The 57,671-nt window shown below is 48.5% G+C and carries 40 protein-coding genes (1 of these 40 running past the window's edge); 11 read left to right on the top strand and 29 right to left on the bottom strand.

Translation table 11 applies throughout. From position 1 onward, the window contains the following. On the bottom strand, positions 1-2,077 hold the 5' portion of the coding sequence (locus OM416_RS25005) for a WIAG-tail domain (protein ID WP_264934136.1). The gene continues 2,687 nt to the left of window position 1, outside the view; only the first 2,077 of its 4,764 coding nucleotides appear in the window; its start codon is at positions 2,075-2,077; its stop codon lies beyond the left edge, outside the window. A 353-nt stretch (positions 2,078-2,430) separates the two neighbouring features. Here OM416_RS25005 and OM416_RS25000 point away from each other — a divergent pair, with 353 nt between their 5' ends. Further along, on the top strand, positions 2,431-3,561 hold the full coding sequence (locus OM416_RS25000; RefSeq protein WP_264934134.1) for a YheC/YheD family protein: 1,131 nt from the start codon (positions 2,431-2,433) through the stop codon (positions 3,559-3,561). Between the two features lie 85 nt (positions 3,562-3,646). Then, a complete protein-coding gene (asd, locus tag OM416_RS24995) occupies positions 3,647-4,438 on the top strand; it encodes an archaetidylserine decarboxylase (RefSeq protein WP_047841263.1) in 792 nt (263 codons plus the stop codon). A gap of 347 nt (positions 4,439-4,785) precedes the next feature. Here asd and OM416_RS24990 read toward each other — a convergent pair whose 3' ends face one another. Together OM416_RS24990 and OM416_RS24985 are read right to left on the bottom strand one after the other, a co-directional pair. Further along, positions 4,786-5,571: an AraC family transcriptional regulator gene (locus OM416_RS24990; protein ID WP_036605807.1), complete on the bottom strand. Its 786-nt coding sequence runs from the start codon at positions 5,569-5,571 to the stop codon at positions 4,786-4,788. Between the two features lie 178 nt (positions 5,572-5,749). Beyond that, on the bottom strand, positions 5,750-7,207 hold the full coding sequence (locus OM416_RS24985) for a PLP-dependent aminotransferase family protein (protein WP_264934129.1): 1,458 nt from the start codon (positions 7,205-7,207) through the stop codon (positions 5,750-5,752). 156 nt (positions 7,208-7,363) lie between these two features. On the opposite strand from OM416_RS24985, the gene OM416_RS24980 reads away from it, so the two are divergent. The 3 genes from OM416_RS24980 to OM416_RS24970 all read left to right on the top strand — a co-directional run bounded on the left by OM416_RS24980 (position 7,364) and on the right by OM416_RS24970 (position 9,851). Next, positions 7,364-7,981 carry a pyridoxamine 5'-phosphate oxidase family protein gene (locus tag OM416_RS24980; protein WP_264934127.1) on the top strand — a complete coding sequence of 206 codons (618 nt, stop codon included), beginning with the start codon at positions 7,364-7,366 and terminating at the stop codon, positions 7,979-7,981. A 178-nt stretch (positions 7,982-8,159) separates the two neighbouring features. Beyond that, complete coding sequence (locus OM416_RS24975; RefSeq protein WP_264934125.1) at positions 8,160-9,458, top strand: aminotransferase class I/II-fold pyridoxal phosphate-dependent enzyme; 1,299 nt, start codon at positions 8,160-8,162, stop codon at positions 9,456-9,458. Between the two features lie 264 nt (positions 9,459-9,722). After that, complete coding sequence (locus tag OM416_RS24970) at positions 9,723-9,851, top strand: hypothetical protein (RefSeq protein ID WP_017692471.1); 129 nt, start codon at positions 9,723-9,725, stop codon at positions 9,849-9,851. 172 nt (positions 9,852-10,023) lie between these two features. On the opposite strand, the gene OM416_RS24965 is transcribed toward OM416_RS24970, so the two are convergent. The 5 genes from OM416_RS24965 to OM416_RS24945 form a co-directional block, all read right to left on the bottom strand. Further along, positions 10,024-11,241: an ABC transporter permease gene (locus OM416_RS24965; RefSeq protein WP_264934123.1), complete on the bottom strand. Its 1,218-nt coding sequence runs from the start codon at positions 11,239-11,241 to the stop codon at positions 10,024-10,026. A 2-nt stretch (positions 11,242-11,243) separates the two neighbouring features. Beyond that, the gene (locus OM416_RS24960; RefSeq protein WP_062837910.1) at positions 11,244-11,996 is read right to left on the bottom strand and encodes an ABC transporter ATP-binding protein; all 753 of its coding nucleotides are present in this window, start codon (positions 11,994-11,996) and stop codon (positions 11,244-11,246) included. Positions 11,997-12,023: 27 nt separating this feature from the next. Next, positions 12,024-13,397 carry a DEAD/DEAH box helicase gene (locus OM416_RS24955; protein WP_264934121.1) on the bottom strand — a complete coding sequence of 458 codons (1,374 nt, stop codon included), beginning with the start codon at positions 13,395-13,397 and terminating at the stop codon, positions 12,024-12,026. Between the two features lie 210 nt (positions 13,398-13,607). Beyond that, entirely contained in the window at positions 13,608-14,381 is a 774-nt protein-coding gene (locus OM416_RS24950; protein WP_264934118.1) for an SDR family NAD(P)-dependent oxidoreductase, read from the bottom strand. A gap of 56 nt (positions 14,382-14,437) precedes the next feature. Next, the gene (locus tag OM416_RS24945; RefSeq protein WP_036605799.1) at positions 14,438-14,896 is read right to left on the bottom strand and encodes a chemotaxis protein CheX; all 459 of its coding nucleotides are present in this window, start codon (positions 14,894-14,896) and stop codon (positions 14,438-14,440) included. Positions 14,897-15,353: 457 nt separating this feature from the next. Here OM416_RS24945 and OM416_RS24940 point away from each other — a divergent pair, with 457 nt between their 5' ends. Both OM416_RS24940 and OM416_RS24935 read left to right on the top strand, forming a co-directional pair. Continuing rightward, positions 15,354-16,256 carry a LysR family transcriptional regulator gene (locus OM416_RS24940; protein WP_036605798.1) on the top strand — a complete coding sequence of 301 codons (903 nt, stop codon included), beginning with the start codon at positions 15,354-15,356 and terminating at the stop codon, positions 16,254-16,256. A gap of 30 nt (positions 16,257-16,286) precedes the next feature. After that, the gene (locus OM416_RS24935) at positions 16,287-17,096 is read left to right on the top strand and encodes a histidinol-phosphatase (protein WP_264934110.1); all 810 of its coding nucleotides are present in this window, start codon (positions 16,287-16,289) and stop codon (positions 17,094-17,096) included. A 413-nt stretch (positions 17,097-17,509) separates the two neighbouring features. On the opposite strand, the gene OM416_RS24930 is transcribed toward OM416_RS24935, so the two are convergent. The 6 genes from OM416_RS24930 to OM416_RS24905 all read right to left on the bottom strand — a co-directional run bounded on the left by OM416_RS24930 (position 17,510) and on the right by OM416_RS24905 (position 23,947). Continuing rightward, positions 17,510-18,142, bottom strand: a complete 633-nt coding sequence (locus tag OM416_RS24930; RefSeq protein ID WP_264934108.1) for a GNAT family N-acetyltransferase — start codon at positions 18,140-18,142, stop codon at positions 17,510-17,512. Between the two features lie 169 nt (positions 18,143-18,311). Continuing rightward, on the bottom strand, positions 18,312-19,043 hold the full coding sequence (locus OM416_RS24925; RefSeq protein WP_264934106.1) for a metallophosphoesterase family protein: 732 nt from the start codon (positions 19,041-19,043) through the stop codon (positions 18,312-18,314). Positions 19,044-19,101: 58 nt separating this feature from the next. After that, positions 19,102-20,076 (bottom strand): metallophosphoesterase, encoded by a 975-nt coding sequence (locus OM416_RS24920; protein WP_264934104.1) that lies wholly within the window; start codon positions 20,074-20,076, stop codon positions 19,102-19,104. A gap of 175 nt (positions 20,077-20,251) precedes the next feature. Next, positions 20,252-21,016: a succinate dehydrogenase iron-sulfur subunit gene (sdhB, locus tag OM416_RS24915; RefSeq protein ID WP_062837919.1), complete on the bottom strand. Its 765-nt coding sequence runs from the start codon at positions 21,014-21,016 to the stop codon at positions 20,252-20,254. Between the two features lie 476 nt (positions 21,017-21,492). Further along, entirely contained in the window at positions 21,493-23,235 is a 1,743-nt protein-coding gene (sdhA, locus tag OM416_RS24910; protein ID WP_036673387.1) for a succinate dehydrogenase flavoprotein subunit, read from the bottom strand. Positions 23,236-23,278: 43 nt separating this feature from the next. Further along, a complete protein-coding gene (locus tag OM416_RS24905; RefSeq protein ID WP_264934098.1) occupies positions 23,279-23,947 on the bottom strand; it encodes a succinate dehydrogenase cytochrome b558 subunit in 669 nt (222 codons plus the stop codon). Between the two features lie 302 nt (positions 23,948-24,249). Between OM416_RS24905 and OM416_RS24900 the strand changes: the two genes are divergently transcribed. Then, positions 24,250-25,179: a LysR family transcriptional regulator gene (locus OM416_RS24900; protein ID WP_264934096.1), complete on the top strand. Its 930-nt coding sequence runs from the start codon at positions 24,250-24,252 to the stop codon at positions 25,177-25,179. A 53-nt stretch (positions 25,180-25,232) separates the two neighbouring features. Here OM416_RS24900 and OM416_RS24895 read toward each other — a convergent pair whose 3' ends face one another. Then, entirely contained in the window at positions 25,233-25,904 is a 672-nt protein-coding gene (locus OM416_RS24895) for a potassium channel family protein (RefSeq protein WP_074096339.1), read from the bottom strand. A gap of 54 nt (positions 25,905-25,958) precedes the next feature. Next, entirely contained in the window at positions 25,959-27,278 is a 1,320-nt protein-coding gene (locus OM416_RS24890) for a TrkH family potassium uptake protein (RefSeq protein ID WP_413775828.1), read from the bottom strand. A 445-nt stretch (positions 27,279-27,723) separates the two neighbouring features. Between OM416_RS24890 and OM416_RS24885 the strand changes: the two genes are divergently transcribed. Next, positions 27,724-29,421, top strand: coding sequence for a CPBP family intramembrane glutamic endopeptidase (locus OM416_RS24885; protein WP_264934090.1), 1,698 nt, complete (start codon positions 27,724-27,726; stop codon positions 29,419-29,421). Here OM416_RS24885 and uvrC read toward each other — a convergent pair. Both uvrC and trxA read right to left on the bottom strand, forming a co-directional pair. Then, positions 29,390-31,480, bottom strand: a complete 2,091-nt coding sequence (uvrC, locus tag OM416_RS24880; RefSeq protein WP_264934088.1) for an excinuclease ABC subunit UvrC — start codon at positions 31,478-31,480, stop codon at positions 29,390-29,392. The genes OM416_RS24885 and uvrC overlap by 32 nt on opposite strands. A 343-nt stretch (positions 31,481-31,823) precedes the next feature. Continuing rightward, positions 31,824-32,141 carry a thioredoxin gene (trxA, locus tag OM416_RS24875; RefSeq protein WP_017692451.1) on the bottom strand — a complete coding sequence of 106 codons (318 nt, stop codon included), beginning with the start codon at positions 32,139-32,141 and terminating at the stop codon, positions 31,824-31,826. Positions 32,142-32,406: 265 nt separating this feature from the next. Between trxA and OM416_RS24870 the strand changes: the two genes are divergently transcribed. Next, on the top strand, positions 32,407-32,562 hold the full coding sequence (locus OM416_RS24870) for a YqzM family protein (protein WP_139331949.1): 156 nt from the start codon (positions 32,407-32,409) through the stop codon (positions 32,560-32,562). 181 nt (positions 32,563-32,743) lie between these two features. Here the strand turns inward: OM416_RS24870 and dnaI are convergent, their stop codons facing one another. The 11 genes from dnaI to OM416_RS24815 form a co-directional block, all read right to left on the bottom strand. Next, on the bottom strand, positions 32,744-33,694 hold the full coding sequence (gene dnaI / locus OM416_RS24865; protein ID WP_264934078.1) for a primosomal protein DnaI: 951 nt from the start codon (positions 33,692-33,694) through the stop codon (positions 32,744-32,746). A gap of 302 nt (positions 33,695-33,996) precedes the next feature. Then, the gene (locus OM416_RS24860; protein WP_264934076.1) at positions 33,997-36,780 is read right to left on the bottom strand and encodes an alpha-mannosidase; all 2,784 of its coding nucleotides are present in this window, start codon (positions 36,778-36,780) and stop codon (positions 33,997-33,999) included. Continuing rightward, complete coding sequence (locus OM416_RS24855) at positions 36,777-39,956, bottom strand: beta-galactosidase (RefSeq protein WP_264934074.1); 3,180 nt, start codon at positions 39,954-39,956, stop codon at positions 36,777-36,779. The genes OM416_RS24860 and OM416_RS24855 overlap by 4 nt, the downstream gene beginning before the upstream one ends. Beyond that, positions 39,953-41,272: a glycoside hydrolase family 125 protein gene (locus tag OM416_RS24850; protein ID WP_264934072.1), complete on the bottom strand. Its 1,320-nt coding sequence runs from the start codon at positions 41,270-41,272 to the stop codon at positions 39,953-39,955. Before OM416_RS24850 ends, OM416_RS24855 begins: the two co-directional genes overlap by 4 nt. Before the next feature lie 256 nt (positions 41,273-41,528). After that, the gene (locus OM416_RS24845; RefSeq protein ID WP_264934071.1) at positions 41,529-44,753 is read right to left on the bottom strand and encodes an alpha-mannosidase; all 3,225 of its coding nucleotides are present in this window, start codon (positions 44,751-44,753) and stop codon (positions 41,529-41,531) included. A gap of 4 nt (positions 44,754-44,757) precedes the next feature. After that, the gene (locus tag OM416_RS24840; RefSeq protein ID WP_264934271.1) at positions 44,758-47,178 is read right to left on the bottom strand and encodes a glycoside hydrolase family 3 N-terminal domain-containing protein; all 2,421 of its coding nucleotides are present in this window, start codon (positions 47,176-47,178) and stop codon (positions 44,758-44,760) included. Positions 47,179-47,214: 36 nt separating this feature from the next. Then, complete coding sequence (locus OM416_RS24835; RefSeq protein ID WP_264934068.1) at positions 47,215-48,135, bottom strand: carbohydrate ABC transporter permease; 921 nt, start codon at positions 48,133-48,135, stop codon at positions 47,215-47,217. A 24-nt stretch (positions 48,136-48,159) separates the two neighbouring features. Continuing rightward, positions 48,160-49,089, bottom strand: coding sequence for an ABC transporter permease (locus tag OM416_RS24830; RefSeq protein WP_264934065.1), 930 nt, complete (start codon positions 49,087-49,089; stop codon positions 48,160-48,162). 77 nt (positions 49,090-49,166) lie between these two features. Further along, entirely contained in the window at positions 49,167-50,639 is a 1,473-nt protein-coding gene (locus tag OM416_RS24825) for an ABC transporter substrate-binding protein (RefSeq protein WP_264934062.1), read from the bottom strand. 280 nt (positions 50,640-50,919) lie between these two features. Beyond that, complete coding sequence (locus tag OM416_RS24820) at positions 50,920-52,434, bottom strand: response regulator transcription factor (RefSeq protein WP_264934060.1); 1,515 nt, start codon at positions 52,432-52,434, stop codon at positions 50,920-50,922. A 1-nt stretch (position 52,435) separates the two neighbouring features. Beyond that, complete coding sequence (locus OM416_RS24815) at positions 52,436-54,223, bottom strand: sensor histidine kinase (protein WP_264934270.1); 1,788 nt, start codon at positions 54,221-54,223, stop codon at positions 52,436-52,438. 444 nt (positions 54,224-54,667) lie between these two features. On the opposite strand from OM416_RS24815, the gene OM416_RS24810 reads away from it, so the two are divergent. Next, a complete protein-coding gene (locus OM416_RS24810; protein WP_264934058.1) occupies positions 54,668-57,484 on the top strand; it encodes an endo-beta-N-acetylglucosaminidase in 2,817 nt (938 codons plus the stop codon). The last annotated feature ends 187 nt before the right edge of the window (positions 57,485-57,671 follow it).

Genomic DNA, 57,671 nt, shown 5'->3' with positions numbered 1-57,671 from the left:
TTGAAGTAGTAACACTGCCGTCGGCCAGTTTGGCTGATGTGACTGCAGAATCGGCGAGTTTGTCAGTGGAGACGCTCTCCGGTGACAGTTTCGGAGAGGTAACCGCATGGTCCGTCAGATGTGGCGGGAAAATGGACCCTCCAGCCAATTGGGCTGAGGTTACACTGCCCGGGGCCATTTTATCCGTGGTGATTGCTCCGCGAGACATCGCCTCCGTATGAACACTGCCCGGTTGAAGATGCGGTGTGCTCACCGAGTGTTCCGTAAGGTGCTCGGACTTCACAGAATAAGGTCTCAGTGCCTCGGAACCTACACTACCTTGAGCCAGATGCGCACCCGTAACACCACCATTCGCCAGATGAGATGAGTTTACACTGCCCGGAGCCAGCGCCTTGCTGATGACAGAGGCAGGCCCAAGCTTCTCGGCTGTAACACTGGTATCCGCGAGCTTCGCACTTGTTACCGCTCCGTCCTGCAATTCAAATGTACCTACGGCTGACTCGGCCAAGTGTTTCTCCAGCACAACACCTTCGCCCAAAGCCTCAGCGGACACACTTCCAGCTGACAGATGTGTTGCCTCTATACTTTCACTGGCAATATGAATGGAGTGAATGGCCGAATTGTCCACATGTACTGGTGTTATTCCCCGATTCGCGATGTGCTCTGCACGAATGGACCCTTTTGCCAGATGTTTCCCTTGTACGGCTTCATCTGCAATTTTGGAAGCAATGATGCTCTGGTCGGCGATCTTGGAAGCCGTAATAGCCTGTTCCAGCAATTTTGCTGTTCCGACAGACTGGTCTGCCAGCTTGCTGCTGTTGACCGCATTGTCCAACAGATGCTCGCTGCTTATTTCTCCATGCCCAATCTGCTCGCTACCTATAGCGAGCGCTCGAATCTGGGCGGAGCCGATAGAACCATCCACCAGATGTCTTCCACTTAATGAATTCTCGGCAATGTGTCTGGTCTGGATTGCTCCGTCCTCAATCTGCTCACTCCCAATACTGTTGGCAGACAGCTGGGAACGCCCTACAATCCCTTCCGCCAGATGTGCCTGCTTCACTGCACCGGACTGGATGTGATGAGACTCGATGGATTGTTCTTCAATTTTGCTACCCGTCACAGCACCTTCACGAATTTTGGCCGATGTCACCGCATCATCAGCCAGCTTTGATGTATGAATCACTCCACCCGATAAGTGGCGGGTCTCAATACCACTGATGGCAATTTTATCGCCAGTGACCGCGTGATTTTTGATCAATTCTTCGGTAACCAGCAGACGGCTAAGATGCCTTGTATTGATGGAACCATCGGCAATTTTGGCGGAATCAATGACTTGATTGCCGAGCTTCTGCGAAGTGATGCTTCCATCCCTTATTTTATCCCCGCCAATGGACGCATTCCGGATTTTGTGACCCGACACGGAGCCATCAATCAGATGTTCTTCCGATACAGATGCTTCTGCCAGTTTCGCAGATACAACCGCACCGTCAGCAATATGGATGCTGGTCACTGCATAATCCTGTAACGCCTCACTCCCGACAGCCCCCGGCTTCAGCTTGGATGCATCCACTGAGAAGGGAGCCAGTCGACTCTCCGTAACAGCGAACTCACTGAGATCATCCGTGTAGATGTAGTGTCCGGTATGACCCGGCATCTGATTTTGATTCAGGATCTCCAGCCGATCCTTGCTCTTTGTTTCCTTTTTCCCCCCACCTTGCTCTTCCAGAGAAGGTGTAGCAATACCGCTTACCTGAATTTCTTTCTCCGCGACCACTGGAGTACTTACTTCCTGATTCACTGCCTCTACAGGTTCAGGCTTCGGGGTGTCAGCCAATTTCTCTTGCACAGGCTCTTTCATCGCTGAACGAACTTCTGTACTTTCGGGAGAAACTTCGGCCGACTCTTGAGTGCTCTTGGGCGCAGGTACATCTGTATTCAGGCTTTCTCCCCTATTTGGTATCAGCCCTGATTTTGTTGGTTCCACTCGTCGATCAGTCAGTTCCAATTCCTTGAATTTCGGGCTCACATGCCGCAGTTTCGGCGTCAGGATCTTCTTTTTGCCATTTTTACTCATGCAGCTTGCTCCTTCCTCTAACGTTCGTCTCCGGCATCATATGCTTCCATATGGGCATCTGCCACTTCATTTATGACTTTTGCAGATTCCAGTGCACGGATGGACAGGTGTCAAAACAGGAATGTTCGATGATCTTCGTGGAAATAGGCGTGTCAGGGTGGTCGTGGAAAGGCGGCTGTCCACGCCCCCGTCCCATTCATGTCATAGGATATTGTGTCTGATCAAACACTGGTGCATGGCTATGCATCTACACACCGGTCTGCGTTATCGCGATGTCAGAGCTATGCGGTGACAGGCCGGCATTCCATGAATGGACGATCCATGGTCGCGATAACATCGAAGGAGGAACGGTCATGCTCCAAGAAACGATCGGCATTATGTTCGATTCACGCATGTACCGGGGGATACCGGCCGGAAGGACCGGTCAGGAATCACTCGCGAATTATGAACAGGCAGCGGCCAGTTATGGATTAACTCCCTGCTTTTTGCGGCTGGAAGATATTGATTCGGATCGGAAAACATGTCTTGCCTATGTAAAAAAAGAAGGTAAATATGTTCGCGAGCGCATGCCATTGCCCTCCGTCATTCATAACCGATCACTTCAGCTTCGCCGGGCGGAACAGCATCAGATCACCAAGCTGATGTTGCAGGGTATTCAGGTATTCAACGTTCGCAACCGGTACCGTAAAGATCATATTCATGACATGCTTCATCAGGACCTCGCCTTGAGAGAACACCTGCCCCATGCAGTTAAAGCTACGCCAGAATCTCTGGCTTATATGATGGAACATTATGATGACCTCGTCATCAAACCCTGCAGCGGCAGTATTGGTCATGGCATTATGCGTATCTTTCAACGAGATGGACAGTGGAAACTGACCTGTGAAACGAAGGCTGCACGCAAAGGATGGGCTACATTCCGCTTGAGCAAAGGACAGCTTCCTTCCTCAACTCTGCGGCGTATCTTTCGCCATGCCTACCTCATTGAAGAGCGTATCCCGCTGGTACGTTATGAGGGCAGACCGGTAGATCTGCGGGTATCCGTGCAGCGTGGTAGCGATGGTCTGTGGGGAATTACAGGCATGTTTGCCAAAGCGGCTCCTGATCATACATTTGTCACCAACATCGCCCAGGGCGGTAAAGTCATGAAGCTCGCGGAGGCGCTTGGAGCAGTATATTCAGACTTCGATCTGGCCCGACTGGAGCACAGGATCGGATTCGTTGCACTCCGAATTGCCCAGAACCTAGCCGCCAGTCTGCCACACCTGGCTGATCTGGGCCTTGATCTCGGAATAACACGCAGCGGCCAGATCTATTTTATTGAATGCAATGGACGGGATCAGCGCTACGGTTTTCGTAAAGCCGGCATGTCGGAACACTGGAAGACCACGTACAGCAAACCGATGGCTTATGGACGCCTCTTGCTGGAGCAGAATTCGAGAATTCCGAGACAACCACAGACATACGATAGGAGACTATATTGATTTCGTGTGCATTCTGTGTCAATATTATGCAGAACGGCCGGTCTTGCCGGCCTTGAAGTTCGCATTAACCCTAAGGGGGATATTCATGGCAAAAACGCTGTTGCGATTAATGACCGAGCTTTCTTCGCGCAAATGGATCTCCCGGACTGTGGGAGCCTTCTCCAAAAGCCGGGGAAGTAAGGCATTTATCCCTTATTTTGTCCGGACCTACGACATCCCTGTTCAGGAGGCCGAGAAAGATTGGAAGGAATACCGTTCACTGAACGATTTCTTTACCCGCAAATTAAAACCGGGCATGCGCCCGTTGGAACTTTCAGAGCATGCACTGATCAGCCCGGTCGATGCCAAGATTACGGCAGCCGGTCCGATATCTGCAGGGACACTCCTGAATGTTAAGGGACAAAATTATACACTTGCTGAATTATTAAACCATTCTCCCCATCTGGAGAAGTACAAGCACGGCTACGGGTTCGTCCTCTATCTCAGCCCTCGCGACTATCACCGCATTCATGCACCTGTCAGCGGCCGCAAAATAGAGAGCGAGCACATCAAAGGCAAAGTTTATCCCGTGAATGACTTTGGCCTGACACACATGAGATCCGTGCTTAGTCGAAACGAACGGCTCATCACGTATATCGCACACGATTACGGTGAAGTGGCGGTTGTCAAAGTAGGTGCGATGAACGTGAGTAGCATACAATATGCGGACACGGACACAAGTACCTGGGCACAAGGCGATGATCTGGCCTATTTTGAATTCGGTTCCACTGTTGTTCTGCTGACGCAGAGTGGCACATTCGAACCGAACCCGGGCTTACAGCCAGGCGATTCGGTCAAAATGGGCGCATTGCTTGGCCGTTTGAAACCGAAGAACTAATGAGTTCATACGCAAATAAAGAGGATGGCGCAGCACCTGTAACCAGGTATTGCACCATCCTCTTTATGCATTCATATTCATCCATGTATACATGCAGTACGAAGCTTCGCTCCGTCGTTATTGGTCTACTGAGTTCTCCTCAAAACCACACATCTTGCAAGTCCTCTGCCGGTTTGAAGCGGCGCAGACGGTTCCGGAAAATATTGCATCCCTTCGTAGAGCATCCCCGGTTGCGGACCCGACGTTTTCCGTTCATCACAAGTTCCCCCTTTTGGTCATCTGGAATGCTAGATAATTACCCTTGGTTTCCAGACTTGAAACGTTGTCATGTTCTTCCAACCAGAATTCTAACGAATTTCGGACGGACTCTTGCCTGTATACTGCTTGAACTGACGACTGAAGAAGAAAATATCCCGGTACCCCAAGGCATCCGCCACCTCGGTCACATTCATGCCGGTATGTACCAGCAGATGTTCTGCCCGCTCAATACGCATACGGATAATATAAGATTGTACCGATGATCCAACCAGTTCCTTGAACTTGATCGAGAAGTATCGGGGTGATAAGCCAGCCCGTGCAGCCAGATCTTCCACCCGATGCGTAATCCCTGGATGCTGACGCACATAATTGGCGACCTCCTGGATCACATCGGACAACTGATTGCTTACCTTTTTCTCCACAGGTTCTTCCGTATCGGCGCGCAGCAAATGAATCATCAGCTGCTTTAGAATCAATCGACTCTCTTCATCACGCCCGTACACATCCGATAAGAACAGTCTTACATAACGTGCCAGCAAATGCTCAAATTCCACGGTCTCTTGTACTTCACGATAAGACTGCGGAACATCAGCAACAGGCACGTCCACATCAAAATGAATATACGTCAGAACCAATGGTTTTTGCTTATTATGCGTTGCAGTAGGATGATCGCCTGGCCTGAACAGAAAACAACTACCCTTGCCAACTTCATACGACTGGTCATTCAGTACAAGCGTTCCTTCACCACTCCATACATAAAATAAATCATAGTTTTGCATCGGTTTTTCCCGTTTCTGCCACTTCCAGCCCGGTTCACAGACAATTTTGGCGACAGCGGGCAAAATAACAAATGATGACGGCGATGCCTGCAGCATGTCGCCACTCCCCCTTGATAGTTAATCTCTCTGCATATGGCATCATTCTGATTTGAATCTCACTTCTTCAATCAAGGCCATATGTATTTCAGTATGTTGCATGATTAAATACAACTTGCTCATATATGATCTCTGCTCCTACAGGAGCGAAATGTCTTATCCCATTATACAGCGGAATTCACCGAAACGAAAATGTGCACTTCTCCCAGGCTAGCCGCATTCGCCGGATTCCCTCTGTTATCTCTTCTTTCTCCAGATGCGCAAAAGCAAAACAGGCCGCCGGATGACCTGAAGTCAGCCGATATCGCTCTGCATCACGGAACAGTATACCATCCGCCTGAGCGAGCTTTTTAAACTGCTGATAACTGTCCACATCGCCATTCCAGGTAGCGTAGATATGCAGTCCTGCATCACCAAGCTGCATGGTGAATGCCTCCGGCAACTGTAGCGGCATCTCTCGCACAAAGAAATCATGCCGTTCCCCGTATAAACGGGTTAACCTCCGTAAGTGCCTCAGGTAACCTCCTCTGGTCATAAACTTCGCCAGTGCGCGCTGCTCCAGCAGTGCCGGAGGTACCGGTTCATACAGCGCCTTGGCGGCAAGGAGAGGTTCTACCAGGCCAGGTGGCAGGACGGCGTAGCCCAATCGGAACGAAGCAACCATCGTTTGCGAGAATGAACCAACATAGATGACACGTTGTTCACGATCAAGCACTTTGAGGGGTTCAATCGGTCTTCCGCCCCACCGGAATTCGCTGTCGTAATCATCTTCAATAATGACCGCATTCCGCTTCGAGGCCCACGCAAGCAAAGCACGTCTTCTGTCCAACCCCAGCACGGCTCCTGTTGGAAACTGCCGGGTAGGGGTGACAAATAACGTCTGTGCCTCCCAAAGCTGAGGAATAATACCCGCGGTATCCACATCTGCCGGGATGATGTTCCCACCACAGGACTTAACCGCATGGGCAATGCCCGGATATCCCGGGTTCTCCAATACAACCGCTGCTCCCTCTGCGATCAGCAGCTGGGACAACAGGGTGATGCCTTGCATTGAACCGCTGAACAATACAATCTGTGATGCATCAGCCTGGATGCCACGTGTCCATCTGAGATGGGAGGCGATGGCCTCACGCAGCTCCGGATCCCCGGCTGCACCGCTAGGTTCTCTCCAACCACTGCGATGAACAGCAGCGAGTGCACTCTTCCACTCCGCCAGCGGGAAATGTTCCGCAGGCATACGCTGCATTTGGAAATTAATAACGGACGGCTTCGGTGAAGGCATCTGGGCCCGCGGGACATCATGTTGCGTATTCAACAACTGTACTCGTTCACCCCAGGCAGACAGCTTGAGAACGGCTTCCTGTTTCCCATTTTCCTGTGTGGATAATGTTTCCGTGACAAACGTACCTCTTCCCCGATGTGCATAGACATAACCATCCGCAAGCAGCATGTCGTATACCTGAGCTACCGAACCACGTGACATCTCATATTGTCTTGCCAGTTCGCGCGTCGAAGGAAGCCTCGTGCCTCCCTCCAGTGTGCCTGCATGAATGGCATCACGTAACGCATGGTACAATGCCTCATACTTGTATCGATGCTGAAGCTCATAGGTATCCATCGGTAGCCACAATTCCATCGTGCACCTCTCTTCATCCGTTTTCATTCGTGTTCCCTGACCAATTGGCCTACTAAAGTGAATGTAAATTGGATCTATTTCATTGTCAATGTATGAACTATGGTTATCCATAAGATATGGCGTTCTATTATACATTTCATTGATGGGGGAATACACATGAGACGGAAAGAATTCACAGTAGATGAAGAACAGGAGATTACCGCATTTCTGGATCAGTGCTCCTTCGGGTTTCTGGGAACGGTCAGTCCGGATGGACAACCACGGGTTACACCGCTGAATTTCGTTTATATGGACGGTCACTTTTATTTCCACGGCAGTCTGGCCGGCGAGAAAATGAAACAGATCAAGCAGGATTCGTCGGTCAGTTTCACGGTGGCTGAAGAGTTCTCCCTAATTCCATCCTTTTTCAGTGATCCCGAGCTTGCTTGTCCGGCGACTTCTTTCTTCAAAAGTGTCATGGCCTTCGGTCAGGCAGAACCGGTTAAGGATCTGGACATCAAGGGTAAAGTGCTGCAACGATTCATGGAGAAACTCCAGCCGCAAGGTGGGTATGTGCCCATTGACGCTAATGACTCGCGTTACACAGGCAACCTCAAAGCTGTAGCCGTTGTAAGAATCGTGCCAGAACGAATCAGTGCCAAGTTTAAATTCGGACAAAATCTCTCCAGTGAACGATTCGATCATATCAGTGGTCAACTGGAACAGCGCAATGAGGGACGAGATGCCGAAACCGCTGAGATGATGCGGAAATATTGTCCATTTCATCAGCAATAAGTATCCATTTCGGTAGATTCATCCAAGGATAAATTCAGCTAATTCCCACCTTAAAACCCTCTGCAACAACGCGGTAAAGCGATATAACTGTCATGTTGCGTAATTTCCGTGACGGGGGGATGTCAAGGTGTTATAATGTTAGGCAGTTGAATCCCAAAGACTTGGAAGGATGAAAAGAATGAATCCACTGGCTGAACAGTTGAACGAAAGTATTCAGGCAGGCAGCAGTCACGTCTACTCCATGCTGTCACAGCTCGGCAAAGAAATTTATTTTCCTAAAGAAGGTATCTTGAGTCAATCTGCTGAAGCAGCAAGTTTGGCCAAAACCTATAATGCAACGATTGGTATCGCTCTGGAGGGCGGTGTGCCGATGCATCTTCCGGTTATTCAGGAGAAGCTCTCTGCATTCCAGCCGAAAGATCTGTACCCTTACGCTCCGCCTGCAGGTAAGCCTGAATTGCGGACCGTCTGGAGAGACAAGATGCTGAAGGAAACACCTTCGCTTGAAGGTAAAACGTTCGGTAACCCGATTGTAACCAATGCATTAACCCATGGACTTAGTATCGTAGCCGACCTGTTCGCCGATGAAGGGGACGCTGTCATATATCCGGATAAAAACTGGGAAAATTATGAGCTGACCTTCGGAATTCGTCGTCATGGCCAGTTGGTTCATTATCCCCTGTTCGATGATCAATTGAACTTCAACAGCGAAGGCTTGCTTCAAGCCCTGCTTGATCAGAAGGACAAAGGTAAAGCGATCGTACTGCTCAACTTCCCGAACAATCCTACTGGTTATACGCCTGGGGCCGAAGAAGCAGATGCGATTGTGAACACGATTCTTCAGGCAGCTGAAGCTGGCGTTAACGTGGTTGCTGTAACAGATGATGCCTACTTCGGACTGTTCTTCGAAGATTCCATTCATGAGTCCTTGTTTGGCAAACTTGCCAACATTCACCCACGTGTATTGACGGTAAAAGTGGATGGTGCAACCAAGGAAGAATTCGTATGGGGCTTCCGCGTTGGATTCATTACGTATGCCCATGAAGATGCAGCCGTTCTGCACGCATTGGAACAGAAGACACTCGGTATTATCCGGGCAACCATCTCCAGTGGCCCGCATCCTTCCCAGACTTTTGTATTGGATGCGCTCAAAGCACCGGAGTTTGAAGCACAGAAACAGGAGAAGTTCGAGATTATGAAAGGCCGTGCCAACAAGGTGAAGGCCATTCTCGATAGTGGCAAGTATGAAGATGCATGGGATTATTATCCCTTCAACTCTGGTTACTTCATGTGCCTGAAGCTGAAAAAAGTTGGTGCTGAAGAACTTCGAAGCCATTTGCTGCACCAATACGGCGTCGGTACCATCGCGCTGGGTGAATCGGATCTGCGAATCGCCTTCTCCTGTATTGAAGAATCTGGATTGGAAGATCTGTATGAAACCATCTATCGTGGAGTTCAGGATCTGCAGGCGACCTAGATAACACACTGTAACGAATTTACAAAACCTCAATAGATCAGGGGACACAGGATCATGTCTGTACCCTGGATGATATAAGAACCCTTTGTATAACGGCGACGTTTCATGTCTCCGGATATACAAAGGGTTCTTTTGTGTTTCATCTGCCCAAAAGCTTCAATTTCTGGCTTTACCGGGCATCGGCCCAATCAGCCTACCCCCAAGGCACATAATATACGATGTACGCAAGGGCGTGCCAAACAACCACTTGAAAGGGGAATGACCATGTCTGGAGTTGAAGATACAAGAGGCGGTTATGGATGCGGCGGTTACGGCGGAGGATTTACAAACACAGGTGCCATTCTCGTTCTGTTCATCTTGCTCGTGATTATCACTAAATCGTTCCTCTGTTAGTACGAAATACACACACTTGCTCGAGAACCAAGTGATCTGACTGTATGATTCCATTACAGCACAAAGAAGGGTATACCGGGATACAGCCCGGCATACCCTTCTTTTGTTATCTTTTGTACCTCTCACTGATGAACCCAATCTAATCATCCGAGTTGGTCAGGTGTCCAATCGTTTACTCGTCCTCTTCTTCCTTCAACCACTTGTTACCTTGCGAACGCCGCATGATTACAATGACCAGTATGCCCAATACGAGCGCCACTCCGGTGATGCTTAGTCCGCTCACTCCGGCAACTAGCATAGGCAGCCACATGAGCAATGCAGCCAATGCGTGCAGATGGAATATGAACCCTAACACCTGAGAACGACGACTTTCTCCTGAGATCGGATAGATCATAATCCAGAACGATTCACTATGGCTGCGACGCAGCGCACCCAACTGAACACCTGCAAGCAACAGGAAGAACAGATACACACCTACACCAAAGTAGCTGCCTGCTGTCCACCAGGATAGTAACATGCCCAGTACAACTAGGCGTAACACGATTGAGAACACTTCGGTTCGAATAAACGTTTTGGTAATCAGATATCGGTAAGCTTTCCCTGCATTCCAGGGAAGACCGCTTCCCAGTTTGCTAAGCCAGCGACGCGAACTTACTTTCTGTCCGGATGAAGGTACATCCACGAACCAGCCAAGCGTCCGCATAACCCTGCCAGCCTGCCCCTGCTCCACCTGAATAAGTCGTTCCCACGCTACCCGATGTTTCATCGGTACACGCAAGGCGACGATGTAGACGACAGCTAGCAGCAGCAGGAACCAGACGCTACGCTGCGGTGGCTGCCACAGCCATGCGCCAACCGCCAGCACTGCCAGTGCCCATCGCAAGAGGCGATATCCTCTTGCTGCCCCGACCTGAACCATTCTTAGCTCTTGCCACGCTCCGTAACTGGACAACCCTTTCCACAGTAGCAGGAATACGATGAACCAGCCAAATGGCCGTGCATCCAGATCTGCTCTGACATAGAGGGGCCACAGCGTAACAAACACAAGCAGCAAGCCCAGACTTTTATAGATGATGCCCCGGGCAAAGCTGTTCTTCAAATATTCCTGCATCCGGTATTCCTGTGGTCGCAGGAACACGATATCTGCCGGAAGGAGATATGTACGATAACTGCTAAACAGCACTAGCGGTGCCAGCAGCAACAATGCAATCCAGCGAATCGGAAATTCCGCGGGAATGTTCTGGACAAACGATGTATACCAGGCGGAGAACGCAATGACGAGAAATAAAAAGACCATAGCTACACCGCTCTGGATCACGTAACCCAGATAAGGAAGAATTCCGTTCCAGAATCCTGTGCGTCTTTGCTTCCATAGCAGCTTGAGATCCATGCTCAATCCCTGCCTTGTACGAGGGAATAGAACATGTGCTCCAGCGTGGCATCCGATTCCCCGAATTGGGAGCGCAATTCATTCAGCGTCCCTTGAGCAATGACCTGTCCACGGTGTAGAACGATAAAACGGTCACAGTAATTTTCAATCGTGGACAGGATGTGTGAACTGAGCAGGATGGATGATCCAGATGCTTTCATTTCAAGCATAAAATCAAGCAAAGAGCGAATACCCAGCGGGTCCAGCCCCAGGAAAGGCTCATCAATGATGTACAGTGGTGGTCCGGCCACAAAAGCACACATGATCATGACCTTTTGCCGCATCCCCTTGGACAGGTGAGTCGACAGACTTGTACTTTTTTCATTCATGCGGAACAATGCCAGCAATTTCTCCGTACGTTGTTTGAAGTCAGCCTCCGACACATTGTACGCTCTTGCCGTAAACTCCAGATGCTCCATCACCGTCATCTCATCATACAGTTCGGGTGATTCCGGTACGAATGCCATGGCCGATTGGTAAATCTGCGCATCCTCGTCCCGCTTCTTGCCCATTACTCGCACTTCGCCCTGTTGAGGGGTCATCAAGCCGAGGATATGTTTCATGGTTGTGCTTTTGCCAGCACCGTTTAATCCGATCAGTCCGACCATCTCACCACGTCCGACTTCCAGATCGATGCCGTGAAGAACCGGCCGTTTGGCACTATAACCTCCGCTTAGCCCACTGATTTGCAGAACAGGCGATTGAACGTTTTCCATCTATCCCTGCACCCCTTTCGTCAGATTCTATTCTTCGGAGCGTGGCGTTTTGTCTTTACTCCACTTGGGTGCTCCCTTGTTTTTACGATCCTGATCGCGCTCCGTGCGTCCTGTATTGCCAGCTGGTTTGCTACCCGCTGGACGCGAATTGGAGATTGTAGCTCGGGTACCACCATTGCGACTGCCCTGACCCGGTTTGCGATCTCTGGATTGCCCTGGTTTTCTGGAGAACGAATGTCCCTCAGGCCGCGTGTCCGGACGCGGATCAGCCTCCAGTACTTTACCGCCAAAGAGTACACGTTCTGGCAGTTCAATCCCGAGCTCGCGTGCGAATTTACGCATAATAAAGATCTGTGTTTCGTCCACAATGGACAGAACAATACCTGAACGTCCCATCCGGCCTGTACGACCTGCACGGTGAACATAGTGCTCCGAGTCAAATGCAGGGTCATAGTTAATGACCATTGGCAATCCTTCGATATCCAGTCCTCTGGCAGCGACTTCGCTGGCAATCAACAATTGCAGTTTACCGTTACGGAAGGCAGACAATACGTTACTGCGGGTCACTTTGTCAGCATCGCCATACAGCGCAGCAGCGGACAAGCCCAGATGATTCATTTTCGCTTCCACTTCACCAATATCTTCAGTTGCATTCACAAATACGATCGCCCGATCCGGATTGTACTGTCTAACCAGACGACGCAGCATGTCAATTTTGTTGCGGTTCTCTTCTACAAAATAAAAATGCTCAAGGCCCGCAGCCGTAGCCCGGTCCGGTTCAATTCCGATATGAACAGGCTCTTTCATCTCACGCTTCGCAAGTTCAGCCGTATGCTCATCAATGGTTGCTGAGAGGAAAATCAGCTGACGGTCCCGCAGTGCACTCTTCAGAACAAAGTTCACGTCACTTACGCCGCCAAGCTGGAATACCTGATCCGCTTCATCAATAACAATGGTGGAAACGTTGTGCATTTTCAGTTTTTTGAGTGTAATCAATTCTTTCAGTCGTCCCGGTGTACCCACAACCAATTGCGGATGCTCACGCAGCTTCTCGATCTGACGTTTAGCTGCTGCGCCACCAATCAGACCCAATACGCCGATCTTGCGTTCTTCCGCATAACGCTGCGCTTCTCGCACAATTTGCATCGCCAGCTCTTGCGTAGGTGCAATAATAAGCTTCTGTGTACCTTTGATATCCATTTTGATGGATTGTAATAGTGGCAGCAAATACGCCAACGTTTTTCCTGTTCCCGTCTGGGATTTGGATACGACATCTCGGCCTTCCAAAATAACCGGGATCGTCTGAGCCTGCACAGGTGAAGGTTCGTTAATGCCATGTTTGGCCAAAACCGCCTCTAGATCCTGTTCCACGCCAATTGAAGCAAATGTTTGATTCGTCATGTATGTCCATCCTTTTAATTTATTCATTTTGATGCTAGCCCTGCTTGTGCCTACTAAAACCGAAGCCTGTCATCACATTACCTTTCATTATATGCGAAAAAAGCCCGTGGACCAAATCTTATTCAGGAATTGTCCATTTGCACACAAAAAAAAGAAAAGCCCCTCGGCGGAGCCTTTCTTTCATCCCGTATATGATGCCCAATATTGCGTTTACTTCTGATTCATTACACCGTGCGACAATCGGTCTGCAAGCCGTGGAAATAGCTGGTACAACCATATGCCAGCAGAAGCAAGTCTTGGCAGATTCACTTCTTCCTTGCGCTTCTTCATCGCTCGAATCATATGACCCGCAACGTCTTCCGGTTTCAACATCATCCAGCGTACATTATTCACATAATTGCCAGACGGGTCAGCCCGATGGAAAAATGGTGTATCAATCGGACCCGGGTTAATCGTTGTCACCAGGACTCCGGTCTTGCGAAGCTCCTGACGCAGCGCGTTACTAAATCCGAGAACAGCATGTTTCGTAGCCGTATAGGAAGCGGATTTGGCTGTACCGATTTTGCCAGCCATGGAAGCCACATTCACAATCTGTCCTCTACCCCGTTCCAGCATCTGTGGCAGCACTGCTTTGGTACAGCGGACAATGCCCATGTAATTGACGTCCATCATCTCATCGAATTCCTGTACAGACATGTCCGTCATAGCTGCGAATTTCCCATAACCCGCGTTATTCAGCAAAATGTCAATTCGTCCGTATTTATGCAATATCGCATCCACAGCTGCCTGAACCTGCTCACTATCCGTAACATCAAGCGTGAGCAATTCATGCTGCCCTTTCAGCGAGGCACCAATCTCTTCCAGCTTGTCCCGCGAACGGGCGGCCAGAATCGGGATGGCTCCTTCTTCTATCAGCATCTGCGCACACAGCGCACCGATACCACTCGATGCACCTGTGATAAACACTACCTGATCTTTCAGCATCCGTGATGTCCTCCCGTATTGAACACATATTGCCTTTTGAGGCGTATGGTTCTATTCTACGAGATCATGACCTGAATATCCATCTCACCAATGCCGTCCATCAGCAAAGGAATACTCAGTGCTTTCGTTGCACTAAATGTAGTCAGATGTTCGGATTTCATCACTTGTGGAGGTGTAATATCGACCACAACACCTTGGTTCGACAGAATCGTACTGGCATTACCACTGATCATATTACCGAGTTCCGAAATAGCACTTTTGCTCATTTCATCCATTTCTGTGATAACGAATCCGCCCATCATCGCAGATACAATTTTCAGTGCAACTTGTTCGTTGATTCCAAATACAATGTTTCCGCTAAGTTGTCCGGTCATTCCGATCACGATCCAGACATGGTCTGCAATGTACTCTACATTCTTCACGCCAAGACTCCCGGTGGAAGGCGAAACCTGGATGAGCTGTTCGAATACGTTCCGTGCCGATTCCAGGAAAGGATTAATCACTTCCGCTTTCACTGTCTATGTCCCCCTCACACTGGGTTATTGGTCACACACCAAAAGTCCCATATTCAATAAATTTATTATACTTTATCACGTACAAGAATTCATTAAGAATTCGTTAAACCATGTGTACTATAATTTATCGTCATCCGTGGGGCAAATGTTTATAGCTGATTCTAGCGAATAAACGGAGCTTTTCACTTCTTTTGCAGAAAGCTTTTCGATCATTGTAGGTGGCAAAAGGCATTTAGGACTTTATGACTGTTTTCTCACAACTGTTAAAAAAATCAAATTCTTGCATTCGCGTTTTTTTCACAGTCTCTTGAACTACTTTTCATCCCGACAATCACCTTCATTGCTCTGCTGTCCTGAATCACCTATAATTTAAGATAACGGAACAATAACCAGTTACGGGATTTCATCGCACCAAACACTACATAATCAAGATACTTTGCCTGCAAGGAGGTCACCTATGAACATAAGCCAACTGGAGACACTTATTACCATTTCCAAAACGATGAGCTTCCGCAAAGCGGGAGAACTTCTGAACCTGACCCAGCCTGCCGTCTCGGCACAGATCAAAAGTCTTGAGGATGAATTCAGCACCGTTCTTGTGGATCGCAACCAACCCGTCACCCTGACAGACCGCGGACAGGTATTTCTGGAGCATGCTGAACGGATGCTCGACATCGTCGACGAGTTGAAACAAAAATTGTCCGATCTCGATGAAACCCCACAAGGACGTATCGTGCTGGGTACAACGACTTCCATTGCTATTCAGATCTTGCCAAGGGTGTTATCCTATTTCCAAGATCAATTCCCACTGATCAAAACCAGTATTCAATCCCTGCCTTCATCACAGATCTATACTCAGGTCGAAAATGGTCTGGTTGATATTGGTATCGGTTATCTCACGGAGCGCAATCCCAACCTGAATACCTCTGTGCTGTACTATGACACATTCGAACTCGTGGTATCTCCTTCCCATCCGCTGGCGAAGAAAAAACATGCTGCCGTGGATGTGCTCCGCAGTACACCATTGATCCTACTGTCCCCGGATACCGTAGGACGCCGGTTTACGGAAACCATCTTCAAGAAACATAATATTGAACCCAATATTGTGATGGAGTTGTCGAGCAGTGAGGAAGTGAAACGGATGGTCGAGATTGATCTCGGAGCAGCTGTCATATCCAAACAATCGGTTGCCCATGAGTTGCGTCAAGGTACACTGCGAATGATACCCTTAAGTGAGCTGGAGGTCAGTCACCCTGTTGGTGTGATTTATAAGTCCAGTCGGTACCTCAACTCAGCAATGCAGCAATTCATAAGTGACCTCAAAGGCATGCCGGAAACCCAATTCATCAGTTCAGAATGACAACGAGCCATGAGAAAGGAAGGATTCCATATGAAATTCGATCTTCATACACATCATTTTCGTTGTGGTCACGCAGACGGCAACATCCGCGATTATATAGAGGCAGGTATTGAGGCAGGACTTCAGGCCATCGGTATCTCGGATCATACGCCATACTTTGGCAGTGAGCTTGAGCAGGCATTTCCCCGGATCGCAATGGGTAAGTCGGAATTACAGCATTATGTGAAAGAAGTCCTTGCTCTGAAAGAAGAATACGCTGGTAAAATCGATGTGCTGCTCGGCATTGAATCTGACTACTTCCCTACTCATGCGGAATTGTACCGTACCACGCTGGGACAGTATCCTTTTGACTATATTATTGGTTCGGTTCATCATACCGAGGATGTAAGCATCTTCAACAAAACCCGGTGGAATGGACTAAGCAATGATCGCAAAGTTGAAGTAAAAGAAAGCTATTATTCATTGATCCGGCAATCGGCTCGCAGTGGTATGTTCCAGATCCTTGGACATATTGATGCGATGAAAGGAAATTATCCACCCTTCTCCGAAATTATCGCTGATCAGGCCATTGATGAAACGTTGCAGGTCATTGCAGAATCCAACGTAGCCATCGAAATTAACACTTCAGGTAAAACCAAACTCAGCGGTGGATGGTACCCGTCAGATGCCATTCTGGAACGAGCCCATCATTATGGAGTGAAGGTGACATTCGGGTCGGATGCTCATAAACCGCAGCGGGTTGCAGACGAGCTGGATGACGTTCGTACACGCCTCAAGGAGATTGGATTCACCGACTGGGTGTACTTCAAGCAGAAACAGATGCAGATTGTATCACTGTAAAATAGAGCAAACACAAAGCCCCCCACAGCGCGCTTGTTTACGCTGTGGGGGGCTTTGTAGTGTCCTATATAAAGAAATACAACTATATTTTGCACGATAACGGAGAGGACAGAAATAACTTGAAGAAGCGGAGCGGTCGCCTTTATCCCCGGATTTGCCCCTTTTCAAAAGGGAATCAAAAAATCTGGGGATAACAGCGATCGGAGGGTTATTCTGTCATCGGAGTGCCTGTGTAAAAATTCAAAAAAAATGAACCCGCTCTCGCGGGTCCCAACAGCATTATCTATTATCAAAAAGGGGGTCATGAGATAAGTTTACCCCTTGTCTGTTAGAGTTCAATTGCAGCTATATTTCAATTGTGTAACAAATGATTGAAGTTCGATTCATTCACGTTCGACTACTCTTACTCTATGTCATTGCGGCTTGTCAGATACCAGGGTTTGCAAGTCTTTCTCCTGAAGCGGGCGTACGTATTGTTCCCGGTACATGCTGTACACTTTGACATCCATCAGGGATTCTGATGTCTCGTCATCCTCATCATGTAGGGCGAACGAGGGGAGACTCCTCTCGTAGGACATCCCTATTTTACTTAGCACTCGTTCGGAAGATACATTAGCCTCATAACAACGGGCCTCAACCCTCCGTAGATGAAGATCGGCAAATCCAAACTGCAGCAGCCGCTGTACCGCCTCGGTAGCCACCCCCATGCCCCAACAGGATCTGTTCAGGATATAACCAATCTGTGCCGTGCCATTCTGATCATTCCAGTGCTGGAATGACGTGATCCCAATGACCTGTTCTTTGCCTCTCCAGCAGATCCCATAATGTAACGAATCCAGCTTGGCGCTGCTGCTCCGTATCTGGTTCAATAACCGTCTAGCCCTGATCGGTGTGGGCTGGCTTCCCCTATTCACATATCGGATGACCTGAGGATCGGAAAAGAGTTCCGATAATGTGCTGTAATCACTTTGACGCAATGATCGCAGGACAAGACGCTCTGTCCACAAAGCAGGCAGACCTTGAACCAGCATTTTTCGGGTAAGCATGACAATCGCTCCTTTTGCCTAAACGGGCTCTAGTCCGGTAAGACAAGCATGCTCTGAAGGTGATCCGGCGTAATACCATTTTGAACTGATCCACGAAGTTTAGTATTCGCATTTTAGTATTTAACCTATTGCATCATTCAATTCCTAACGCTTATGGTTCGGGTGCTGACTACTCCTGCAACCCGCGATAGATCCCCGTACGAATCTCACGGATGTAAAAATCCAATGCAGGAACATTCGCCGACTGTGCAGCATTTACTTCTTGCTCAATATCATAAGGTACCCGCACAAATTGAACATTGAACGGAGTATTACTATCGTTGCTATCTTCACCCTCTAGAATACAGTAGGACGCTTGAGGAAGATCGAGCGGATTACCAACACTTCCTGCATTAAACAGTAATTTGCCATTCATATACTGCAAGTATGCGTTATGCACATCACCATAACCTACGACATCTGCTATACCTTGGTCAGGCTCATCAGCCGGAGGATCAAACATTGCTAACCTCTTTTCCAGCTCATCCCAAGGCTGTACACGATGGTATACACTTTGAGGTGAAGCATGAACCAGGCGGATGGTGCGACCACTCAGCTGAAACTGATGACTGAAAGGTAGACTCGCCAAGTATGCCAATCGTTCCTCACCCAGCCGTTCTGCTTGCCATGTAAAATTCTCGTTGTCCTGGTTAACCGCAACCAGCTCATCCCAATTACCGCGGATGACAAGTTCGCACGCCGCTCTCACCTGATCGACAACCTGTACCGGTTCTGGTCCCTTGCCAACGAGGTCACCAAGACAAAAGATTCGCTCCACGCCACGACTTCGGATATCTTTTAGCACTGCTTCCCAGGCAGTCATGTTGCCATGAATGTCGGATACAATCGCAATTCGTTCCATCTGGATAACCTCCATTCATGTTGAATCCTTTATGTTTTGCGTTCATCTTATATTCCTTTTATGTGGTTAATCCTTTAAGCTCAAACACCGTTAATTCGGGTCTGCACAGAAAACGAATGGGCAATTGGGTCATGCCAAAACCACGATTCACATACACGGGCATCTGCGTCTGGGTGGAATAATATACCCCCTGGACATCCGTGTAATACAACCCCTGAACATACTTGTGTGATCCTCGCGGAGTTGTCAGTGCCCCGATCCAGGGAAAACGTACCTGTCCACCATGGCTATGACCGGAAAGCTGCAGTCCGAAACCATAGGGAGTCGCAATGTCGGCATAATCGGGTTCATGCATGAGCAGCAATTTCCACACATCATGATCCAGTCCCTTGATGGCTTGGGCAGGATCCGGCCTGCCTGTAAGTGCGTCATCCAGACCAGCTATGGCCAGACGTTCGCCTCCTTGTTCTATCACCACATGTTCGTTCCGTAACAAAGTGAATCCGGCTTCACGGAACATCGTTGCCACTTCATTTTGCTGCCCGCTCCGATAATCATGATTCCCCAAAACCGCAAACTTGCCATACTTCGCTTGCATGGAGGCCAATACCGGAATACATTCACGCATCGGCTCTGCTTCCCTCTCGACGATGTCCCCGGTAAAACAGATCAGGTCCGGTTGCTGCTCTTCAATCGTCGCTGCCAGCTTCTTCATCTCTTTCACCCCGGTATGAAAACCAAGATGAGCATCGCTGAACTGAACGACACGCAATCCGTCAAATGCCTTCGGAAACTTCGGCAGTTTCAGCTCCACTTGCTTGATTTCCAGACGACGCGGCTCCCAAAGCCAGGCATAACCTCCTGTGAGCAAACTGGCACCCGCCGTCATCAAAACCATGCGCAATAAGAAACTTCGACGAGAGGGATCATGATCCTTTTCTTCCCCAGGAAACACAGACTCTTCTACACCTGGTGCTTTGTGCGAGCGCTGGGACGGCGAGTTGTTGCTGCCCTGACGCGGTGTCTCTGCCATATTTCCCCCTCCTTCTACGCTCTTAATCCATCCCCTTAGTATATCATATTCTGCATGGGTAGCCCGGTTCCTCTGCTTCTTCATAAAAAGAAGCCGGGATCTCCGGCATGTTGCTGCACGGGATCACGACTTCTTCTAAGTTGCAGATTACACTTCTGCACAGGTTATGACGAGATTATACACCCAACCAGCGTTTGAACATATGCTTGGTCGTTTGTTTGTTCATTTCCGCAATGGAGGTTGTCAATGGAATGCCTTTTGGACAGGATTGCACACAGTTCTGTGAGTTACCACAGCCCTCAATGCCTCCGTCTTCCATCAATGCTTCCAGACGATCGTCGGCGTTCATCTCCCCTGTTGGGTGAGCATTGAACAGGCGCACTTGGGAAAGCGCTGCTGGACCAATAAAGTCTGTTTTCTCATTGACGTTCGGGCATGCTTCCAGACATACACCACATGTCATGCATTTGGACAGCTCATATGCCCACTGACGCTTCTTCTCAGGCATCCGTGGACCTGGACCGAGGTCATAGGTACCATCGATCGGAATCCATGCTTTTACGCGTTTCAGGGCGCTAAACATCCGAGTACGGTCGATGACCAGGTCACGTACCACCGGGAATGTCTTCATTGGTTCGATGCGAACAGGCTGTTCCAGCTTGTCGATCAGGGCTGCACACGCTTGACGTGGCTTGCCGTTGATGACCATGGAGCAGGCACCGCAGACTTCTTCGAGACAGTTAGAATCCCAGCACACGGGAGCAATGGATTTGCCATCTGTATTAACCGGGTTACGCTGAATCTCCATCAGGGCGCTGATCACGTTCATGTTGGGACGGTACGGAAGCTCAAATTCTTCGTTGTACGAAGATGACTCCGGGCTGTCCTGACGGGTGATGATAAACTTGACGGTTTTGTTGGCTGTAGCTTGTTCCGCCATATCGTAGTCCCCTCCTCTGGTGACGATGATTGTATTGCTGATGCGCAAAGTTACTGGTTTGGTGCACGGGAGACGCTTCGTCAGCGGAATGCCCCTCTGATCGCTGTTATCCCCGGATTTTTTTTATCAACCTTTCCAGGGTTAAAATCCGGTGATAAAGGCGAGCGCTTCGCTTCTTCTGGGCATTTCCGCTTCCTCCGCTACGTCGTGCACTGGGTCACTTTGCTGGAAACAGTACTCCAGTCATGCTGGATTGCCGTAATTTTTTAGAATTTCAAGCCTCGCAAATATGTGGCTTGCTTGTGAACAAGCTTTTCGTTTTCTCTGCTGCGTTGTGCACACAGAGTATCTTTGCTGAGAACCTTCACTCCATCACTTTGATGGCAGTAACTTTGAAGAAGCTCTGCTTCTCCAAAGTTCTCCTGCCTCTCCGTTCAGGTGTTTAACTATTCATTGCATGAATAGTGTGGTACTTCTTAATCCTTGGAGTAGTCCCGGATACGTGGTGGGATCAGGGATACGTCTACTGGCTCGTACGAGATTTTCGGGCCTTCCTTCGACCAGCTTGCGATCGTCGTTTTCAGGAACTCTTCGTCATTACGCTCCGTAAATTCCGGTTTGTAATGCGCGCCGCGGCTTTCGTTACGTAGCAGTGCGCCCAGTGTCATCGCTTCTGCCAACTCAATCATGTTCCACAGTTGACGGGTGAACGCTGCGCTCGGGTTGTTCCAACCGGAGCTGTCGTACATGTTGATTTTGCCATAACGCTCTTTCAATTCCTTGATCTTACCGATCGTGGCTTCAAGCTTGTCGTTGTAGCGTACAACCGTCATGTTGGCTGTCATCCACTCGCCAAGTTCTTTATGAATGACATAGGCATTTTCCGTGCCCTGCATTTTCAAGATGCCCTCGTATTTGTCGCTTTGTTGTTTGGTGTGTTTCTCGAATACGGAAGATGGGATATCAGCGGACGATTTTTTAAGTCCTTTGATATATTCAGCCGCTTTTGGTCCAGCCACCATACCACCGTAGATCGCGGAAACGAGTGAGTTTGCACCCAGACGGTTCGCACCATGGTATTGATATTCACATTCACCAGCTGCGAACAGCCCAGGAATGTTGGTCATTTGGTTGTAATCTACCCACATGCCGCCCATGGAATAATGGACTGCCGGGAAGATTTTCATCGGGATTTTACGCGGGTCATCGCCCATGAACTTCTCATAGATCTCAATGATTCCGCCGAGTTTAACATCCAGTTCCTTCGGATCTTTGTGCGACAGGTCGAGATAAACCATGTTTTCGCCGTTCACACCCAGACCCATATCTACGCAGACGCTGAAGATTTCACGAGTCGCGATATCACGCGGAACCAGGTTACCATAGGATGGATATTTTTCCTCAAGGAAGTACCATGGCTTGCCGTCTTTGTACGTCCAGATCCGTCCACCTTCACCACGCGCGGATTCGGACATGAGACGCAGCTTGTCATCCCCTGGAATGGCTGTCGGGTGAATCTGAATGAACTCCCCGTTGGCGTAATTTACACCTTGCTGATACACCGCACTTGCCGCTGTACCTGTGTTAATTACAGAGTTGGTCGTTTTACCGAAGATGATACCCGGACCACCGCTCGCCAGAATAACTGCTTCTGCCGGGAAGGTCTGTACTTTCATCGTTTTCAGATCTTGGGCTACAATTCCGCGACAAACGCCTTCATCATCCAAAACGGCCTGCAGGAATTCCCAGTTCTCGTATTTCGTAACAAGACCTGCTGCTTCCCAGCGACGTACCTGCTCGTCTAATGCATAGAGCAATTGTTGCCCTGTTGTCGCTCCAGCAAACGCTGTACGGTGATGCTTCGTTCCCCCGAAACGACGGAAATCAAGCAAACCTTCCGGTGTCCGGTTGAACATGACGCCCATCCGGTCCATCAAGTGAATAATGCCAGGTGCAGCTTCGCACATTGCTTTAACCGGAGGTTGGTTCGCGAGGAAGTCACCGCCGTATACCGTATCGTCAAAGTGTACCCATGGCGAGTCACCCTCACCCTTAGTGTTTACCGCTCCGTTAATGCCGCCTTGTGCGCATACAGAGTGAGATCTTTTAACAGGAACCAGTGAAAATAAATGAACATGGACTCCGGCTTCAGCCGATTTGATCGCCGCCATCAAGCCTGCGAGACCGCCGCCCACAATAATTACATTCGTTGATGCCATTGCTGTTCACTCCCTTATAAGTCAGCATTTATAAGCTAAATGCTTAAATTAGAACTGTTTTAACTGCGTCAATCATCGAAGTAGCTGTCTGGAAATCAATGCTCCGGAAAGCAAATAGTGAAGCAATAAACATGATAGAAACGATAGCGAACAAGCTCATACATACGTAAGAGGATACACGTTGCGCACGCGGACCAACTGTAATTCCCCAGCTAACGAGGAACGACCACAGGCCATTGGCAAAGTGATATGACGCCGCAACCACACTGATCATATATATCGCAAAGGTTATCGGATTCGTCACCGCATCATGTATGACGCCGCCAATCTCTTCATGGGATACATTACCCAGCGCAATCTGTACACGCGTCTCCCATACGTGCCAGATGACGAATACAAACGTAATGACACCGCTTACCCTCTGTAACGTATAGCGCCAGTTGCGCTCATTACCGTAACGCCCCACGTTAGGCTTGGCCTGATAGGCAATGTAAAGACCGTAAACACCGTGATAGAACAGCGGCAGCCAAATAAGTAACGCCTCGATCACAATAACAAGAGGCAAACCGTTCAGAAATGCAACGGCACCGTAAAAAGCTTCTTTGCCGCCTTCAACTGCCGTGAAGTTCGTCACCAAGTGCTCAACAAAGAACAGACTGAGCGGAATGACGCCAAGCAAGGAGTGCAGCTTTCTGGAGTAAAACCCTTTCATAAAATGTCGATCCCCTTTCGCTAAATACAACGTTTTCATAAATGATTTCACTTATCATGACACGAATCCTTTTCCATGAAAAGGTTCGACAAATTGTTCCGTTTTCGCCAGGTGTGAACAACTTGTGTCACGATTCATGTTACTCCTTTTTTTCTTATAAGGGAATTGCAATATAATTATTAAATGTTATAACCTATAGGTATAAGCAGTGAAACATTGGGTTTACAGGCCATACAACATGGAAAACGATTAAGCAAGGGCAAGAATCACACTCATCACTCATGGAAAAGAGGTCGTTGTTCATGTTCGAAGAGTTAAATGCATTTGCAGCGGTCGTGGAGCAATCCAGCCTGAACCGTGCATCCAAGCTACTAAACTTGTCCCAACCCGCACTCTCACGCAAAATTGCCAAGTTGGAGGATGAACTCGGAGTTGCCCTGTTCCACCGCCGAGGTAAACGGCTAGAGTTAACCAGTGTGGGCCAGTTCGCCTATACGTTCGCTGTGGAACAGAAGCAGCAACAACAGAAATTTCTGACCATGCTGGCCCAGTATAAAGACGAAGAACAGAGCACCATTACACTTGGCGCCAGCCTGACGACGCTTCAAACCACATTACCACCTCTCGTTAATGCTTTTATGGAGAAACATCCGAATGCCGAACTGAAATTGTTGACGGGAAAAACGCATGAGATTGTCTCTTTTGTACGTGATAAAAAAGCCGATGTGGGCATTGTCGCCTCCTCCATTAGTGAAACAGGGCTGAACTGTGTGCCGCTCTTTGATGATCATCTGGAGCTGGTTGTGCCGCTTACGCACCCTTTGTCCGGCAAGGAAGCCGGGATGGAGCATTTACAGGATCTGCCGATGATCACGTTCTCCAAGGGCACCTGGTACCGCAAATTAACGGACGACCTCTTCCAGCGCTGTGCTGTGATGCCGGATATTCGCATGGAGATTGATTCCTTCGAAGCGATCATCCGACTTCTGCCTTCTGCCAAAGCCGCTGCTCTGTTGCCCAAGTCCTATCTCCGTCCACAATTGCTCGCGGACAATGACCTGGTTTCTGTTCATTTGCCACAACTACAGCAGACCCGAAGAACTACCTGCATGATCTATGGGGAAAAAGAAGACCTCAGCGAGACCTCCAGACAATGGGTCAAGGAGACGGCTGCGCTCTTTACAGCAAAGGCGCCGTTGCCCTCACGGAGGACTACGACGCCTTTGCCTTAATCTGATGAGTCAGGTTCCAACGCCTGGCTCCCTTTTTAACTCATCTTTAATTATCAGCTTTCCTGGCTGATAACCTCTTCTTCAAACCGGTCGATATCTGCATTATTACCAATAATGACCATGATATCCCCCATCTGAAGCGAATCCAGTGCCGTCGGGGCAATAATGACACCGGCTTCTTTCTGTAACGCCACAATGCTGCACCCAAAGCGTACGCGTGCATTCAGGGTCGAAAGGGTTTTGTTGTGCAGACAGGCGGGAACCTTCATCTCGACAATACTGTAATCATTGGATAGTTCGATGTAATCTAGCAAATTCGGGGTAACCAGCTGATGGGCAACCCGAATGCCCATATCCCGTTCAGGGTAGACGACACGATCAATCCCCAGTTTATCCAGCGCTCGACCGTGAAGAACGGATATGGCCTTGGCCACGACCGTCTTGACGCCCAGCTCTTTTAACAGGATGGCGGTGAGAATGCTCGTCTGGATATCATCCCCGATGGCAACGATGCAGCAGTCAAAATTACGAATACCCAGAGAGCGCAACACTTCCTCATCTGTGGCATCGGCTACAACGGCATGGGTGACCAATTCACTCATGTCTTCGACGACTTCTTCATTTTTATCGATCCCGAGCACCTCGTAGCCGAGTTCCATTAATTCCTGTGCCAGACTGGAGCCAAACCGCCCGAGCCCAATTACCGCAAACTGCTGTGTTTTCATTGTTCTTCACGAACCCCTCATCCAAATCAATTTCATAACTCACTAAAAATGGATTCATCCAATAATCATTTTGCCTTCCGGATACCTGTATAACTCTTTACCCTTTTTCTGCCCAAGTGCATACGCTAATGTGATGGGTCCGAGCCTTCCTGCAAACATCGTAAAACAGATCAGGAGCTTCCCGATGGTGGTCAGCTTCAGCGTCAGTCCGAGCGATAATCCCACGGTGCCAAAGGCCGATGTCGTTTCAAATAAAATCATCATAAAACTGGCTTCTTCCGTGGTACTCAGCGCCATCGTTACGGCTATGATGAACAAGAGCGCCAGCAGTGTAATAGTAAGTGCCTTGAAAATCCGTTCCTGTACCAGCCGATAGCGGAAAAATACGATATCTTCACGTCCACGCATCATGGCGATGACCGCGCCAGCCATAATCATAAATGTCGTCGTTTTGATCCCGCCCCCGGTAGAGCCCGGTGAAGCACCGATGAACATCAAAATGATGATGAAGAACTGCGTTGCCTGCCTGAGCCCGGCAATGTCTACCGTATTGGCCCCTGCTGTTCGCGGTGTAACCGACTGGAAGAAAGAACCGAGTATTTTCCCGCCCCAGTTCAGACCGCCGAGCGTCCGGGGATTACTCAATTCAAATACGAAAATAACGAGTGCACCAAACACAATCAACAATCCAGTCATCAGGAGTACCACTTTGGAATGTAGAGACAGCTTCCGCGTTTTGCGGTAATCCACCAGATCGGACAGCACCACAAAACCGATGCCACCAGCGACAATCAAGAACATGGCCGTAAAATTCACCAGCGGGTCATACACATATCCGGTCAAACTGCGGAAATCCCCAAACATATCAAAACCCGCATTGTTAAACATGGAGATCGCATGCCAATAACCATAATAGATCGCCTGTCCGATTGGCATGTCAAACGACCAGCGAATGGCAAACAACGTGCCACATATGCCTTCGAGAATGAGTGAGTAGATCACAACTTTACGAATCAGCCGAACGATGCCCTCCATCGTGCTCTGGTTCATCGCTTCCTGTAGAATCAGCCGCTCCCTCAGCGAGATTCGGCGTTTGAATGCAATGGCAACCAATGTGGACATCGTCATGAAGCCCAGCCCGCCAATTTGAATCAGAATCGCGATCACAACCTGACCCAGCATCGAAAAATGAGTACCTGTATCGACCACAACCAAACCGGTGACACAGACGGCCGAAGTTGCCGTAAAGAGCGCATCAATAAATGCAAGGCTGTCACCGTTGCGGCTGGATGCAGGAAGCATTAATAGCAGCGTACCTACCAATATGATGCCAGCAAACCCTAAAACAAGAATACGTGGTGGCGATAAACGCATCCATTGAACATTCAGTTTCACTTGAGTATCATCCACCTCTGCTAAAATGAAAATAACTCCACACCACGTGGAGCCTTCTTCATCTGAAATGCTGTTTCCAAACGTTAAACATGTATGATTCAGATTAAAACGACATATATAATGAAGTTGGAATATATTCTATTCGTTCCCTTGTTCGGCGAAAGACATGCGGATTATTGCACATTTGTTTCAAAATTATAAGCGCTGCGGCGTTTGCAGACAAAACGTTTTTTGTGTAAATCGGATCGAATTCAGCCAAAAAGGGAAAAACTCAGATATGGCGACGGATGGATCAGATTCTTTTGGTCATTTTCATGCATTTTCATGGATTTGCACCTGTTTTCGTTACATGATTGGCATTCGGGGCTTGCCCTGTGCTATGTTTACTTTAATATCCATATTAATGAAGGAGGAACACCATTACATGAATCCCTTAGGGCAGCCTTTGCTACTCAAGGCTAACTTCAAGCGTCTGGGGTTGCTTGCGGCGATCGGCCTGATTCTATTTTTCGTATTTCAGATCTTTCCTGCTACCTCATCGCAAACAACAGAAATTTCGTCCACTTCCTTTATAACCAAGGAGCAGGCGATGCAATCCGCACGATCATTCGCAGCTTCTGTAGATGACTATACACTGCCAAGTGATGCCGGAAACACCCTGGTAACCTACCAGACACATTCCGATATCTACGGGTATATGGCGAAAACCAAACAACTCGACACCTATAACCAGAAATGGGAAACAGCCTATCCTTACGATGTGTACCGCGTTCGTTTGCCTGATCAGGACAAAGGCGGATACTTAAATGTTGACGTACATATGAAAACAGGAAAAGTCGTTGGATTCAAACGAGAAATCCCTTCCTCTCTCTATACCGCCATTGAGGCGGAGCAGGCCAGTGGGAGAGTGACCACATCGCAAGTGCTCGCCGAAGGCAATATGTCTCTGAACGAGAAGGAAGAGCTGGCAGCTGGTGTTCTGACCGAATTCGGCTATGAAGTGCCGACACTTCAACTGGATACTCGCGATGGTGAAGCGGGACTGAAGTATACAGATGCTGCAAAAACGATTGGAGACTCCAAGCTTGAACTGAACTTTACGTTTGAAGAGGGTGCAGTACGATCGTTCGATCCTGGCTTCTCGGTCCCTGAATCCCATACCAATTATGTGAAAGCTCAGACGCGTCAAGCCAACTGGATGACCTATGGCGGCTATGCATTCCTGACCCTTGTTCTGGGCGTGCTGGCCATTATCTATAGCATTCTGACCCGAACACATACGTCTTTCAAACGCGGGATCATTCTCTCGCTGGTGTATTTCGCAGCTTCGGTGATTGGCACGCTGAACATGATTCCTCTGCTTCAGGCACAAGGATTCTCCAACTTCATGTTAGCGTTCCTGATGTTATTTCAGATAGGCATTACACTGGTCATGAGTGCAACCATCTATCTATCCCTTGTTGCCGGTGACGGCATGTGGCGTAAAATTGGTCTGAACCCTTGGCCTCGTGCCAAAGAACCGGGATACGGAAAATATGTACTTCACAGTATGTATGCTGGTTACCTGTGGGCATTCATTCTGCTGGGTGTGCAATCCATCCTTTTCTTCATTCTGGAAAAGAGCATTGGCACCTGGTCAACGACGTCAGCAGATCAATCTACATTTAATATGAGCTATGCATGGCTCTTCCCGATTATGGCCTGGATGGCCGGTATTGGTGAAGAAACGGTCTATCGACTGTTCGGTATTCGCATGATGCAGAAGATTGTGCGTAACACGTTTATTGCCTGTCTGATCCCGACCATCATTTGGGCACTTGGACACACATTGTATCCGATCTACCCGGTAATCACTCGTCCCATTGAGCTGATGGTCATTGGATTGCTGTTCAGTCTAATCATGCTGCGTCACGGCTTCATTGCCGTTGTATTCGCCCATGTGATCTTCGACAGCCTACTGATGGGACTCAGCCTGATCTTCATGGGTGACGCCCTGAATATGGCTGCTGGACTCTTCTGGATTGTGCTCCCGGCCATCGTTGGATATGTGGTCTACAAATTCAATCCAAAACAAAAAGAGAAGCCGTATGTTACGACTCCTCATCCCGAAGTGCTACAATAATCTGATTCGCTAGCTTGTCACCAATAGATAGAGGCCGGAAGTCTTCGACGCTGGCCTCTTTTATTTTGCGCAAAGAGCCAAAATGCTTCAAAAGCAGCTTACGACGCTTCTCTCCGATCCCCGGAATGGCATCCAAACGTGACGTCACCATCGATTTGCCACGCTGTTCACGGTGGAACGAGATAGCGAAACGGTGAACCTCTTCCTGTATCCGCTGCAACAGGTAGAATTCCTGACTATCCCGAGGCAGGGAGATGACTTCAGGTGGATTACCGATCATTAACTGTGAAGTCTTATGCTTCGCATCCTTCACCAGACCGCATACCGGAATAAACAGCCCCAACTCATTTTCCAAAATATCGACCGCAGCCGAGATCTGTCCTTTACCACCATCGACCACAATCAGGTCAGGCTGGGTCAGGTTTTCTTTCAATACCCGCTCATAACGGCGACGGATGACTTCTCTCATCGTTTCATAATCATCCGGTCCTTCAACCGAACGGACCTTGTACTTCCGATATTCCTTCTTATCGGGTTTACCATCCGTAAATACAATCATGGCAGATACCGGGTTCGTTCCCTGAATGTTCGAGTTATCGAACGCTTCAATTCGGCGAAGCTGATCCAGTCCAATAAAGCGTCCCAGTCCTTCGGCAGCTTTGGATGTCCGTTCTTCATTTCGCTCAATCAGACGGAACTTCTCTTCCAGTGCCACCCGTGCATTATCCACGGCCATGGTGATCATCTGCCGTTTTAATCCACGTTGTGGAATGAGCACTTTGATCTCCAACCACTCCTGTAACGCAGCAGCAACCTGGGTTGGGTCTTCCAGCCCTGCAGGGAGTTTCTCAGCTGATGCAGCTGTATCCGTTGTGGTGGCGTCCTCTTGCATCATCGCAGATTGTTCACCTTCTGCCTCAGCGGAATTCTCTCCATATGCTGCACGAGTCTCAGCAACCAGTGGTTGGGAAGGGGTACTTTTTTCCACTTGTCCCGTCTGTTCGAACTCCACCGTAACTGCGGCAGGTACTGCTCCATCATCATCAGATACCGTATCCGTACTGTCGTCACCCGTTACCATATCTTTGGGCATTTCCGGCAATAAAATCTCTTGTGGCAATGCCGGATTATCACTGTAATACTGTGTGACGTAGGAGATAAAGTCACTGTACGCCTCACCATAAAACGGGAAGGTGGAGACATGGCGTTCGATCATTTTACCCTGACGCATATATAGAATCTGGACACACATCCAGCCTTTATCAATGGCAAAACCAAATACATCACGGTCTCTGGCATCGGCCATCGTAATTTTCTGCTTTTCCATCATTGCATCAATGGCGATCACCTGGTCACGCAATTCCTTGGCACGTTCAAAATAAAGGTCCTCCGCAGCTTCTTGCATCTTACGCTGCAAATCCTTCTTGATCTCTTCATGCCCACCGCTCAGAAAGGAACCGATTTCTTGCGAAATATGATCATACTGTTCCTTCTCCACTTCCTGCACACAAGGAGCAAGACACTGTCCCATGTGAAAATACAGGCACACTTCTTTGGGCATTACACCGCATTTACGCAGTGGATACATACGGTCGAGCAGTTTTTTGGTTTGATGTGCTGCATACGAGTTCGGATAAGGTCCGAAGTATTTGGCTTTATCTTTCAGCACGCGCCGGGTAACTTCCAACCGGGGGTGCTTTTCATTCGTAATTTTAAGATACGGAAATGTCTTGTCATCCTTGAGCAAGACGTTGTAACGCGGCATATGTTTCTTGATCAGGTTACACTCCAGAATGAGTGCTTCCATGTTACTGCCTGTCACGATATATTCGAAATCACGGATTTCGGACACCAGACGCTGGGTCTTTCCGTTATGACTGCCGATAAAATAAGAGCGTACGCGGTTCTTCAACACCTTGGCCTTACCTACATAGATAATGGTGCCTTCACTGTTTTTCATCAGGTAACAACCAGACATATCCGGTAGCAAAGCGAGCTTGTGGCGAATCTGCTCCAGTGCCTTCTCCTGATCCTGCAGATCATTGATGAATTGGTCCATAATTCGGTGAATCCTCCTTCCCGAAAAAGCTGAAATCCTCACCTTACATGAGCGACTCCGATGACAGAATGATCTTTCGATCGCTGTTATCCCCAGATCTTTTCGATTCCCTTTTTTAAAGGGGAAAATCCGGTGATAGCCTACGCTTCCGATGTAGCTTTCTTTCAGAAAGCTTTTAGGCGAACACTTCGCTTCTACAGCTCATTTCTGTTCTCTCCGTTATCATGTAAATTTCAAGTTTCATTTTATATAAATAGTATACTTTATATTGTCCTATATAAAGGTATTCGACGCAAAACGCCCCCGGCATGTAAACCGGAGGCGTATGTGTAAGCCTGGTAAATTATTGGTGTTTTGCAATGATGCCTTTGAGCGCATCTTTCGAGTTCAGACCAACCACTTTATCTACGGGTTGACCGTCTTTGAAGAAGATCAATGTTGGAATGCTCATTACGCCGAAGCGGGAAGCAGATTCCGGGTTTTCATCCACGTTAACTTTAGCAATTTTCACTGCATCGCCAACTTCTGTGGACAGCTCTTCCAGAATTGGAGCGAGCATTTTACAAGGACCACACCAAGGCGCCCAGAAATCAACAAGAACCGTTCCTTCGCCTTCTACTTCAGCGTTGAAGGATTGATCGGATACGTTAACAATAGCCATGAAATTGTCCTCCTTATATATACTTACGGTTTATTTTAACCTGTAACGTCGTGAACGACACTTCCAGTATAACACAGGTATATCAAACTTGTGAATTGAACGACTTCAATGTTCATCTACCCAACATCAAATCTTCACAATTGCATGATATGGCAAGCCAACTGCAAAATCTTTACAAACGCTTTCTTTTCCAAGTATACTAAAATTACTCCGGGTTTCAGCCCCCATACGGGCAAGCTGTCATTCCCCATAAGGAGGCAATAACATGGACGCAAATGTGCGGATCAGCGACCCGCGTGAACATGTGAACGAGGAACCCCGCAACGATCTGTTTGATCTGATCGTGGGTGTTGCCGGCATGGGTGGCCTGATGACAGTGATCTTTTTCGGTATGGTTATCTTCAAATTCATCACCGAATAAGATACTCAGGCTCACGCAGGACCAGAAAAGCCCGGTTTTCGCGACAATGCGAAATCCAGGCTTTTTTTGGGACTACTTTAGAGCTTGATTGCAATCAGCTCAGCTTCTAAATCAAAAGCTCCACCGTTCATTTGAAAATTAACCGTTTCCGGAACCATTTCGTTCATTTAAGTCGGTAGAGTCAACGTTTGCCGCGCTGATTCTCACCCCGAACGGAGATAACATCCACGAATGGACGAATCCGGTCCATTAGACGCTGGCCTTTATTCATTTCCTCGCCGTCCCGGTTGGTGAAGCTAAGGTGTTTTTCAAGCCCATCCAGATTGTAATTGGACGTATAGAACGTGGGTTTGCGATTCATCCGATAGTTCAGAATGGACCCCATCACATGATCTCGAACCCAAGGGTTCAGATTCTCGGCCCCGATATCATCAAAGATGAGCAGATCACAACTTTTCAGAATATCCGTCATTTCCTTCAGCTTCTGCCCTTCACTGATCATGGATTTCAAATCCTCCACAAAGTCAGGCATATAGATAATGACACCCGTGTGACCTGCAACCGCCAGTTCATGCAGCAGATAACACATCAGGAACGTCTTGCCTGTCCCGAATGTCCCTTCCAGGAACAGTCCTTGCGGAGATAATCCGTTCTCCTTGGTCTCGCTAATATACCGAAGCACCTGATTCACAGCCGGAGCACGCATCCGATCCTTGCCCATAATCTCCACATCGTTGTATCCGGCACTGAGCGCACGCTCGTCCACATAGAAACTGCGAATTCGTTGCTTAATGATATGTTCATTTTGCCGGGCGGTATGTTTGGAACAAGGTGCTTTTATATCTATGATTTCGGGTTTACCGTTAAAATGTTCTACTTCCAGTTTGCAAAAGTGGCCCTGAAAATCGTTAGGACAGTTGTCGAGTCCCGGACAATTCGCACAGTTCTTTGAGTCTTTGGCGTACTGAAACAGCTTGCTCAGATCGGTCATGAGCTGTGCATCTTGCAGTTCAGGATGACCTGCGCGGAATTCGCGTACGTACGGATTTTCCATCAACTCCGCCGCAATCCGCCGCGATTGCTCACGAAAGGCAGGGTTCAGCTGCTGAAGCAGTCCTCCCAAGGATTCCATGGCTTCAAGCCCCCTTAATGTTTCAATATAGAATGAACAATTGAAGTGTACCCATGGCCAACTTGATGGCATAGGAACTTTCGATTATTTGCAATTCTACTGTTCATTCTATAGAAAAACAACCAATAACTCAACTGATACATCTGGTAAATAGCGTAACCCTTCCACCACCGAGCGTAATGCCTAGTTTATAGTACACTTGCAGTGCTGTACCTTTTAGTGCGTGTTCAAAAAGTCTGTTTTTCAGTACCGAGAAGATGGAGGGAAGCTAGACAAAAGCGGACTTTTTGAACAACTTCTTTTTAGCGGCGCAAGCCGACAGTAACGATCTCGCATGAACCTGTCTGTATGTTCCATTCCTTGCTGGCAAATGATAATGTTGATGCCTCTTCTATGCTGTTGAGATGAAGTATTTCGCCCTCTTCCTCCAGGATGTTGCTCTTGTACGCCGTTTCGAATGACTGTGCATTCGCTTGCGAAGCAGCAAGCTTCAACGTAGCAGATTCGGTGGTCATATTGAACCAGCGGAGCATCACATCACCGGAATCTTCATTCACCTTGAGTGAAGAAAAAGCCAAGCCGTCTCCTTGCCATGCAAACGGTGTGTTGTTAGGTGTCAGATAACCCGTGTGTACTTCGGTTTGTGCCAGCGTCCAAGGAACCTGGAACTGATAGGCCTCGATATATGCACCTGATGCTGCACCATTGCCATCGTGGGGAATGATCTCGATTTTAAATGTATGTTCACCAAGGCATTGTGCTTCAGGTGTCGGGAACAAGCCCCAATCTCCAAGTTCGCCTACAGAACGAAGCAGCGTAACGGCGATGGTGTTGCGCCCATCCTGAAGGACTTCATATTCATTCAGACCCAGATTGGCAACGACCAATCCGGCGTCCTTTTCACTCACATCCACAAAATTCTGTTGATGCTGTGTATTGCTTGGATTTTGCCACTCCGGTGCAGGATTGTTATTACGTGTTGCAATTTCGAACATGGAATCCACATGATGAACAGCAGATACGAGATCCGTTGGGAAAAGGACGCGCACCCGATGATCCTTCGCCTGATTGTTGAAGGTTGTTTCTATTTGCACGCCTTTTCCACTACGACTAAGCGATACAACCGTGCGGATCTGAAGCGGAATCATTTTCGTTGAACGCTGGGCTTTGCGATGTGGATAATAAATCAGTTCTCGCTGTTCCTGATCCAGCATCTCATCCGCAGACTCCGGTATCTCCCATTGATGAATCACTTCGAACGAGGCAGAGTATGATGTATCCTCAAGGATTCGAATCTCAGCCTGAAGCGCTTGTGTTGTCAATGCTACTTCATTCTCTGGTTGCTTGAACATGTATTCATTACCGATATCACCCACATTTTCGTACACGCCAAGGTCCTTGTAAGTCCGACCTGTTCGTTTGTCTGTGAGTGTGAATGAACCGTTGTCTGCAATCGTGACGATCAAATGTTGATTTTCCATGCCACGCTCACCACGCAACAGCGTAGTCGTTTTCGACGGAGTACCACTCTTAGCATCATCCGCAAAGTTGACCAATGCATAGGTTTTCAGGCCAAATGCAGCTACATTCTCTGTTTCAAAACGAATACGAACGCGCCGACAGCTATACGGCTGACGGAAGCGATCATCTGGCAGATCATAGCCAAATTGCAGACCCAGATCCTCCACCGTACATGGAATGTGATTACCATCTTCATCTACCAGTATGCGATCTGACAGGTCAACGGCTTTCATCTGTGCCGCCATTTCCTCCAATGTATATCCATCCCGGAAATACAACCGAGCCGCGTCCAGTTCCATCTGAACTACACCGCTACGTTCCCACCCCGTTGTATTAAACACCACAACAGGCCGGGCATTTTCGCCGTAACGCTCAAAGATGGAGGTATCAACAGCTGTAGCAATCTGGCTGGTGCTCTCTTCAATTAAAGCCTCTGCTACATGACGGCTCTTATCAAACCGTGTTACCATCTCGCGGTGCACCTCATCCACACTGCATCCACAGATGCTGTCATGCGGGTGATTTTGCATCAGCGTTTTCCAGGCATACGTCAGTTGATCATGTGGATAGGCATGTCCAAGCAGATAGGCGTAGGAGGCCAGGGGTTCAGCCACTTTTTCCAGCATAGTCTGGCCCAGCTGGTTCATCTGTTTCAGATACACACGAGCCGAGGCGGTGTTCACCAGGGTTCCCCAGCCATCGGTACGCTGGCTGCGCAATTCGCCTTTGACCGTGGACAGCTCATGTTCAGACGATGCTCTCAAAGCTTCCAGATAATCCGGAAAATTCGAGTGAACGAACTCAATGTCAGGATATAATTGCTCAGCCATACGAATGGCCTCTGGCAGGTCTCGCTGAATTGGCTGGTGGTCACATCCGTTCATGTACAGCAACTCATTGGTCGATGCATATTTTTCCGCGTCTGCCAGCTTGGTTTCCCAGAACTTGCGAGCCGAAACCTCATCTACCGGAACTTCATTCCCGTTGGAATACCAGTTGGCGAACAATACGCCGAGCACTTTCGATCCGTCTGGCCCTTCCCACATCAGCTCCGAGAAGCTTGATTCATATCCGGCATCCGATACCGTATTGTTGAAGCCCGTAGGTTTCACGCCACGTCCAAAGAACACATTATCTATGCCCGATTGCTGCATCAGTTGCGGAGTCTGCCCAACCAATCCGAATGTATCGGGAAAGTAACCAATTTTCGAAGGTGTGCCGTAACGCTTTGCGTCTTTGTGCCCAACCTGCATGTTGCGTACATTGGCTTCTCCGCTCGTCAGAAACGCATCCTGCAAAATGTACCATGGACCAATCACGATCCGTCCATTGCGGATATGCTTCTCCAGTCGTTCCTTCTGCTCCGGGCGAACCTGAAGATAGTCATCGATAATAATCGTTTGTCCATCCAAATAAAAGCTTTTATAGTCCGATCCCTCATCAAGCTGATCCAACAGTGAATCGACGAGCTGAATAAGACGCATATGATGCTTCTCATACGGCAAATACCATTCCCGATCCCAGTGGGTATGCGAAATAATATGTGCTCTCTTTTTCTTGGTCATCGTGTTATCCCACCTCTTTCATCTTGTTGTACAACCTCAACCTCATCCGGGCGATACACGCCATTCAGCTTTCCGGAAGCATCTGTGGCAAAAAGAACCGAACGATTTTTCTCCAATTGGAACGAGTACGATACACCTGTACGTTGATCTCTTACGTGAACCTCATGGTTCAAGGCAAACTCCGATACGAATACATAGAGATTCCCTTTTGGAAAACTCAGCTTCCGGCCATAGATTCCTGCGACATCCCCGCCAGATATCCATTCCAACTCCTGTTCGATGCCAGCAATCTCAGTGGCATAACGATATAATTCAGCGAGTGGTTCATCCCGTCCGTTTAACTCGAGCGGCAGTGGGGTCCAGATTAATTTCCCTTTACCCAAAGGCAGAACGTGTACTTCATCTGGTGTACCATTATCGCCATGAAGCACCGTCTCCTTCGCCACCTCGGCGATACGACGCCGTCCATAGGTCACTCGGTGATTCACTCCATTAATATTCAGCAGTTCTTCCCGCTGCACGTTACCCAGACTGCGTCTGCCTACGATATGATCAGCCCGGTCACTTGTTTTCCAGTATGCGTCCAGACCCAGCGGTCCGGTAATGAGCAAGCTCGTACCTTCTTTCTCCGCGAACGTGAGCAATTGATACAGTGCATCGCTGTCCATATTGTGTGGACTCGGTACGATGATCAGCTTCGGTGGTTGCTGCTCCAGCGCTTCCAGATGATATTCGGATAACGCACGGAACGGCAGTTTCAGATCATAGGACATCACACGAGTCAGCTTCGTTGTGGCATCATAGGCGAGGGCACGGTTGGAAAAGTCATTGGAATACGGGAACACCACTGCAATATCCTCCAGCTGGCGGTCTTCAAAGAGATCACGAATACCATGCATGAATCGGCCAAAATCATAAGATACATCCGCCTCTGGCTTCTCCGTACCATCTGCACGAAGGGCTCCGATATGAGACTCATTGGCATTATCCATATAAAAGTTGGTGTTCCAGATCCATTGCACCGCTCCTGCACCGCCTGTCGAGAAAGCATAGGCGTACTTGCGTTCGAGAATGCCGCGAAGCTCTTCTTCCGTACGTTTGGCTCGTCCATCCGGGGTTTCCACATACATGATGCCCGTCTCCTGAATGAGATTGGGCTTATGAGGCGTTTTGGCGAAAATGCCATCCCAGATCAGATCATCATTCAACCACCAGGAATGCACGGTTGTGTAGTCCACTTCACGTTCATAGAAGAACGGCGAAGGACGCTGTGCACCAAGGGCTTCGTCCTGTCCCACGGTGACCAGATGATCCGGTACCAGATCCTTGATCGTACCTACAAGCTCTCTAGCCCAACCATTGTGCATCTCCATAGAGAAGAGACAGTAATCAAGCCAGCGCGTTCCTTTTTTGGCCTTGTGCATGTCCTGTACATCAAAATTAATCTCTTCCGGCTCCGGGATCACCGCGGCTGCAAAGTTGGGAAGCTGCTTCGGTGACATGTTCCATGCCTCCTGCAACGCTTCAATCGTCTGATGCCGCTGCTCAAGCCAAGCGATAAAAGCCTGCTGTTCATACGAATCCCTCGCCGAGCGTGGACCAGCTGAGAAGATACGTACTGGATCAAACATCGATGGCTCGTTAATCAGATCCCAGTCCACATGCGTTGTGTGCGTGTGACGACTGACGATGCTGCGAATGAAACGTTTCTGAGCCTCGACACTCTGAGGGTCCAAATACGGATTCGTGCCTTCCCATGTCTCCGGTGTAAAGGAGAAAAAGGTGAATGTAACCTGCAAGCCGTGGCGCTTCGCCGTTAAAATAAAGGCATCAATGGCACGTAGCACATCCTCTGCCATATGTCCGTCCACCTGCATCATGTTGCGATAGGCGGTCCAGATTCCCGTCCGAATCCAGTTAATTCCGGCTTTCGCCATCTGAGCCATGTCCCGATCCCAGACATCTGCGTTCGGTAAAAACAGAAATTTCCGTGCCACATCGGAGGTCATGTAGGTCATGCCCACAACAGGAAGAGGACGTCCGTCTTTTACAAAATAGTCCCTGCTGCGGGTAATCACTTCCCCTTCTGCCAGCAATGCTTCATCTTGGCCCCAGAAGCCTTGACGCACGGTCCGAACTTCCCCGTCAGGTGCCTGCGCGCGGCATACGATCCGATACAGTCCACTTTCAATGGAAACCGGGAGAAGGATTCGTTCGAAACGTTGCTCACCGGAAAGTTCCATCTCCAGTCGATGGCTCCATACCTTTTCCGTCTTACCACTTGTGCCATCCTCATGCTCGACCGTTATGTCGAATGTCCACAGCTCAGACGTTGTACATCTGCTGCCTGCACGCTGTAAAATCTGGCCTTGCAACATGAGTACAGCCCGTTCATCTGGCTCATATGAAGCATAGTTCGTTTTCAGGGATAACTCGGTTACACCTTGCGCACAGAATTGCGCCCACTTTACAATCTCGGCAGCGCCATCTTGCGTCCAGAATTTGGTGGTCAGCGGCAGATGCACAAACATCCAGCGTGAACCAACAAAAGTCCCGCGGGAGTTTTCCCACAGAACGACCGGAGCAGCGATGCTGCGTCCATCCTTGCTCATGCCACGAAGTAATGGATAAATCTGCGTACTCATCGGTCCTGATGAACCCATCTGGTGAGGCAGATCACTTGTTTTGGTTGTATGTGGAACCAGATTCCATGTATCTGAAATCTCGAAAATTCCCTCTTTACCAGAAAGAAGCGGGAACTGTTCAGATGACGTGTACGATTGCACATTGGCAGAAGATACGTTCAACGCCTCATGAATATAAAGTTCCTGGTGATACGCGGTCTGCTCAGACTCTACAACCCATGCCCCATTTTCATATCGAACCGGACGTTTGAAGGGTGCACCTCCAACACTGATCAGGCTCCCTCCCTGATGCAGATAAGCTGCAATCTCCGTCCAAGCGGATTTTGGAAAATAGGGTGCGTGCAGATTTACGAAGCATCCTTCACCTGCTGTGGTCTTCAACACCTCTGCGAGTTCTTCGGCGTTTACAACAGTGATCTCTTCGACTGCTTTCCATGCATTCACAGCCTGTGGAATTGGAAAAGCACCATCCACTGGAAACGCAGGATCAGCGAAGATAATCAGCTTTTGATCATTAGGCTGGATACTCATAACAGGCCATCCTTCATTGATCTGTAGACCAACTGGGAGAACAGGCTGTTGGACCATGCAAACCATTTTCGTGTAAAAATCGTCGGATCATCGGCGTGGAAGCCTTCATGCATATAACCTGTATCTGCATCTGTCGCTTCGAGCATGCGAATAATTTCCAGTTTCTCCTCGGCAGACTGTGCAGTCAGTCCCTGCATTGATAAGCCCATATGCCAGATGTAATCCGGTGGTGTGTGCGGGCTACCGATTCCTTTGGCAACCTTGCCCTCATAATAGAACGGGTTCTCTTTGCTCAAGGCGAAGCGGCGCGTATTCTGGTAGATCGGATCATCCGCTGTGACGTAACCCAGATATGGAATGGACATGAGTCCCGGTGTACCTGCATCGTCCATGAGACAGTGGTTGCCATAACCATCCGTCTCGTACGCATAGATCGGTCCAAATTCGGGATGACGATAAATACCATATAACTGAATGCCGTGATCTACGTCCTGCTCCAGATCCTTCAATTCCTGCAAAAGTTCCATATCCCGGAATACCCACTCGGCAAACTCCTGCATTTGGCGCAAAGCGACAACCGCAAACATATTGCCCGGAATGTTGTAGTGGAAATCACAAGCATCGTCACTGGAACGGAAGCCAGACCAGATCATACCCGTGTAGTTGACTGGCATGCCTTTGCCGTGATTGCGCAGGGAATCTGTTGGGATACCGTTATTGCGAGTGAAGCGATACGGAGATTGTTCCATGTGATGCTGTTCCACTTTGAACAGGTCCACGATTTTACGCATCGCTGCCTTGAAGCTGGAATCGAAAATATCGGTCAGCTCGGTTTCCTTCCAATATAAATAGGCTAGCCGTACAACGAAACATATTGAATCGATCTCAAATTTACGTTCCCACACCCAAGGTGACATCTCGGTCTCGTCCGTGGTGTTCCAGTGCCAATCATTGGCTGTCTCATTGAATGCATTGGCATACGGATCAATGTGAACATACTGGATATGACGTTTGATCAGCCCGCCAATAATGCATTGCAGGTCCACATCTTCCTTTGCAAACGGAATGTAGTGTATCACCTGCTCCACAGAATCACGCAGCCAAGAAGCTGGAATATCTCCCGTGATGACAAAAGTGGTACCGTCCTCCATCAACTTGGTTGTTGTTTCGATGGTGTTGGGGAAGCAGTTTTTGAATAATTGAAGCAGTTTTGGTCGGTGAGCCAGCTTTTGTTCCGCTTCTTCGAGCACGGCCTGAATGGATTGTGGCATGGCGACGGGCGGCATGGGTATTTTGGGTAATCTGAACTGTTCCATGGATGAGTGCAACTCCTTAAACAAATTGAATGGTGTAGCTATAAATGATCAGGCTGAGAACATTCACACTAGACCACTACGATGACAGAATAACCTTCCGATCGCTGTTATCCCCAGATTTTTTGATTCCCTTTTGTAAAGGGTAAATCCGGGGATAAAGGCGAACGCTGACGCTTCTTCTGGTTATTTCTGTCCTCTCCGTTAACGTGTGAATAAAGAGCTGGACATATATAGCTCAAAAATATTTCAAAAAAGTTTACCGCAGTAGCACGGTTTGTATTTCGTAAGGTTTAAAAGATAGTGTTATCTGGCCATGGGTATGGGCCAGTGGTTTGATCGGTTCTTCCAATGCGTTGGAGTGATACGCTTGTTCAAAGGCATGTGGCCATTGCAATGTGATGTTTTCGCGTTTGCCTGACGATTCATAGAAACGCAGTATGGTCCCTTGTCCGTCCTCTGCCAGTTTGAGCGTATCCAGAATGACATGGTTACTATCAAAATCAATCCATGCTCCGGTTGCCGGGCGTACAGGTACCGCATTTGCAGTTGCATCTGTAATTGGATCGACTCCAGTCCCTGTGCTTTGCTTTACTTCTTCCCTCTGCTGTACCTGCTCCATCTGCTGCTCTTGTTGTATCTGACCCTTTTGTTGTACTTGTTGCACTTGCTGTATCGTCACTTCATGATTCAACTCAGCTGCCTGACGTACGGTGTGTGCTGTTCTCCAGTCTCCGTCATGTGGGTATAGGGAATACGTGAATTCATGTTCTCCCAGATCGGCTGTGCGATCAGGCCATTTGGGTGCACGCAGCAGGGACAAACGAATCGTGCTTCCTTGCACATCGTAACCGTACTTGCAGTCATTGAGCAGGCTCACGCCGTATCCATACTCGGAGACATCCGCGAAGCGGTGTCCACAGACCTCATACTGTGCTTGTTCCCAGCTTGTGTTGCGATGCGTTGGACGTTCCAGTGCGCCAAATGGAATCTCGAATGTGGCCTTGGAGGTCACCACATCAATTGGGAAACCAACTTTCAGAAGCTTGTGATCTTCATTCCAGTTCACTTGTGTCTGAAAGTCAATTCGTCGTGAGTCATGATAAAAGACGATATCTTGTGTGATTTCCGATTGATGTAGCTTCCAGCGGAAGCGCAGGACATCCTTTGTTGTACCCGCCAGCACCAGCTTTTTCTCCAACAGCTCCACTTCGCCAGCAATCTGTTCTTCATAACGACTGTCGATATCCCATGCATCCCATAACGTCGGACGATCGTGGAAGAAGTGAAGTAGATTGCCTCGTTCACCCGGCTTCAGCATCTCACGCTCAGCAGTCTTATCCCACAGACGTGTGATCTCCCCTCGTTCGTTGAACTGCACATGATACAGGGCGGTATCCCATGTATCCTTAAAGGTTGGTTGTGCGGCAAGGTTCGTCATTTCCCGTACATTCGTTTCCCTTGTATTTTCCGGTACCAGCCAAATCGTCTTATATCCAAACGCCGGAATGTCCGTCACAAGAATAGACATGCTGCCATCCTCCCGATCCATTCGCAGGCGCTGGCCTTCTTCATCGATCCCGTAGCGATCAAAACCATCCTGCACAGGAAGTTGAACGACTGCACTCCGTTTCCAGCCCAAGCTGTTGAACACAACATAGGCCACGGAACCTTCTGGCCCCTGTGTGTTGATACCGGTTGTTAATGCTGCAACGCCTTGACTCAATCCAGTTCTACCTAATTCAAATACCTGTACATATTCCTCATTCGAAGTCACGTAGGATTCCGTAATTGCCGATCCCGGTATAATATCGTGGAATTGATTCAGCAAAATCAGCTTCCAGCCTTCATGCAGATTCGAACGTACTTCAGCTTCTGCATCCGCCTCCATATCTGGCAGAGCAAGTGTATTCCACAGCTCAGCTTCACGATACAGAACCTCCGCTTTCCGATTGTTTCGCTTGTTGCGTGCATGAGTCGTGTAGGTTCCCCGATGTAACTCCAGATACAGATCACCATGCCACTTCGGAAGTACAGGCTGTTCCTTTTCGATTCCGGCAAAGAAAGCTCCAGCTGTGCTATATCGACTTGCGGGCTGTCCAACCATCAGGTCTGCCCGATCCACATACTCCAACATCTCGCGTGTTACTCCTCCACCGCCATCTCCGTGTCCGTACAGAAGCATATGCTCCGGATGTGCTGCTTTCTCACGATAGGACTGCCAGTGATCATGAATGTCCTTCGGCAACGTATGCTCGTTAACACCATGATTGAGGTAAGACAGAATTGGTGTGCCATCAATGCCCACCCAGTGAAACAGATCATATGGAAACACATTCGTGTCATTCCAGCCGAGCTTTGTCGTCATGAAATACTCCACATTGCCATGCTTCAAAATCTGTGGCAGTGAGGCACAGTACCCGAACGTATCCGGCAGCCATTCAATCTGTGATGTCTTGCCGAACTCCTCCATATAGAAGCGCTGACCATACAACATCTGGCGAATCAGGGATTCCCCACTAGGGATGTTCAGATCCGGCTCAACCCACATACCGCCAACCAGCTCCCAGCGGCCTTCTACAATCCGCTGCTTCACCCGCGCATACAGCTCGGGATCATGCTCCTTCAGAAATGCATATAATAAGGGTTGGCTCTGGGAATAGACATAGTCGGGATATTCATTCATGAGTGCATCCACGGTGGAGAAGGTACGGCTTGTTTTGCGAACCGTCTCACGTACAGGCCACAGCCAGGCAATATCGATATGGGATTGTCCCACCATATGCTCCAGACCTTCCGCGTTGCCGCCAATCTCACGCACATGATGCATCAGATTATCCTCAATCTGGCGAATACCTTCTCCCTGCTTGATCTCTTCTGCTGACATGCCTACGAATTGATCCATCGCACGATACAGCAGTTCTAACAGGCGAACCCGCCTGAAGTCACTTTCGGGCAGCAGCACAGCCGAATCACGCACAATAATAACGGTGTACATCAGACTGCGAACCGCTTCATTGGGTCTCACCAGCAGGCTGGTAATCGATGTGATCGGCGGCTGAATAACCGCCTGTTGGTTCAACGGGTCCACGGGTTCAGGTACCGGATCGAACATTTCGATCTCCAGTTCTGGAGCGGTTCCGACTTTGGACGGATCAAGGGTGACGTAGGTGTGATTGCGGTCCAAACCCTGATAGGAGTGTCCATTCACCCGAAGTAAACCTTCTCCTCCAGTTTCAAATACAAGCCCATAAGGTGCTTGCTGCCATGTGGCAGGGATCTCCAAACGTGTTCTAAAAAAATAAGTCGTTCCCTGTTTGCTCGGAAAACGCTCAAAATCTTGCCCTTCCGGGTAATCACCCTGATCCTCATACTGTCCTGGCACATGATAATAAGCGCGGGCAATGTCCCAGCTGCGCAGCTGCAATTGCTCCAGCCACTGATGTTCGGACAACTCGCGAATAAATCGTCTGATACGTTCCAAAATCTTACGCCTCCCTTACAGTCAGTTCGGCCATTTGCGTATCGTTTACGCTGCTGCCGATATGAATATGGAATTGTCCCGGTTCAACAACAGGCTTCAAATCACGACCAATATACTGCAACTGCTCAGCTCCGATTTGGAATTCCACGGTCTGTGTCTCTCCAGGCTCCAGGTTCACTTTCGTAAACCCCTTCAGTTCCTTGGCGGGACGAGTAAGTGAACTGACCACGTCAGAGATGTACATCTGTACAACTTCTGCACCTGCATGAAGGCCGGTGTTGGTCACATTCACCGATGCAGTAACTGAATCACCGGCTGTCATAGACTCAGCACTCAGTTTCGGCTCGCTATACTCAAATGTGGTATAGCTAAGTCCGTATCCAAATACATAACGTGGCTCCAGATCCTCTTCCAGATATCTTTTGCCTCGAGAACGTTTGCCGTTATAGTAGATCGGTAACTGACCGACATGCTTCGGAATGGAGATCGTCAATTTGCCTGACGGATTCACATCACCGAATAAAATATCTGCAATGGCATGTCCGCCCTCTTGACCCGGATACCACGCCTCCAGAATCGCATCGGCATGTTCATCTACCCAAGGTTCAGTGATCGGACGACCATTGATGTAAACAACGACAAGCTTCTTGCCGAGCTTGTGAATCTCCTGAATGAGCTCCAGCTGTACTCCGGCAAGACCCAGTGTCATCCGGTCGATTCCTTCGCCGCACTCCATATCGTTCCATGAGTCATCCGACACATTGGAAGCACCCGTCTTCAGATCGATCGTTCCTTCTCCAAAGTCACGCGCACTGGAGCCGCCCACGACCATAATAACGGTATCCGCTTGGCTGGCAACTTCGATGGCACGCTCAAATCCTTCTTTCGAATCACCTTTGATCCGGCAGCCCGGTGCATATAGCACCTCGGAAACATCACGATCTATATCGTTTGCCACATTCTTCAAAGCATGATTATCCCTAGATCCAGCCGGATGGCCATCTTCTTCATCCATCCCATGACGATCAGCGACCTCATTCGTATGTCCGTGTACACTGCCAGCTAACTTACTGCGAATTCCATCCAGCACGGTCGCCACTTTGGATTTAGGTTGTGGCGACGTGTAATCGCCGAGTTGATTGTACGCTTGATCCGCATTGGGACCAATAACGGCAATTCGTCCAGCTGTTGCTGTGGATAGAGGTAGCGTGTCAGCCCCATTTTTGAGAAGCACAACCCCTTCAGCCGCCAACTGGCGTGCCAGTTGAATATGCTGCTCACTGCCAATGACTTCCGCTGCGCGATCTGCATCTACGTAAGGCTGTTCGAATAAGCCCAGTCTGAACTTCAACGCCAGCACGCGAGAGGCAGCCTGATCCAGAACCTGCATATCCAGCTTGCCTTCTGCCACCGCCTGCACCAAATATTGCCCAAACATCTCACCGGACATTTCCATATCGATGCCTGCCTCGATCGCCTGCACCGATGCATCCAGTCCATCTACCGCGACATCATGCCCACTTGCCAGCATGTTGATCGCACCGCAATCCGTAATGACCAGACCGTCAAAGCCCCAATCCTTACGCAAAATATCTTCCAACAATTCCGTATTTACCGTACAAGGTGTACCATCAATTTCGTTATACGCTGGCATGATGGACTGCGCACCTGCTTCTACAGCTTTACGGAATGGATACAGATCTACTTCCAGCAGTTCACGCCAGCCCATATGTACAGGACCTGCATTACGTCCACCTTCCGAGCTTCCGTAACCAACAAAATGTTTCAGCGTTGCCGCTACTGTATCCCCACGGTCAAGACTTTCACCCTGAAGTCCTTCCACGGAAGCAACCGCCAGTTCTCCTATGAGATACGGATCTTCCCCGAAGCATTCCTCCGTACGTCCCCAGCGCGGATCACGCACAACATCCAATACCGGAGAATAGGTGACTGCACCACCTTGGGCACGTGTCTCCCGTGCTACTGCCTGGCACATCTCCCGATACAGATCCACATTCCAGGTGCTCCCCAGTAAAAGGGGGACAGGGTAGACCGTTCCATCGATGGCCATATGACCATGCGAGCACTCTTCCCCGATCAGGATGGGAATGCCCAGTCTGGAATGCTCCACCGCATAGCGTTGAATGAGATTCACCACCTCAGCGCCTTCTCTGGCGGACAGTCCATTTTCCAGCGTAACGCCAGTCCAGGGATCTGCCCGGAGCGCACCATAGAGGGAGCCGATGCCCCCATTTTCCACTTGCTGCTTAAAGGATTCATTTAACGTGATTTTCCCTTGATCATTCGTATAGATCTGCCAGCCAAATGGCTGAGTGAGTTGCCCTACCTTTTCTTCCGTCGTCATCAGGCTCAGCAGGTGCTGCACCCGTTCCTCTACGGATCTGTTCTTGTCCTTATAAGTCATCAATCTGCATCTCTCCAATCCTATAGCGTGATCAGGCTATTCTTTGACCGCGCCCACCGTCAGACCCTGTACGAAATAACGCTGGAAGAACGGGTAAGCGAATATAATCGGCAACGTGGCAAGCACAACCATCGCCATTCGGGACGTATCCTGCGGAATGGACTGCATGGCTGCCAGACTCATCGAACTGTTCGCAGAGTTCTGCTGGATAAACTGGATGCTCGACTCAATTCGCATCAGCATGGATTGCAGGGGTACCAGATTGGGATTATCAATATATAACAGCGCATTGAACCAATCGTTCCAGTAACCGAGTGTACTAAACAACCCGATGGTTGCGAGCCCCGGCAACGAGAGTGGAACCACGATTTTCATAAAGGTATAGAACTCCCCGGCTCCATCAATTTTCGCTGATTCAATGACCGCATCCGGCACACTGGTGGAGTAGAACGTACGCAGAATCATAATATAGAAGGCATTCATCGCCAGCGGCAGAATCAGTGCCCATACGGTATCTTTCAGTCCAAGCAATTGGGATACGACCATATAGGTCGGAATCATCCCGCCGTTGAACAACATGGTCAAGATTGCAAATATGGAGAAGAATCTCCGATATCGGAAGCTCTTGCGTGAAATTGCGTAGGCATACAGCGACATGAGAATCAGACTGATAATGGTACCGAGTACCGTCACCAGAATGGTAACCCCATACGCCCGCAGCAGCGTGTCCCCACTCTGCCAGACAAACTGATATGCTGCGAGGCTCCATTCTGCCGGAATCAGTCGATACCCGTCACGAGCCAGCGCTTTCTCGTCCGTAAACGAGATGATGACGACAAATATAAAAGGAAATACACAGATCAGAGCGAATAGACCTGCGATAATGTTCATGATCACGTTCCAACCGCTGGATACGTGGTGGAAGTCGCGTTTTTTAACAAGCCCTGCTTGAGCCATAGTGGTTCACTCCTTTCCTTTGTCCTAGAATAGGCTGCTGTCTTTATCTACTTTGCGCACAACATAGTTGGAGATAATGACGAGTACAAAGCCCACGACGGATTGATACAATCCCGCTGCTGTACTCATGCCAATCTCCCCACTTGTTTTCAAACCACGATACACATACGTATCAATAACATTCGTAACGGAATAGAGCGTACCCGAGTCCCTTGGTACCTGATAGAACAGTCCAAAGTCGGCATAGAAAATGCGGCCTACGGCCAGCAAGGTCATAATTGTAATGATGGGCGACAGCAATGGAATCGTAATATTACGAATCTGCTGCCATTTGTTTGCCCCATCGATCATGGCTGCTTCATACAGCGATTTATCAATCCCCATGATGGAGGCCAGATAGACAATGCTGTTGTATCCGATTGTTTTCCATAATGCGACGAAAACCAGAATATAGGGCCAGTATTTCGCCTCGGAGTACCACTGAATTGGTTCCATTCCGAACCATCCAATGATCTGATTCAACATCCCCCGGTCCATGCTCAGGAAGCTGAATGCGAAGTAACCAACGATAACCCAGGATAGGAAATACGGCAGGAACATACCCGTTTGATATAGTTTGGCGAGTCGTTTATTGATCAGTTCCGAGAGCAGGATCGCCAATGCCACAGCGAATATCAATCCCAAGAAAATAATCGCGATGTTATAAAACAGGGTATTGCGCGTAATCAGCCAAGCGTCGCTTGTGCTGAACAGGAATTTGAAATTGTCCCAGCCTACCCACTCGCTCTTGATCAGACTTGCCCAGAACCCTTCACGGCTGAATCGATATTGCTTGAAGGCAGCCACGGTTCCCACGAGTGGCAAGTAAGAGAAGAAGAAGAACCAGATGGCGCCTGGCAGCACCATGAGCAACATGACTCGGTTTCTAATTATATTTTTCAAAAATGTAGTCATTGTGGATATCCTCCTTCAGGCTTGAATGAAAAAGGACCGGACGCGATAAGCAGCCGCCCGATCCTTACGTTGTACCGTTACTTGTTTTCCGCTCTCCAGGCATCCAGCTGGCTTTGGGCTTCAGCCATTACTTTCTCTAGTCCGGCTTGATTGAACTTCTCAATCACTTGATCCAGATTAGTCGCCGGGTCCAGTGTACCTGTCATCAGTGCTGCCCAATATTGCTCTTTCACGTTCTGTACCGCCGTTAGTTCAGCAGATACATTGCTTGCATCGAAGTTGAAGCTGAGGATCGGGGAATTAACACCTTCAGCATTAAACTTCTTGAACTCATCCCATTTGTTATCAGGGTCATTGCTGTTCAGGAAGAGCAGCATGTTGTTCCCCAGGGAATATGAAGGCATATCGTAGTTTTTCGACTCAGGCAGATTTTCCATATGCGTGTCATCCACTTTTTTGTAGTGTGTACCCTCGATACCGGAATCTACCATATTGCGCAGCACCGGATCTGTATTCAACAGGTTCAGGAATTCCATCGCTTTCTCCGGATATTCCGAGTTGGCCGAGATCGCCATGATGGAGCCTTGTACAGATGTATTGGTAATGATCGCATCACTTGCTGGAGTCGAAACGACTTCATAACCGTAACTTGCAGACCATTGATTGTCCGCGAGCGGCTGAGTCTGCGCACGATCCAGGAACCAGTTGCCTGATGTTGTCAGATCGTTTGTGGAACCTGTTGTTGCCGCTTCTGCCGATACATAACCAGCTTTGTAGTATTTGTGCATGGTGGTGAGTGCTTCTTTCATTTCAGGTGTTTCCAATATGTTCACGAGTTTATAGTCCGTTGTATCCAGCTTGATTGCCATCGGCAGGTTCTGGATGACATAGTCATAAGGCACGTAAGGAACATAGTTCTTATCCATGGCAAAAGGAGTTACACTCGACTCATTTTCCTTGATCGTTTTGAGCAAAGGCTCCAGGCTGTCTAATGTACGGATGCCAGAGATGTCCAGCTTGTATTTATCAACCAGCATTTGGTTAAAGCGCCATACCTCTTGTTGAGGCAGCTCTTTGTTGGCTGGAATTCCGTAATTGTGTCCATCTACCTTCGAACCGCTGAGGAATGCAGGATCGATGGTCTTAGTGAGATCTTGACCGTATTCGGTAAGTAAGTCATCCAGTTCAAGGAACGCACCTTTTCTTGCATTTTGTACATAATCGAATCCACCCGAAGAGGTGAACAGAATATCCATTGGCTCACCGGATGCTACGTTAACCTGCATCTTCTGTGGGTAGTCACCCCAGTCAACCATCTTCATCGTCACGGTGGCGTTAATTTTCTCTTTGGTATACTTGCTGACTTCTTCCATCACTTTATTGACGTCTTTCTGCGGGGTACCGATGGTGTACCAGATCAACTCGACCGCGTCATCTCCCGCTCCGCCGGATTCTGAAGCACTTTTGCTTCCTCCACAGGCACTAAGAACAAGTGTAACGGCCATTAACAATGCAAGAACGAGCGAGAAACGTTTTCTTTGTTTACTCATTTCTTTGATCCTCCCTTTTCGTGTTCCCTTAAGCTCTACAACTAACTGCTTTAACCTTATCGAATGAAAGCATTTACAAAAAGAAGATAAACTTAAGTTTTCGAGGTACAAATTAAAGACAAATCATCCTTGGGCATTAAATTTATCCCTGTTTTAATAAATCGCTTACATGAAAGAGACATGCCGGGTAACGTATGGCATGATCTTCATCACATGCCTTTCCTGTTCCCGATATGTCTCTTGGACTCCGTCCGCACAGTTGGATCTACCCGTCACCGCATTAACCAAACACCTTGAAATCAGTCGGTGAAATTCCTACATATTTGCGGAACTGTTTATAGAAATACCCTGTCTCCCAGTACCCTACATTTCGGGCGATCTCATGTACCTTCAGATTCGAATTGCGTAACTGCTCCTTCGCACGTTCAATCCGGTATTTGTTGATATATTCGGCAAACGTTTCCCCGGTCTCCTTATGGAACAATTGTCCCAAATACACCGGATGCAGATGATAGTGGGCTCCCAGCAGCTTCAAGGAGAGTTCTTCTGCGTAGTGCTTGTCGATATGCTGAAGCACTTGGTTCACAATTGGATTCTTCAGATCCTGCAATAGGGATTGGATCGTCTGCGACCCAACCTGCTGAAGTGCCCGCACGAGTTCATCAAAAGTGCCACTGTCCAGCACAAGTTGAAGCCCTTGTTGGTATATGGCAGACTCATCCGAATGTTTGATGCCCTCCAGTTCCATTTTGAAGCGAATCACAACTTCCAGTGCAGTGTTCTGCAGTTCCCCAGGCGTAAGTCCATCGCGATGCTGTTCAAAATCCATGCGAATCCGGTCGGCAAGCTGCTCTGTATTCCGGGACAAAATAAGTTTGGCGTACTCCCTCCAATCGATGAAGAAGGTCGCCGTTGAACTTCCGCACCTTTCGAGTATCGCATGGTCGATCACTTTAAGCTCGGGATAGATCATGACATACTGGAGTGCTTTTTTGGCCTCAGCATAGCTGGTCGGCGCATGGTACAGCCCCTTCATCAACCTGCCTGCCCCAATGCGTACCGCAGGATGCGTTATTGTTATTGCGTCAGATAATGCCTGAAGGCCACCCATCAACTTCTGTTCCTCGTCGCTAGTACCCTGAATATTGGCAATAATGACGATGTCTCCATCGATATCATGAAATACGTTCAGATGGCGTCTGTCTCTCAACATCTCTTCCACACGTTCAAACATGCCAGATGTCTGTTCTTTGTCCCGCAAGACAGCCACAGCAACGTCCGGTGCACCCAACGAAAGGTTCATAAACTGGGCACGTTCTTCAAATTCAGTAGCTGCAATCTGTCCCGTAAGCCATCGATGAAGAATGTTATCTTTCAGAATCTGGATGCCATACGCATCATCAGCTTGAGGTGACACCGTATGATCGAGCTTGGACGCTGTGTTGCTCAGCGTGGATTCCAGTTCCTCCACATTAATCGGTTTGAGCAGATAGTTTTCGATCCCCAGCTGCATGCCTTCCTTCAGATATTCGAACTCATTGAAACCGCTCAGGATAATGACCTTAATCTGAGGTTGCACTCGCCTTGCTTCCCGAATCAGGTCGAGACCATTCATGAGTGGCATCGATATATCCGTAATCAGAATGTCCACGGGCTGAGAGGAGAGCGCCTGTAACGCGGCCTGCCCATTACCTGCATGACTCACAATTTCCATACCAAATGAAGACCAATCCACAATATCGTATAACCCTTCAATGATGAACGGCTCATCGTCCACAATAAACACCTTGTACATGTTAAACACCTGTCCCTTCAGTATGTGGATAACGCACCCTGATCCGTGTTCCTTCCCCGAGGGTGCTCTCAATGGTAATGCCGAACTCTGGCCCGTACAGGAAACGCAATCGACTATGAACACTGCGCAGCCCGAACATCTGACCGGACTCTTCAGGACGTTCCAGTTCTTCAAGGATTTCCGTCAGGCGTGCTGGATCAATACCTTTGCCATTATCTTTGACTTCCACCTGCACCACATCATCCGTCTCTTCCACAACAATCGATAATCGGTTATCCGAACGTTCTGTCTGGATGCCGTGCACGACATAATTCTCAATGATAGGTTGCAGCGAAAGTTTGACCACAGGGTGTTGATAATACGAAGGGTCAATCTGGATCGTATATATGAAAATATCCTTGTAGCGGATTCGGAATAACTCCAGATATAAGCGGCAAGCTTCCATCTCATCCTTCAGCGTATAGTTTTTCTTTTGCTGTACCAGGCTCTTGAACAATACGGATAGGCTATAGATCATCTCCCCGACATCCCTCGCCCCCTGAGATATGGCCCTCATCCGAATCACTTCAAGCGTATTGTAGAGAAAGTGAGGGTTGATACGTGCCTGTAATGCGACCAGCTCGGTCTCCTTCTGTTTGATCTCGGCTTTGTAGACCCGTTCAATGTACAGATTGAGCTCGTCCAGCATGTCATTGAAGCTATGTGAGATCTGCCCCAGTTCATCATCACGCGGATCGTCGATGCGAGCCGTGAAGTTGCCGTATTTCACTTTTTGGGTGAAGCGAATAATTCTGCGGGTTCGTTTGGCAAAGTTAATAATGAAAAACGCCGGAACCAGCACCGCAAACAAAATACATACGATACTGATGGAGATGATGGTATTGCGAATGCCCGCATAGGTCTCAGCCATCTCTTCTACCGGAACGGTGCCAATGACCACATAACCCTGATCGGCAGAAACGAACTTGTTCACATACATGTTCTTCTCCTTTTTCATCGCATCCATATCCGTCTGATCAAACAGGGAATCGGCCACATTCACGTAAGGGTACTTTTTCCCGTAATACTGATTGTTGGAGTCAAACAACACTGTGCCTTTGGCTGATAACACCACGATTTCTCCCTTAAGATTGCTCTCATAGTTATCCAGCGCGTTACCGATTCCTTCCGAGTCAAAGAAGACAAGAAACTGGCCCAGATTACGAAGAGTCTGTGTATTGTTAATCGGTACGCGGATGGAATAGAGTGCAGGGTCCCATTGATTGATCTCTTTGCGAATCCAGGAATTGGGGGCACTGATATTGGGCGTTTCCATCGCCATCACGTCCGGAATATAGGAATGGGCTATATTCGTGTCCAGCTTGCGGAACTGCTTATGTTGATTAAATGTGGATAGATCCTGCTGCTCAGCACTATACAACATGAGTTGGTTAATATCCGAATTGCGATCCATGATATTCTGAAAATGTTTCAACACATCGGCCGAATAGTCGTCCTGATTGGCGTAATATCCATTGGTCATGTGCTGAACATATTCAGCGTACGAATGATTCATCAGATACGTAATGTTGGCAGACAGTGCCTCATTCTGATGCATGTCCCTCACCATGTTTTGTACCGATTCATACTGCTGATGAATGGTTCGATCCACATGTTCCATTGCCGCTTTCTGGATCGCCAGTTCCCGGCGAATCGTGGAGTCGGACACCGACAGGAAAATGATATAAGACAATGTAATGATCGTGACAATCGATATCATCGAGAAGATCAGCAGCATTTTCATAAACATATTATTTTTGAAGAAATTATTGTAAACGCTAACAATTTTCAAGTCGCATGTTCCCTCCGATGCTGTTTTCCTGACTATATAAGTTGAACTAAAGATTACTTACACTGACACTACGATGACAGAATAACCTTCCAATCGCTGTTATCCCCAGATTTTTTCGATTCTCTTTTCTTAAGGGAAAATCCGGTGATAAAGGCGAACGCTTCGCTTTTTCAGGTTTCTTCTGTCCTCTCCGTTATCGTGTAAATGATTAGTTCAACTTATATTGAATTATATCACCAGGCTTCTGACATTAACTTGTCACCTGGAACTTTTCTTTAGTTTGTACTAGCGATTCTTTAATTTCACCCTATTTAAAAACGCTTTCATCCACTATCGTTAACCATAAGTTTAGCTTTGTGTAAAAGAATACCTTACATTCATTCCACTTGAAGGAGGAACAGCATGACACGCAAACTCAAACCGAAAGGCATCATTCCCAAAGTAACTGCCATGGTCCTGACTACGGCTCTGCTTGGACAAGTTGTTGCATCATCCGTTTATGCCGGAGACACGCTCCCTTACACCGGTGAAAGTGCCAAAGGGGTGAATCAGCCCTATCAACACGGGTACACCTCAGCCCAGATTCTGAACTGGACACCGGAAAGTGATATCCATGGTGATCTGCTTCGTGCCCATGTTCCCTTGCAGCCCCGTAATGAAGCGTTCGCTGCCACACAAGCTTATCCTGAGCTTAGCCCGGAAACCCAACTGTTCACGATGAGTGGTGATTACGGCAATGCATTCTTCGATAGCACACCATATACCAATGAATTCAGCCAGTATCTCTTTAACTATTGGCAATATACAGACTACTACAGCTATTGGCACGGCATGGCCTCTGCCGGAGTACCGGAGGAATTATACGATCCCAGTAAGGAATGGACGGAGAAATACTTCGAGTTTGGCATTTTGAATATTCCGAATCCGGCCTATACCAATGCAGCCCACAAAAACGGTGTTAAGTCGATTGCCAACATCTTTTTCTCGGACAATGACCGCGGGCCACAAACCTATAAACAAATGCTGATCCAGGATGAAAACGGTAATTTCCCTGTGGCCGAGAAACTGGCCGAGATGGCAGAATACTACAACTACGATGGATATTTCTTCAACCAGGAAGAGGTTGCCCGGGGTGTAGCCCCTGAAGATATCGCTTCCTACAAGAAATTCATGAAATATCTAAGAGATGAAGGCCTGTACGTCCAGTGGTATGATTCCACCATCAATACAACGGGCAAGATCCAATATCAGAACCAATTTAATGGGCTTAACAGTCCCTTTGTACAAGATTCCGTTCTCGGCAGAGTCTCGGATTCCATCTTCCTGAACTATGTATGGAACCACAAGATGCTCCGCGACTCCCGTGATCATGCCCTTAGTTTGGGACTTGATCCACTGGAAACCGTATTTGCTGGTGTTGAAGGTGGTCATGACAAATTCGGCCGCTGGAAGCAGTCCTACGACCTGCGCCATAACCTGGATGAAAATGGTCAGCCCATGAATAGTATCGCAACATTGGGTGCTGACTTCACTCACAACGCCCTGGATGAAGAGATGGGCGATGGCAGCACGAATCATCGAGCTGAGGATGAGTACCAATGGATGACCTTTGTGCGCGATCGTGCATGGTGGTCAGGGCCAAATCAAGACCCAACAGATGCACGTCGTAATGCGACTGCCGATCTGTCGGATGTATATGCTTCCGGTGCAAACTGGGATGGAATCGCTGCGTATCTGACCGAGCGATCCGTCATCAACGGCTCCAATTTTGCAACAAGTTTCAACACGGGCCACGGTCTGAAATATTATGAAGATGGCGCAGTCTCAAACGACAAGGAATGGTCCAATATCAACATTCAGGATATCCCTGTCACCTGGCAATGGTGGATGGATAGTGAAGGCGACAAGCTGAGTGTTGATTTTGATTATGGTCCAACCTACGAGAAAGGCGCAAGGTACACCTATGACTCCATTGGCGCGTTTAATGGCGGCAGCTCACTCGTGGTGAACGGTACACTGAACGCGGAGAACTTCCTGCGCCTGTACAAGACCGACCTGTCCGTCAACGGACAATCGAAACTGGAACTGACGTATAACAAACCGTCGACTAGTGACGCTTCCTCCCTGCATGTTGGGTTGATCTTCGAAGATGATCCATCCAACGTGGTCAATGTGGAAGTGCCTCAGTCAGGCCAACATACTACAGGTTGGAAGACAACTTCGCTGGATTTGAGCACCTATCAAGGCAAAACCATTGCCGCTATGGGATTATCTTTTGACCCGAATGGCGAGTCTATAGAGAATTATCAGATGAACATTGGTGAGATCCGTATATTTGATGGTTCAGCGGCTGCACCGGATGCACCTACCGGATTCCATATTGCCAAAGCACTGACCAACACCGATGAATTGGTTGTTGCATGGGACATGAAAGACTATTCAGAGGTCAAACAATACAATTTATATGAAAATGGCGCCTATGTAGGCGGCGTGTATGATTCCACTTTTTATATCAAATCGCTAAAACAGCCGTCTGGTGAACTGTCCATTCGTGCGGTTGGTGCAGATGGTACCGAGAGTGAAGCAACCGTCCTGCCTTACGATCTGAATGCAGCCGTTCAGAATATCGATGTGAAATTCAAAAAGAATGGTGATGCTATTGTAAGCTGGAAAAACCCGAAAAAAGCAAAAGATTCGGACAAAGACAAAGATAAGAATACGGACAAGGATAAAAATAAAGACAAAGGAAAAGGCAACGAGTCTATTCAACTCACACTAGAAACCGAATACACGAAAGAACCCTTCACCACGTCGCTTCAGGTCAAAAAAGGAAAACAATCTGCCGTCCTGACCGGACTTCCGACCAACGGTGAGCATTACGTGCTGAACATCGCCATTGGCGGGCGGAACCCGGTAACCCATACCGGACAGCTCGCAGATCTTCAGATTACACCATACGCCAAGGAAAAGGTCACGGTAAAAGATGGGAAATATACATTAGCCCTCCCGGATCTGGAGGACTGGTACAAGATCTATGTTTATGAAAATGGGGTGGCACGCGAGTTCGGAGTCACTTACGTTTCGCAGAAATTCCCCTATATCATTCGGGGAAGAACGAAGCTGAGTGAACTGACCTTCACACCAGCGTCCAGCAACAGCTCATTGAAGCTGGTTATTGAAGATTATGCGGGCAATCAAGCCACTACGATTCTGAGGTAAAAGAGATCCGCAAGGTTAACCGAATTAGAGGCTTAGAGGTCTTTTAAATTTCCAGGTTCCTACATTGCGAGAAATGAATCTTTCTAGGGCTGCCGTGAGAGGGATTCCCCTCTCCCTTCAAGCGCTAACGAACCTACCGCACCCTAAACGGCGGATTCTCAAGGAATACAAATTTTAACGAACTCCA

The sequence above is a fragment of the Paenibacillus sp. LS1 genome (assembly GCF_026013365.1).
In the GTDB taxonomy this organism is placed as follows: Bacteria; Bacillota; Bacilli; order Paenibacillales; family Paenibacillaceae; genus Paenibacillus.
The sequence above is the reverse complement of the archived record's forward strand: the minus strand, read 5'-3'. Positions and strand labels throughout refer to the sequence as shown.

What these genes read in the sequence shown, in the direction of transcription:
- OM416_RS25000 (WP_264934134.1), top strand. Translation starts at nt 2,431, where the DNA reads ATGCTCCAAGAAACGATCGGCATTATGTTCGATTCACGCATGTACCGG.
- asd (WP_047841263.1), top strand. Translation starts at nt 3,647, where the DNA reads ATGGCAAAAACGCTGTTGCGATTAATGACCGAGCTTTCTTCGCGCAAA.
- OM416_RS24990 (WP_036605807.1), bottom strand. Translation starts at nt 5,571, where the DNA reads ATGCTGCAGGCATCGCCGTCATCATTTGTTATTTTGCCCGCTGTCGCC.
- OM416_RS24985 (WP_264934129.1), bottom strand. Translation starts at nt 7,207, where the DNA reads ATGGAATTGTGGCTACCGATGGATACCTATGAGCTTCAGCATCGATAC.
- OM416_RS24980 (WP_264934127.1), top strand. Translation starts at nt 7,364, where the DNA reads ATGAGACGGAAAGAATTCACAGTAGATGAAGAACAGGAGATTACCGCA.
- OM416_RS24975 (WP_264934125.1), top strand. Translation starts at nt 8,160, where the DNA reads ATGAATCCACTGGCTGAACAGTTGAACGAAAGTATTCAGGCAGGCAGC.
- OM416_RS24970 (WP_017692471.1), top strand. Translation starts at nt 9,723, where the DNA reads ATGTCTGGAGTTGAAGATACAAGAGGCGGTTATGGATGCGGCGGTTAC.
- OM416_RS24965 (WP_264934123.1), bottom strand. Translation starts at nt 11,241, where the DNA reads ATGGATCTCAAGCTGCTATGGAAGCAAAGACGCACAGGATTCTGGAAC.
- OM416_RS24960 (WP_062837910.1), bottom strand. Translation starts at nt 11,996, where the DNA reads ATGGAAAACGTTCAATCGCCTGTTCTGCAAATCAGTGGGCTAAGCGGA.
- OM416_RS24955 (WP_264934121.1), bottom strand. Translation starts at nt 13,397, where the DNA reads ATGACGAATCAAACATTTGCTTCAATTGGCGTGGAACAGGATCTAGAG.
- OM416_RS24950 (WP_264934118.1), bottom strand. Translation starts at nt 14,381, where the DNA reads ATGCTGAAAGATCAGGTAGTGTTTATCACAGGTGCATCGAGTGGTATC.
- OM416_RS24940 (WP_036605798.1), top strand. Translation starts at nt 15,354, where the DNA reads ATGAACATAAGCCAACTGGAGACACTTATTACCATTTCCAAAACGATG.
- OM416_RS24935 (WP_264934110.1), top strand. Translation starts at nt 16,287, where the DNA reads ATGAAATTCGATCTTCATACACATCATTTTCGTTGTGGTCACGCAGAC.
- OM416_RS24930 (WP_264934108.1), bottom strand. Translation starts at nt 18,142, where the DNA reads ATGCTTACCCGAAAAATGCTGGTTCAAGGTCTGCCTGCTTTGTGGACA.
- OM416_RS24925 (WP_264934106.1), bottom strand. Translation starts at nt 19,043, where the DNA reads ATGGAACGAATTGCGATTGTATCCGACATTCATGGCAACATGACTGCC.
- OM416_RS24920 (WP_264934104.1), bottom strand. Translation starts at nt 20,076, where the DNA reads ATGGCAGAGACACCGCGTCAGGGCAGCAACAACTCGCCGTCCCAGCGC.
- sdhB (WP_062837919.1), bottom strand. Translation starts at nt 21,016, where the DNA reads ATGGCGGAACAAGCTACAGCCAACAAAACCGTCAAGTTTATCATCACC.
- sdhA (WP_036673387.1), bottom strand. Translation starts at nt 23,235, where the DNA reads ATGGCATCAACGAATGTAATTATTGTGGGCGGCGGTCTCGCAGGCTTG.
- OM416_RS24905 (WP_264934098.1), bottom strand. Translation starts at nt 23,947, where the DNA reads ATGAAAGGGTTTTACTCCAGAAAGCTGCACTCCTTGCTTGGCGTCATT.
- OM416_RS24900 (WP_264934096.1), top strand. Translation starts at nt 24,250, where the DNA reads ATGTTCGAAGAGTTAAATGCATTTGCAGCGGTCGTGGAGCAATCCAGC.
- OM416_RS24895 (WP_074096339.1), bottom strand. Translation starts at nt 25,904, where the DNA reads ATGAAAACACAGCAGTTTGCGGTAATTGGGCTCGGGCGGTTTGGCTCC.
- OM416_RS24890 (WP_413775828.1), bottom strand. Translation starts at nt 27,278, where the DNA reads ATGCGTTTATCGCCACCACGTATTCTTGTTTTAGGGTTTGCTGGCATC.
- OM416_RS24885 (WP_264934090.1), top strand. Translation starts at nt 27,724, where the DNA reads ATGAATCCCTTAGGGCAGCCTTTGCTACTCAAGGCTAACTTCAAGCGT.
- uvrC (WP_264934088.1), bottom strand. Translation starts at nt 31,480, where the DNA reads ATGGACCAATTCATCAATGATCTGCAGGATCAGGAGAAGGCACTGGAG.
- trxA (WP_017692451.1), bottom strand. Translation starts at nt 32,141, where the DNA reads ATGGCTATTGTTAACGTATCCGATCAATCCTTCAACGCTGAAGTAGAA.
- OM416_RS24870 (WP_139331949.1), top strand. Translation starts at nt 32,407, where the DNA reads ATGGACGCAAATGTGCGGATCAGCGACCCGCGTGAACATGTGAACGAG.
- dnaI (WP_264934078.1), bottom strand. Translation starts at nt 33,694, where the DNA reads ATGGAATCCTTGGGAGGACTGCTTCAGCAGCTGAACCCTGCCTTTCGT.
- OM416_RS24860 (WP_264934076.1), bottom strand. Translation starts at nt 36,780, where the DNA reads ATGACCAAGAAAAAGAGAGCACATATTATTTCGCATACCCACTGGGAT.
- OM416_RS24855 (WP_264934074.1), bottom strand. Translation starts at nt 39,956, where the DNA reads ATGAGTATCCAGCCTAATGATCAAAAGCTGATTATCTTCGCTGATCCT.
- OM416_RS24850 (WP_264934072.1), bottom strand. Translation starts at nt 41,272, where the DNA reads ATGGAACAGTTCAGATTACCCAAAATACCCATGCCGCCCGTCGCCATG.
- OM416_RS24840 (WP_264934271.1), bottom strand. Translation starts at nt 47,178, where the DNA reads ATGACTTATAAGGACAAGAACAGATCCGTAGAGGAACGGGTGCAGCAC.
- OM416_RS24835 (WP_264934068.1), bottom strand. Translation starts at nt 48,135, where the DNA reads ATGGCTCAAGCAGGGCTTGTTAAAAAACGCGACTTCCACCACGTATCC.
- OM416_RS24830 (WP_264934065.1), bottom strand. Translation starts at nt 49,089, where the DNA reads ATGACTACATTTTTGAAAAATATAATTAGAAACCGAGTCATGTTGCTC.
- OM416_RS24825 (WP_264934062.1), bottom strand. Translation starts at nt 50,639, where the DNA reads ATGAGTAAACAAAGAAAACGTTTCTCGCTCGTTCTTGCATTGTTAATG.
- OM416_RS24820 (WP_264934060.1), bottom strand. Translation starts at nt 52,434, where the DNA reads ATGTACAAGGTGTTTATTGTGGACGATGAGCCGTTCATCATTGAAGGG.
- OM416_RS24815 (WP_264934270.1), bottom strand. Translation starts at nt 54,223, where the DNA reads ATGTTTATGAAAATGCTGCTGATCTTCTCGATGATATCGATTGTCACG.
- OM416_RS24810 (WP_264934058.1), top strand. Translation starts at nt 54,668, where the DNA reads ATGACACGCAAACTCAAACCGAAAGGCATCATTCCCAAAGTAACTGCC.